Source organism: Pseudogemmobacter faecipullorum (genome assembly GCF_020539525.1).
Taxonomy (GTDB): domain Bacteria; phylum Pseudomonadota; class Alphaproteobacteria; order Rhodobacterales; family Rhodobacteraceae; genus Pseudogemmobacter; species Pseudogemmobacter faecipullorum.
This window is the reverse complement of record NZ_JACDXX010000024.1, coordinates 1-41,286: the sequence shown is the minus strand read 5'-3', so window position 1 is coordinate 41,286 and position 41,286 is coordinate 1. Positions and strand designations below refer to the sequence as shown.

The following is a 41,286-nucleotide window of genomic DNA, read 5'->3' as shown; positions in this document are numbered from 1 at the left end:
AGTTGGGTGGAAACGGAAACGTCAGGATGCGATCTGGGCGATGCCCGGTTGAACCGGCGCCTGGGAGCAATGCTTGAGGCTCTCGGGGACCGCCCTGGCAAATCTCTGCCCACGGCGTTTCAGGACTGGTCGAACACTAAGGCCGCCTACCGCTTCTTCTCCAACGGAAATGTCAGTGAAGACAAGATCCTTGAGGGCCATTTTGCCGGTAAGCATCCGGCGTAGGCCGCGGCTTTTAATCCAGGGAGACAGCTTTGGGCTTGGCGGGCTTTGGAGCCCATTTCTTTGCGATCTGGGCAAAGCGCTCGACGATCCTTTCGGGGTGGGCCTCCTCGGGATCGAATTCGCCTCCTGACCAGTAGACCATTTCTTCGTGCTGCTCATGCCCGGGATCGGTGAGGGCCTGAAGGAACTCCTCATAGCCGTATGCCCCACCAACGTCCTCAGGAGGGCATGCTCCGCTGGCCATCAAGAGACGCGGATAGCTGACGCCCGGAATGACTCCGCTTACTTTTTCCACCCGGATGGCATGGTCCCAGTCATCACCGAAGTCGTAGACATACTGGATTGTCCGCGCGCCGGTGTCCTCGATGACTTTCTGCAGCGTTGTCTTTTTTGCAGGGAGCGGGCCATCGTAGAACCCATCGGGATCAGGCTCCCCCCATGCGGCACCACCGGCGCGGAACTCGTAAAGATGGGTGTCTGTCCAGCCCATCGCGGCCTGGATCACCTCGTGCAGCCGATCCAGCCTGATCTTCAGCGGCACCTCGATCTGACGCATTGGCATCGGGTCGACATCGTTGAGGATAATGCGGAGGCGGGCGATCAGGGTCATGCGGCTATCCTTTGCGCAGGCTGGCGCCAGTTCCACGGGAGCAATTCATGCAACCGCGAGATCGGCATGTTGGGCAGGCGTGCAAGAACATCGGCAAGCCAGGCCTGAGGGTCGACATCGTTCATTTTGGCTGTGACGATCAGGCTATACATGAAGGCAGCCCTGTCCCCGCCACGGGGCGATCCTGCGAAGAGCCAGGCCTTTCGGCCAAGAGCGATACCGCGCAGAGCCCGCTCAGCCGCATTATTGGTCAGGCAGATCCGCCCGTCGTCGAGGAAGCGGGTAAAGGCATCCCAGCGGCCCTTTTCGCCGATCATGTAATCCATGGCCTTGCCGACGGGATTATGCCGCGACATGCCGGCTCGCTCCCGCCGCATCCAATCGTGCAGGTCTTCGACTATGGGGCGCAGCACCTGCTGGCGGACACTGTGACGCGCGGACGGGGATTGACCCGTGAGCGCCCGCTCCTGCGCGAAGATCTCATCGATCCTGCGCAGGGTTTCCAGGGCGAGAGGTGCGATCACCTCTGCGACTTTCTTCTTTTTACGGGCAGCCTCTTTGATATCGGCAAGCTCGAAGAACCTGCGCCGGGCATGGGACCAGCACAGCGCAGAAGCAACGGGCGCGGGCTTGCGCGCTGCCAGATAAAGGTCGTTATAGCCACCATAGGCATCGGCTTGCAGGACACCTGTCCAGCCTGCCACATGCCGGGTGGGATGTTCCATCCGCCTGTCGGTCGAGAAGTAATAGAGGGCCGCAGGCGGTGCACCACCGGCAAAGGGCCGATCATCGCGCACCCATGTCCACAAACGGGCTGTTTTGGTGCCGCCTTTGGCCATCAGCGGCACGCTTGTATCGTCTCCATGCAATCGCTCGGCCGCCAGCACATGGGCACGGATCATGTCGTGGATGGGCTCCAGTGCGGCCGCACAGGCGCCAACCTGATCGGCCAATGTCGAGAGGCTGACCTCGACACCTTCCTTTGCATAACGCTCCGCCTGTCGGTGAAGCGGCTGGTGCTGCCCAAACTTCTCAAACAGCACCATCGCCAGGAAGTTCGGGCCTGCCCAACCGCGCGGCGTGGGATGGAAGGGCGCGGGCGGCTGGCTGATCCGTTCGCAGTCACGGCAGGTGAACTTCTCACGCACCGTCTGAATGACCTTCCACTGGCGCGGGACGACTTCCAGCGTCTCGGTGATGTCTTCGCCCATCTTCACGATGCGCCCTGAGCCGCAGCAGGTGCAGGAGGCCGGGGCCTCGACCACCACGCGCTCGCGCGGCAGGTGTTCCGGGAACGGCTTGCGCGCGGGACGGCGGCGCTCAAAGCCGGCCACAGAGCTTCTGGCGGACGCTGCATCCGTGCGGGCCAGATCTTCGCCCTGATCGGCCTCCAGATCTTCGAGTTGCAGCTCCAGCTGCTCAATCAGGCGGGCATGGCGCTCAGCACTGTGGCCGTATTGATCGCGGCGCAATCTGGCGATCTGCAGGCGCAGGTGTTTGATCATCTCATCGGCAGCAGAGGCAACTGCTTGGGCCTGGCTCAAAGCTGCCCGCGTGGCCTGCAGGTCGGCCTCTAATCCGGAGGCGCGCGCCTCAGCCGCTGCCAGGGCAGCCATGAGGGAGGCGATATCCGGCGCGGTCTTTGACATGGCGCAGGCCTACCACATCGGGGCCATAAAATCCAACAAAACAAGGAATATAGGGCAATTATCCTGCCGATTTTGGTCGCTGGGTCCAGCGTGGATTGCGCCAGTCTATCCCCTCCAGAAGATAGCCGAGCTGTGCACTGGAGACGGGCACAGCGGCTCCGCTCTGACTGACGGGCCAGATGAACTTGCCTGCCTCCAGCCGCTTCAGATAGAGCGACATGCCAACGCCGTCATGCCAAAGAATTTTGATCAGATCGCCTTTGCGGCCACGGAAGCAGAAGATCTCGCCGCCATGGGGATCGCGGCCCAGGCCCTGCTGCACCTTCAGCGCAAGGGTGTTCATGCCACAACGCATATCGGTGACGCACCCGGCGATCCAGACTTTGACACCCGCAGGAAAGGCAATCACAGCGGATCCACCACATTCAACACGCGCGCCAAAAGCTCAGGCGGCAACGACGGCGAGAAGCTGATCCGCCGTCCGTTGCGTAAAGAGAGCTCGATCTGATCCGTCGCTGACATTGCAGCAGACCCTGTGCCGGATGCCCGGGCACCGGCCTCCAGCATCAGTGGCGTAAAAACTGGCGTGTCGCCTGCTGCGCTGTCAGAACCCTGCCGAAGTTCCCGCCGCCAGATCGACAGGAGTGAGCGCGAAATACCGTAACGCCGCGCCGTAGCCGACCCTTGCCGCACCCCGCGATAACTCTCTTCAACAATCCGCAGCTTATCCTCATCGCTCCAATGGCGACGCCGGCCCGTTTCATCAGCCGTGAAAATCTCGATCGAGGGAGAATGTGTAGAATATGACATAAGGCAATGCCTTAAGCCTATTCGCAAAACCGGGGCAGACGGCCCTCACCGCAAGGATACTTTTGCCGCCTCTGCCCTGCGTATCAAGGCAACCTGTGATTTTCCGCGCAGAACTGACCCAATGGGTCAGTTCTAAGCGGCAATCAACACCCATGGCGGCGGACAGGCGAGATCTTCTGCTTCCGTGGCCGCAAAGGCGATCTGATCAAGATTCTTTGGCATGACGGCGTTGGCATGTCGCTCTATCTGAAGCGGCTGGAGGCAGGCAAGTTCATCTGGCCCGTCAGTCAGAGCGGAGCCGCTGTGCCCGTCTCCAGTGCACAGCTCGGCTATCTTCTGGAGGGGATAGACTGGCGCAATCCACGCTGGACCCAGCGACCCAAATCGGCAGGATAATTGCCCTATAATCTGTTTTCACGTGTCCCACTCACGCAACGCCAGCCAAAATGGCGCCGGAGGTGTCGAACTTCGGGTCATTGTTTCGTCAGATAAGTTCGCACTGCATCAGACGCAATCGTATCCGGCCGCGTCTGATCATAGATTTCGTTTGCCCAGATCACCAGCACGACGATTTCTTTTCCCGTATTTGTCAATGCATGAACCCAGCCTGGACGCGTCCAGAAGGACTCCCCCGCAAAGATCTCACGCGATATCACATCGCCACCACGTATGTCGCGCTCAGTCAGACGGACTTTCCCATGAACAATATGGAAATTTTCGCATTTGGTATGGTGATAGTGGTTCCCGCGCGTCTCGCCCGGTACGATAGTCAGGCTAGAGACCTGACCGAACGCGTCGGACTTGAAAAGTTCGCAAAAACTGCCGGTATCGGAAGCAAAACGCGGCAAGGCGAAGATCCGCGCCTCTTGCTCAAGGTAGCTGAGATAAGTCGCATGTAGCTTCCGCGCCAGACCGTGCTCGACATCGGGCAGATGCGGCGTGTCGTGCTGCGCGCGGAAACTGTCGATCAATGCGGCGACCTCACCAACTGTGGTGCTATACGTAGGAAAATCTTCAATCAGAGAAATTCCTGGCCCGTCTGTTTGGTGAACTTGCGCACAAAGCAATTCGATACAATCATCGACATATAGGAGCTCGACCGTAGATGCCGGATCATTGATGCTGAAGGGTTCGGCCCGGACGGCCTGTTCCATAAAGGTGGACACAAAAGAGTTGTAACGAGGCCGGCACCATTTCCCGAACAGATTCGGCAGGCGCCAGATGCGCGTTGCCCATCCTGCCTTTGGTGCCAGCCTGCAGACAAGCTCTTCGCCCGCCTTTTTGGACCGGCCATAAGTGCTGTCCTGTGACACGCGGATAGTCGAGGCGTAGTGGAACGAAGCTTTGTCGCTTCGCGGGAGAAAGGTCTCCAGCACCTGTTGCGCGTAATCGACATTATCGGCCTGAAAGCTACTGTCGTCAGGCGGACGGTTTGCACCTGCAAGATGAAAGATGTGGTCAACTTGCATCCCTTGGTGTTCGGCAAGCTCAGAACCACGGCCAAGCGCAATGACCTCATGCCCTTGGGCCCGGAGCACTACCACAAGGTTTTGCCCGACAAACCCCGAGGCCCCAGTTACGACAAGACGCATCATCGATCAGAATTCCAGTGCCGCGGTCGAGCGCAAGAGATCGCAAACTCCTTGCGCGTCAAGTTGCTGGGTATTGCTGGAATGATATCCATCGCGTGACAGGTCGTTGTCCTCTTCGCCATCGGTGATGAACTGGCTGTAGTTTAGAGACCTTCCATCCTGTGCGACCCTGAAGAAAGTTCCGAGGTCCTGCCCCCTGGCAAGCTCCTCGACACTGAGCAACGCTTCGTAGTCCTTTTCTCCGTGGCGTTTGCCGATGACCTTTACTGGTGCATTCGGGGTGTTCATTAATTGTGCCACAGCTTCGGTAAGAACGCTGAGCCGCGCTGCCGGGGCCTTTTGTACAAAGATGTCACCTTTCGACCCATGCTCAAACGCATAGAGCACCAGATCGACTGATTGCTCTAGCGTCATCATAAAACGGGTCATGCTGGGCTTGGTGATCGTCATGGGCTGCCCACGGCGGATCTGCTCCATGAACAGTGGGATCACCGACCCGCGCGAACCAATCACATTGCCATACCGAGTGATCGATATGCGTGTGTCAGCACTGTTACGCGCCTTGGCACCGACCACTTTTTCCATCATCGCCTTGGAAATGCCCATCGCATTTATCGGATAGACAGCCTTGTCTGTGCTCAGACAGACAACACGCGACACGCCGGCATCGATTGCAGCGGTCAGGACATTGTCAGTACCTATGACATTGGTTTTTACCGCCTCCATCGGAAAGAACTCGCAAGATGGAACCTGCTTCAACGCAGCTGCATGAAAAATGTAGTCCACGTCCGCTATAGCCGAGCGTACAGACGCCAGATCGCGCACATCGCCGATGTGGAAGCTAAGCTGGTCGGACCCATATTGGATCCGCTGATCCTCCTGCTTTTTCTCGTCGCGGCTGAAAATGCGAATCTCTGCAAGATCACTGCCGACAAATCGTTGCAGAACAGTGGAGCCGAAGGAACCTGTCCCTCCGGTGATCAGTAGTTTTTTCCCCTTGAACATCCGTTCCTCTTAGAAAATCGTCTGGAAGCCAGCAGGCTCCAGCAAGCATTTTACAATAGTATCCTGCTCATCCTCGGTCATGTCGTAGTAGAGTGGAAGGCTTATTGCGCTTTCGTAGTAGCCTTCGGCGACCGGAAACTGTTGCGGATCGAACCCTAGGTTTCGATAGAATGGTTGCCGAGGGATCGGGATATAATGCACATTGACGCCGATCCCGTCAGAACGCAGTTTATTGATGAGGTGAAGCCGCGTAAGCGGTTTGATCCCTTCGCTCAGGCGAACGACATACAGATGCCACGCTGAACGGCTTTCGTCGTTGTCGAGGACAGGCAGTATGAAATCACTGTTCGACAGGATGCGGTCATAGCGTTCAGCGAGTTCGCGGCGGCGCTGGACGAAGAGGTCAAGGCGAGCCATCTGCGAGAGGCCAAGCGCGGCTTGGATTTCGGTCATACGATAATTGTAGCCTAAGCTATGCTGCTCATAATACCACGGTCCGTCATAGCGCTCCATATCATTGGCGTCGCGGGTGATGCCATGGCTGCGCAATGCTGCCAGCCGCTTAGCTAGCAGAGGGTCGTTGGTGGTAAGCGCCCCCCCTTCGCCGGTGGTGATGATCTTAACCGGATGGAAGCTGAATACGCAAAGCTCGCTGTAATCGCAACAGCCGACCGGCCGACCATCGTAGTTAGCGCCAATTGCGTGAGAGGCGTCTTCTAATACCTTGAATCCATAAGATTTACGTAACATGTCGAGCGCCTTCATATCGCAACTGCGCCCAGAAATATGTACGGGGATCACCACCTTAGGCAAACAGCCAGCGGCTTTAGCGAGCTTAAGCTTGGAGGCCAGCGCCTGCATATCCATGTTGAATGTGTCGGGAGCGATATCAACGAAATCGACATCGGCACCGCAATAGAGGGCGGCATTAGACGAGGCAACAAAGCTTATAGGGCTTGTCCAGACTAGATCTCCGGGCCCGACATCGAGCGCGAGGAGTCCAATATGCAGCGCACTAGTTGCACTGTTTACAGCTATGCAATGCGCTGCACCTGCGTGGGTGGCAATGGCTCTTTCAAAACGCGGCAGCGTCGGTCCTTGTGTGATGAAATCTGACCGCAGCACCTTGACGACTGCTGCGATGTCTTCCTCGGAAATATTTTGTTTGCCGTAGGGTATCATTGTGGTCTCATCTATTGAGAGGGATGTACTTCTATTGCCTCATTGCCAAGGCTTAGATCGTCCACGCACTTTAGGTAGTGACGAATGGAAGCAACCATTGTGTCGTTCCATAGGCGATGCTGCGCATTATCCGCGCTCCAAGTGCCGTTGTTAAGGAACCTTCCAGGCAATATTCCACGCAAGAGATGTGCCATGAGGCGCCGCTGATCCGTTGTTCCCTCGATCCCCGATGAAAAATCACTGTCCAACGCGTTAACGGGCAACAAATCTCCTGCTGAGGCATAATAGGGCTTGCTGTCGCTCAGAACGGGCTTCCCTCGCAATGCCGCTTCGAAGCCTGCCGTCCCCGTGCACACCAAAACGCCCCGGCATACCGAAACCAGTTCGTTGGAAGAGACCTTGGGTGAAACCATGATGCAATTTGGCTCCGCCTTGAGCCGAGAATAGAAGCCTCGCGAGCGGTATCCCAGAAGATTAGGGTGTTCTTTGACCATGAATCGCCATCGGCCGCGATATTGACGCAATAAGTCAAGGATGAAATTCTCGTAATCTATCCAACGGGTGTCGCTACTCCAGTAATCGATAGTTGCCTCTGGCGACATTTGGAGCGGCAGGTAGATCAAGTCTGCCCCCCCATCATGTGCAATTTCTACCAAATCTGGACCACTGATACCATCAAGACGCTGTGGCCAAAGGCTCCAGTATTGTAAAGCGATGTTCTGCGATACCCAATAATGATAATTCAGCTTATTTCCTGGCTTCATTCGGCGGAGCGCGAACCAAAGTGGTTTCGGTAAATTGCGCCACCATAGCCGCCACATTTGCTTGCGCATTTCGAGCGTCGATTGAACCAAAAAATCAGGTCGGTAATCTGTTACGATCAGCGTAGCCATTGCTTCGTCAATTTCGGCATCGGTAACGTTTCGGCTCTCTACGTACTCGCCTCGCGTAGAAATCCGAAAATGTTCTTTTATGAAAGTCGGCACTAAACCTATGAAGCGGATGCCGCGACGGCCGCAGAGAATAGCAAACAAATCCATGACGTAGCTATCAACGGTTAGTGACAGCATGACCTTAGGATCGGTCTCATCAAGGACCGCTTCAATGCTCTGTTCCATTGCAACCAGCAGACGCCGCGCCAGTCGAGGGTCGATATTGCGTAACAGGCGGCAGCGCAGCGTAACATCTAGGGCTTCGGACTCGGTCAGGTGAAGAAGTTTGGCATTAGGTTTAGATGACAGATAAGCGCTATTGAAGCGCTTAGCTAGGTTGCAGCGGTCTACAGACCGATGCTCACTTGCCAGCGCAAGGTTTACATCGCCCCCCCACACGCCGCGGGCTAGATGCTCCATCTGGGAGACATTCCAAGGTCTTACATAAAGAAGAACGGTCGTGGGTTTGATCATGCACATGTAGCCTTTAAAAATTAACCTCAGTTATTGCACGATATGACACTGCGCAAGTCAAAGAAGGAGTTGGTAATAAATGATGAAGGGAAAATGATCTTTATGTGCATTTTTTCAAAATATAAAAGGTGTACATAATTGCAAAAATAGAATATATAGAAAAAATTATCGTGGTGCCTGTTGCTAAAGATAGAACGCTCATTCCGCTCATGTATATCCAAAGATTATTGAGAAAAAGAGCCAATACTACCAGTCCCATATAGAGAGTCAGTGGCATTTGGTGGCGAAAATATGCGACAAGTGGAGTGATCGAGTTGGAGGTATAAAAAGCAGCAAATCCTGCTCCCTGCACTATTACAATAGAGCTGAGTCCGTGGAAAGTATTAGGAAGAAAGGTGGACTCTAAAATAAAGGTTCCTGAAATGAGAGAAAAATAGCTAGCAGTCGCTACTAAGGCTGCCGATTTTAATTTTTCATACACCATCATAGGCTCGATTTTATCTCGTTCCTGTCGTGCTTCGCCTAAATTAACGGTGTTAACAAAATTAATGGCGGTTACAAATATCATCGAGCCAACTGACAATTGATGCGCTAAGAAATAGAGCGAGATTTGCGTTTCTTCGCCGTAGAGCGACAATAACAGTCGGTCCATAGATGAGGCTAAAAGAAACAGCGCCGAGCCCAGATAGAGCGGCCATCCGAGTGCTAAGACTTGGAGGTAGTCGTCGCCTCCGAAGCGTACGGAGGCACAGCTGGGGATATGTCGGAGCATCGTCGTAACCCAAAAAATAACCGAAAGTATGCCCACCACTAACAGATAGGTCATCATATTGGCCCATCCCAGTCCTTGGAGGGCTATAAGGCTGAAGAGGCCCGCATTCAGTAGCAGATCCGGTACTAGCGAGAACGAAAAATTACGCCGGTAGCGGACATAGGGTTCGACAGCAAAGCAAGGAGCGACCAGTAGAAAAGCGATGGCGCCGAAAAAATATTGCGGCAACCATATGAAAGAGACTATCGCAAATGCTAGCCCAAAGGAAATCAGCTGTATACCGAATAAGATTAAGAACCGTTGTTCGGCTCCTGCCACACCCTCACCCAGCGTGCCCTCCTTCGCGTAGCGACTGACGAAATATCCAGACGTCGCACCAAAGTTCAGTATCTGAAGAAACTTTACTAAAAAGGCCGCCGACATTGCGGACGAGAAATTCTCAAACGGTAGATAACGCGCTCCGATAATCACGGCGATAAAGCTAAGCCCAGCCACCGTCGCTCGGTGGAGCGGATAGCTGAGCAGAAAGCGGGAAAAAATGTTCGGTCGCATTGCGGCTCAGGACTTGGTCTTGATCAGTTCCCATCGCATCGCGGACGCCCGAGGGATGTCTTCCCGGGCGATAGAACCTATGACTTGATTCAAATGCTTAGGTGCAAGACCATAACCGGGGCGAATTGAGCGGACATGTTCCTCCGTGATAACACTGCCCTTGACTATGTCCTGGACGGCATAAAGTGAGCGACGGAATACGGCGTTCGAGCGCTCGCTCGATTTTAGCCCATAATCGACGCTGCCGATGGCTTCCCACGCAATGCGGGCGTCGCGACAGAGTTGTTCCAGGTCAGATGGTTCCAGCGAGAAACTGTCATCCGGGCCACCGCCGTTGCGGTCGAGTGTGAAGTGTTTTTCTATCACCGTCGCGCCCAATGCCACCGCGGCAACGGCGCTGACGTTGTTGAGCGTGTGGTCTGACAGCCCTATCGGCACTCCGAAGCGGCGCTCCATGTCAGCGATGGTTGCGAGCTTATAGTCCTCGGGCGGAGCGGGGTAGCCCGAGACGCAATGCAAGAGCGCCAACTCCTCGCAGCCGCCCTCACGTGCCGCTTGTACTGCTTCTTCAATCTCTTCTAGATTGGCCATTCCGGTCGAGATGATCATTGGTTTGCGCTTTCCCGCGACGTAGCGAATCAGCGGCAGGTCGATTGCCTCGAACGAAGCGATTTTGAAGGCAGGTGCACCGAGTTCATCCAGAAAATCGGCTGCGGTCGGGTCGAAGGGGCTGGAGAATATTGTGATGCCGCGCTTCTTAGCATGCGCAAAAAGAACAGCATGCCACTCCCAAGGAGTGTAGGCCTGCTCGTAAAGATCGTAGAGAGTGCGACCGTGCCAGAGCCCACCCTTAATCTGGAACTCTTTTTTATCACTTTTTATGGTAATTGTGTCGGCGGTGTAGGTCTGAAGTTTCACCGCATCTGCACCAGCTTTCGCAGCTTCATCGACGACTTTACACGCCGTTTCGAGGCTCCCGTTGTGGTTAGCAGAAAGCTCCGCAATGATATATGGAGGTTGATGGCGACCGATCTCACGATTTTCTATTTTCATTTTCAGCCTTCAAGGAAATATTCTGGATTGAAACATGCCACACAAACCCGGTCTATCGGCGCTCCATCAACCCAATAGTAACCCTTCATTATAGCTTCAATGAACCAACCTGCGCGGCAATAAGCCTTGATCGAAGCTATATTGTTTTCATACATTCCGCTTTGCAATCGGCGCACATCGTATTTTTGGAATGCCACATGATTCGCTTGGGTAATGGCGCGCGATGCTAATCCCTTACCAACATATCTTCGATTTCCGATTAGACAGGCCAGATCAGATGTTTTGTTATTCATATCAATCGGACCAATTTTGATTGTACCGACAGGAATATTCTGGTTAACCATTATCATATAGAAGAAAGTGTTTCTTTCTTCCGCGTTTTCGATCCAGGAAATTAGTTTCTCACGAGAGAAGCTGCGACGGTCGCCGGTGTAGAAATCGAGGTGACCATCGCTATTCTGGTGCCACGATACGAACTCGTCAGTAATGTCTGACAAGGTCAGCGGGCAAATACTTACTTCCACTGCTCTTCTCCTAAAAAATCAGCGATAAGCATCGCACCATTTCCCGCGCATATAGAGGCTGCTCGTTTTGAAATTTCTGTTCGGAAATCGGTATCCTGCATTTGTCGAACCGCTTCCAAGAGACTGTCAGCAAAGTTCGGCTCCGATAGGCTACCCGACCCGAGCGCCACGCCCGCCTCTATCATCGCCGTAACGGAACGCGCCTGGTTCTCAGCCGTCTCGATCACGATCCCAGGTAGGCCCAAGCAGCATCGCTCCCAGTTTGTGCTGCCACCCGCAGTAATTGCGAGATCAGCGTCCGCCATCATGGTGGCCATGTCTCGGACATCAACCAGAACTTCGGTCGGCAAAGGCATAGAAGCGGCGACTTCACGCACCGCTGCCAACGCAGGGGCTCTACTACCCATAACGACGCTAATTCTCAGACCTTGCGGCAGATCGGCACGTTTGAGCGCTCTCAGAACAGTTGAAGAGGCGTCAATGGGATCTGTGCCGCCCATGGTAATCATCAGATGTCTAAACCTAGTATTATGTCGCCGAGCCAGCGCTGCCTCGCGCTGAGCAGCGAACTCTGGGCGCAATAACGCGTAGCGGGGGCCGGTTAAGAGACGACAGGATTTAGGCAACAAACCTTCGTAATCCGTAGCCTCACTGCCGAGGTTCTGATCCAGAAGTACTGCAGCCACATGAGATCTATCCGCGAGGTCATCGATGACCATTATCTGGCCGACTCGATTACAAAGCTCCTGTTGCCAGCGTGCGCCAAAAGCATAATGGTCAACCACTAACCAATTGGCTGAAGAAATCACGGCTAAGGTTTCAGTTATGTCCTGTTCCCAACTAACGCCGGCCCAGGTAGCGTGAGCGGGCGCTCCCTTAGACGCTGGTCCGGAGGGAGCGGGCAAAAGGGAAACGCCAAATCCTCTTTGCGCGATAAGTGAACCCAAATGTCCTGGCAGGTCTCGAGTTACAAAGTGACACTCCGCTCCCCGCATCCGTAGTGCATCAGCGAGCGTCAGGCAGCGCATTACATGTCCCGTACCGATGGCCAGGGAGGCATCCACCCTGAAAACAACTCGCTGTCTCATCGCGCAGCTCTCGGCCCACGGACCGAGAGCTCGGCCAGCACCTCAGCCATATCGAAGTCGTTGTAATCGTCGATATCGACGGCCGCTTGCCAATGCATTGGGCATAGCACATGCCCCGGCCCGTAGAAGGTACGAGCCTCAAGTAGAGCTGCGGCGTCGGCAATCCAGATCGCGCCAGTCGGACAATAAAGGCGGTCGAGGTCTTGCGAGCGCCTCATACGCTCCTCTGGAAAAAGCCAATCTGGTTGGAAGTCAGCGTTAAGGCGCCCGGCCCACCAAGGGTTCATCCATCCAAATTCAAAGGCGCTGATCTGGAAACTATGGGAACCTTGTCTGTATTGCTCCCAAGCTTCGCGGATCTCAGTCGCTCCGCGGAGCGGGCAATTGGGCATCAGTTGCACTACGGTATCGAATGTCTCACCGTAATGCTCGCCAGCTTGGCACAGCGCGGTAATAATTGCCTCACTGACCGGGCTATTGTCATCGGCGTGTGTATTACGCAGAAAGGGCACCTCAGCACCCTCTAAGCGAGCGCAATCGGCTATCTCCTCATCGTCAGTAGAGACTAAAATCCTGTCGAAAATGCCACTTTCTAGCGCCGCTTCGATGGTCCAGCTGATCATAGGCCTCCCACGGAATGGGGTAATATTCTTGCGCGGGATCCGCTTCGATCCGCCGCGGGCGGGAATGATCGCAATCTTGCTCACCAGACGCTCCATCCACCATCTGCTACAAGCACGTGGCCCGTCACTGCCGAGGCAGCAGCATCGTCCAAGAGGAACGCCACTGGCCCCCCCGCATCCGTGGTTCTCAACATCCGGCCAAGGGGTGCAAGCCGCGCATATCGTTCTTGAAAGGCGTCATCGGTGCGGCCGACAAAGCCACCATAGGCAACACAATTAACCCGTACTGTAGGCGCTAGACGTACTGCCAACTCACGGGTCAGATGGTGTAGCGCGGCCTTGGCCACGCCGTATTGCACAGGTGAGCGACTGAGATCCCCATCATAAAGCGCCGGATTAGGCGCGACCTCGCCATATTGAGAGCCAACAGTAACGACACCGCTGAGATTATGACGCTCGTCGCGGGCAAAACTCATCAACAGCCGGTAGGGGCCCACGACATCAATGGTTAGCTCGCTGATGAAGGGTTCTGGCTGCGCCAGCCCATCTTGCCCAACCGTCAACGCATCAAGAGAGCGCGCATTGCTCACTACATGGGTAACGCACACCCCCTTCTCCGCGATCCTGTCCGACAACGTCTCGGTGCTCTCACGATCCAAAAGGTCCAGCGATAAGGTCTCAACTCGCACGCCGGCTGTGCGCAATTTCTTCGCCAGCGGCTGGCAGCTAGAGGCATCGCGTGAGGTGAGCACTAAGTTCCAGCCAAGTGTCGCCAGATGTTGGGCAATAGCGCAGCCGAGTGTACCAGAGGCTCCAGTGATGACCACTGTCTTCGTCATTATAATCCCATTTCGATAATCTGTACCGCGCGGCGGTTGAATGCCTGGGACAGGCGCGAGCTCCCCTCCTCCACACCTGCTAAAAATTCAGCTAGTGCCGTTCGAAAAGCTGAAAAACTGTCCTGAAAAGCTAATGTCACCTCGCCCCCCTCACCAACCACACGGAACGTCAGCGGTGATGGGATACTGCTGCCCGTGGTCATCAAGTGTACATCGGGCCCGCCATCAGGCCATCGTAGGGCCAAGAGGCGCCCGTCTTTCCCAACCGGGCCAGAGAAGAGTTTCTGCACCTCGGCCTCGTGCCCTAGCATTCGCAGCACAGGATCTATCAAATGGACTGCGTAGGTTTGCCAGTACTTAGGTGTCATCGCCTGGACCAGACGGATTGGCCCAACCCGCTGGTGCGTGACCGCATCAAGCTGCAATTCTTCGGCAAAGCGCAGGGCTGAACAGCTGAAGATCTGTCCTGGGCGCCGCTGCAAAGAAAGCAACGCGTTGAAATCAGCTTCCGACAGAGCGATCGGCTTGTCGATATAAACCGGTAAGCCGGCCCGTAGGAAAGGCTCAGCCAGCCTCAGATGGTTCTCGGCATCGTCCCGCGCCAGAAGCAGTGCGTCAATCTCGTCCATCATATCTTCGGGGCGGACAACAATCGTTTTGATACGAGCAGCCTCAGCGATCTTCCGCGATTCAGCCAAATCCTGGGTCCAGACATGGGTCACCTGCACGCCCGGGAGCTGGTCCTCTGGCCAAGTTCTCTGGCCCAAGTATTGCGGAATAACTGAGAAGCCACAGTTAACCATTGCGGCAGGGTCGTAACCGTTACAGATCGCGGACCAAGAGTATGGGTGGCCATTACCCGGTGACGTCCCGATGATGCCCAGCTTGATGGTCATGGATTATTTTTCCATTTACGAGGGTCGATCAGCTCAGGGTCGTCGAACGCAAGATCTCGAGCTTCGATGACGGTCTCCTGACCTATCGCTAAGGCACTGACAAGATCTTCGAGTTGCTCAACGCAATCGACACCAACAACCACACGGGAAACACTGATGTGCTGAGCGACAAAACCTAGACAGAATGCAGCAGCCGATACGCCACTTCGGGTGATCTGCTCGTCAAGGCGCGTTAGCACTGGGGCCCATTGTGCGAAGCGAGAAGGCCTAGCTGCAGTCTTCATCAGCAACAGTCCTTGCAGGAAGACAGAACGCACGTGAAGATCTGCCCCTAGCCTGCACAGTTCGGCACGCGTCACATCGGTGCCCATGCGTTGATCCAAGACATTGAATGGAGCCTGAACGATGCCACTTTCCTCAAGACCATAGAGGTCCGCAGGATCATAGACAGAAGCTCCTAGCTTGCCAATTAATCCCTCCGCTAACAGCCCCCTCAACGCCTCACGAATTTTGCGCCCACGTGCTCCCGTCAAGTCCCGCACATCATGTACCAAGACCGCATGCAGCTTATTTGTGCGCAACAACTCTAATGAACGCATCACAGATTCGCGTGCAAGCTGTCCCACCCGCGCATCGTCACACTCGGCCAGAGAAGGAATTTTAGTTATAATCTCCCAGCGATCAGTACTACATGCTCCCAGGACCGCTTCGCTTTGTCCATATGCAGCCGCAGTATCTAGTATCCGGATACCCGCGCTATAAGCGCGGTCAAGAATCTCCCTAACTAGCCCTACATCGGGTTGACCACGAGAGTTAGCAATCCCGTACGAAAGCCCAAATTGAACCGTCCCCAAAACTATTTTTTGCGAGAGCGAAACATCATAGTCAGTATTCATTTTGGGAACCCGATATCGTCGCGAATATTTGCGACAACTCTAGATAAGTTTACGTAATGGCACTTATAGAGACGGGAGCAGCATAGGCAAATGAATAGCCCCGAGCCACGCTCCTCCGACACTCGTGCCAACTCGCGCTTCAATAGCCTGATCTCTGCGTCTTTCTCTGTCTCGCCTGATGCTGTCTTCGCGAACTTGCGCTTCCAGGCATAGAGCGAGTGCTTGCTCACCCCGAGCCGGGTCGTGTCGCGAATGTGGTGGGAATTGCCGAGCAGCGGGCTCCGAGCATGTGACATTGGGTCCATTCAGGCGGCGAGGTCAAGGGACATCGGCACGAGAGGCTGAGAAAGGGTTTCCCAGCCATCGACCTTTCGCATCTGGATCTGCCCTGACGCCAAGAGCGCCCAGAGCAGCATCGGCACGGTCTCGGCGCAGGGCAGCACGGTCTGGGTCTTGATGCGGCGTCTGAACTCCTCGTTCAGACGCTCAATGGCGTTGGTGGTCCGTGCGGATTTCCATTGCGACGGATCGAGGCGGGTGAAGCTGAAAAGGCGATCGCCGGCCTCCTCGAGGCTATCGGCCACGGCCCGGTACTTGAGCTTCCACTTGCGGAGGAAGGCCTTGCGGCGCGTCTCGATCTCGGCGGCGCTGTCGGCGTAGATCATGTCGCGGTAGTCTTCGCTCAGCTCGTCATGCAGGCGCTTTGGGGCGTGGCCTAGCAGGTTGCGGTGCTTGTGAACCGTGCAGCGTTGAATGGCCAGATCCTCGCCCCAGAGTGCCACAAGCGCGGCTTCAAGGCCGGGGGCGCCGTCAACGATTACGAACTCGGGCCGCCTCAGGCCCCGCGCGTCCAGATCGGTGAGGAATTGGCTCCAGGCAGCCGTGCTTTCGCCGCCCATGTTCCTGATTGAGAGGAGCACCTTTTGTCCGTCGCGCCGAACACCGATCGCCGCCAGCACCGAGATGTTGGTGGCCTTGCGGTCCAGCCGGGTCTTTATGACGGTGCCGTCGAGGATGAGCCGCACGATATCCTCCTCGGCCAGGTCGCGGGTGGACCACGCGTCCCAATCGAGCTTCACCTTGCGCCAGGCCCGGCTGACCACGTCCTTGCTCACCGCCCCCTCGAACAGTCCAAACAGCGCCCGCTTGACCCGGCGCGTGTTGGTGCCGGCCAGGTAGACCGCCGCGATCAGGGCCTCGGCCTTCTTTGTCAGCCGCCTGTGGCGGGGCAGTGCCTTCGAGCGCCATTCGGTGATCTTGCCGGCTTCGTTCTCGATCCGGGCACGAGGAACCCGCACCGTCTCAGTGCCGAATGTGCCGGTCAGCTGCCGATCGCGATGCCCGTGGCGGTAGCCCTTGGCCCGCTCGTTGCCGCGGCCGTAACGAAACCTTCCAAGAAAGTCGGCCAGTTCCTCTTCGAACATGGCCTCAATGGTGGCACGGACATTTGCCCGAAGGCGATCCTCGATCGGATCATACGCCCCTGCGTCGGGCAGTAGCGAAAAGGATGAGCTGTCGGTATTCTGCTTCATGGCGTGATCTCCCTGGCGGTTGCCGCCGCCGGTTGGGTGGGTGTTGGTTCACCCGGAGATTACGCCGCAAGCCAATTTTTACCACTTCCGAGACACGACCGCCGAGCCGTTAAGAAACCTCGCTGACCGGGGAGCCCCGTTCCGTGATCTGCGCGCATCACGCTTGAACTCGTCGCTGAAAGTGGCCGTGCCCATCATGGCCTCCTTGCCTCAAAATTAGCAAAGAAGGCGTCCACGAAACATGGGGCTATTCGAACGATATATCCTCCAGTGCCGTGTTGAACGGTACCACCATCCGGGGCGATCCTCGATTACCAAAGAGGTCTGATATTCCCGGACCACTATCCGAATCTTCCTTACGATGGTGAAAATGTTGAAAACGTCGACCACACAGCATCGGTTGACATGCCAGTATTTCACCCTCATTCCATCCAGAACATCGGAAAGCAGCCGCTTCTGACGCTGTTCTGAACACTTGATCTCTTTGACCCGGCCGCGCCGGACACATATTCCGAACCCGTTTTGCAGGATTGACCATGTCCCGACTGAAAGTGATGACCATCCTCGGAACCCGACCCGAGATCATCAGACTGTCACGGGTCATGGCGCGGCTCGATGCCTTTACCGACCATGTCTTGGTCCATACCGGACAAAACTGGGACCATTCCCTGAATGAAGTCTTCTTTGAGGATCTGGGTGTGCACAAGCCAGACCATTTCCTTGGCACCGGCGGTGGCTCTCTTGGAGAAACACTTGGCAAGATCCTGATCGAGAGCGAAAAAGTCATCCGTGAGGAAAAGCCCGATGCGGTGCTGATCCTCGGCGATACCAATTCTGCGATTTCGGCGATAATTGCCCGACGGCTGAAGGTGCCAGTCTATCACATGGAGGCGGGCAATCGCTCCTTCGACCGCAACGTACCGGAAGAGACCAACCGAAAGCTGGTCGACCACATTGCAGACTTCAATCTGGTCTATACCGAACATGCCCGCCGGCATCTTCTGTCCGAAGGCATTCAGCACCGCCGGATTTATCTGACCGGATCGCCTATGCGGGAGGTATTGGAACACTACCGTGATCGTATCGATGCCTCGGATGTACTGTCACGGCTCTCGCTTAAGCGACAGAGCTATTTCATCGTCTCGCTGCACCGCGAGGAGAATGTCGACAATGCCGTACGCCTGCGCTCGCTTCGTGACACACTGAACAGCCTGGCGCGGGATCACGACATGCCCGTGATCGTCTCTACCCATCCACGCACCCGCAAACGGCTGGAAGCCCTGGGCGAAGACGGCGCTTTCGATCCGCGTGTGCAATACATGACGCCCTTCGGGTTCCATGATTACAACGCCCTGCAGATGAACGCCTTCTGCGCTATTTCAGACAGCGGTACCATCGCCGAAGAAAGCTCGATCCTGCAGTTCCCCGCGATCACGCCACGCGATGCGATCGAACGGCCCGAAGGGCTGGACGTCGGCTGCATCCTAGTGACAGGTCTCAACCCCGACACTATCCGCGAGGCTGTGGAAGCTGTGACCCGGCTCCATGCCGAGCGCCAGGCCGCTGGCCGCCGCCATCCGCTGCCCGAGGACTATGCCATCGACAATACCTCCGAGCGGGTTCTCAGCCTGATCCTCGGCACGGCGCGGTTGTCGAATGGCTGGGACGGCATCAGGATGAACGATCTGACATGAGTGACGCCGGCCCTGACACAAAGAAACCGCTCTCTATAGCTTTCGTCTCGCAATACTTCTTTCCCGAACAGTTCAGTAACAATGCCATCACCGAAGAGCTGATCCGGCGCGGCCATTCTGTCGACGTGATAACCGGAGTGCCGAATTACGGGCGCGAGACATTCTTTGAAGGCTATTCAAACAGCCAGCGCCGCGAAGAAGACTGGAAAGGTGCGCGCGTGCACCGGGCGCGCTCAGTGGCACGTGGAAAAAGCAAGCTGCGATTGCTTCTGAACTATGTCACCTTTCCGGTGACAGGAACATGGACGGCATTGCGCAAGGTGAAGCGAAGGCCTGATGTGTCTTTCGTGTCGATGCCGTCGCCGCCCTTCCAGGCTCTGCCCGCGATCATGCTGAAATGGTTTCGTGGTGTGCCCACGGTCTATTGGGTTCAGGACATCTGGCCCGAAACCGCCATCGAAACGCTGCGGTTGAAGAATCCGTTGGTGGTCCGGGCCCTCAGCGCTGTCTGTGGCTGGCTTTTCCGCCGCGCTGATCTGGTCCTGGTGCAGAGTGCCGCTTTCCCTCCAATGATCTCGCGTTTTGGCATTGCCGAGAACCGTATCCGCGTGCTTCCGAACACGGCACCGGCAATGTATCGGCCCATGGCTGCGACGGATGCCCCCGATGCGGGTGCCCTTGTGCCCGGGGCCGGTTTCCGGGTGATGTTCGCTGGTAATATCGGTGAAAGCCAGGATTTCGATACTTTGCTCGCCACAGCGCATCTTCTGCGAAATAGAACAGAGCTGCACTGGGTCATCATCGGCAGCGGCCGCGATCTGGAACGAGTGAGAAAAAGGGCGCATGAGCTGGGGATCACAGGTCATTTCCATCTGCTCGGGCGCCACCCGGAAGAGAGCATGCCGGGTTTTTTCGCGCAGGCAGATGCATTAATAGTGTCTCTGCGCGACAGCGAGATCTTCAACCGGATCGTACCTTATAAGGTGCAATGCTACATGGCCTGCGGCCGCCCGATCCTTGCCGCCATCGGCGGTGAGGGCACGCGGGTGATAGCCGCTTCCGGCGCAGGCATCACCGCCCCGCCCTCACAACCCGAAGCTTTGGCTGAGGCCGTTACCCGGTTGATGGATCTGCCAGAAGATGAGCGTCAGGCGATGGGCGCACGGGCGCGCGACTTCTATGAGTCACAATATTCCGCAGAACAGGTTTATGGTGATCTTGAGGCCTGGCTACGAGAGGCGGCGGCAAAACGTCGCTGAAGCCGCTTCTTCTATAGGCCGCTCGCGCTATTGGTTACTCCGTGACGAAGACAGGACGTGTCGGATCGGGGTTCAGGAACTCTGCATCCAAGGTGCGCGCGATCCCTTCCTCCAGCGTAACCGGCGCTGTGAACCCCACAACCTGGTGCGCTGCAGAAGCGAAGGCTGTGCTGGAGATAAACTTCTTCACCCTGATTGCACTGAGAGGCAGGCGTTTTCTTGTGATACGCGTGACACCATCGGCAAGATGGCCAAGACCCATCCCCAGCCAGGTAGGAAGCCGTAGCCCGACCCCGGGCTTATCAAGCACGGTCGAACGGACGTGCGCGACCAGTTCGTTCATGCTGGGGTCCGGCTTGTCGACATAATTGCAAAGATGAACGCCGGGGCCTGATTTTGCCATGTGGCGAATGAAGGCAACGACATTTTCCACATATGCCATAGATTTGCGGTTCTCCCCCGCTCCCACCATGACGAAGCGCCCGCGCGCAATCTGGCTCAGCAAGTTGAAAACATTGCCTCGATTTCCTGGGCCGAAAACAACCGTCGGACGTATGATCACGAGGCTACGACGTTCGGGGGCCTCCGCCTGCCAGGCACGCAATACTTCTTCGGCCTCGAACTTGGTGCGGCCATAGGCGTTGAAAGGTGCGATCTTGCCCTCTTCGCCGGTATCTGGCGCCGCAAAACCATAGACCGCGACCGAGCTGGTGAAGACGATGCGGTCGATACCACGCAGACTGGCAGCGCGGCAGATGTTGCGCGTTCCCTCGACATTGACCTCATCATAGCGCGAGAGCGGGCGGATATCGTCGCGGTGCTCGGCTGCCAGATGGATGATGGTATCGCCTGTCATGCTCTGGGTAAGGCGTTCCTGATCGAGGATATCCATCTCCACCGCCTGATCCGGAAAGAACGGGCTTGGACGGCGATCGATAATGCGAAAGATCTCACCGTCACGCTCCAGCGCTTGCGCCAAGTTGGAGCCAATGAAACCACTGCCGCCAGTAATAAGCCAGGTCATGATCGAACTCCTGTAATCTGCCGGTCAGCGCAGGCGCTTAAACACAGTCTTGAGCATAATCATCGCATCCACGCAGAGGTTGCGACGGTTCTGATAGATCAGGTCGATGCGTGCCTTGCGGGGGACACAGACGCGCGAATAAATTACATCGGTCTCGGCGGTAGTGCGGGCGCGGGCCAGCAGCCATTCCTCATGGGCATGGAAATAGACCGAAGCGAGACCGGTGATCCCGGGGCGAGACTTCAGCACCTCGCGGTAAAGCTCTGGGAACCGTTCAACATATTGGCGCAGAGGCGGACGCGGGCCGACGAAGCTGATATCCCCCTTCAACACGTTCCATAGCTGCGGCACTTCATCCAGGCGGGTACGACGGAGAAAATGTCCGTTTTTTGTAATCCGGTCCGCCTTGTCGCCGCCGGAAACGCCACTGTCACTGGCCACGGTCTTCATGGTGCGGAATTTTACCAGCCGAAAACCCTCAGTCGGGGTCTTCATCCGCTCAGAGATATAGAAGACCGGACGACCGTCCCGGATCAGGATCAAAAGCGCGGTAAAAGCCACGGGAAAGATCAGGATAATCCCCAGGACTAGTGCGACCAGTATATCGAAAAGGCGCTTTGTTACTGTCACTGTGGGTCCTTAGGCTAGGCCATTGCGCGATCATATCGCGTGGGGTGATACCTTTGAACGCTAGTTGATACAAGGATTTGAACCATACCGGGGTTGGCGGCAGCTGACCCAGCCAAACAGCGTTTCATCAAACAAGCTGCTACTGCAATCTTCCCGTGAACAAGACAGCAATTCCTACGCGGTGACGTCCAGCGGACGTTTTAAACGCCCATGCACAACCGGGAAGATCAATCTTTATCCGATAGCTATCAGATACCATATTGATATCCGGCAGATATCGGATAATTCTGACGATAGTCAGGCAGTCAGGAGCGACAACAATGCCCGTTGTCTCTTTCGCAAATCCGAAAGGCGGGGCGGGGAAAACCACCTCCGCTCTTATTGCTGCGACTCAGCTTGCCGAGAATGGCGCCAGTGTCACGATCATCGACGCGGATCCTGAGCGCTGGATCAGCCAATGGGCCACCATGCCAGGCAAGCCAGAGGCCATCCGTATTGTTTCAGATGTGACAGAAGATACCGTCGCTGATGCGATCGAGGCTGAGAGCGCCATAAGCGCATTTGTTATTGTCGACCTAGAGGGCACCGCTTCGCTCATGGTCGCCAATGCCATCGGCTTCTCTGATTTTGTCGTGATCCCCCTTCAGGGCTCGAGCATGGATGCAAAGGGGGGGGCGAAGATCCTGCGCCTGATCGCAAGCCAGGCCCGCCTCGCCCGCCGTGCCATACCGCACGCCGTGGTTCTGACCCGGACCAGCGCCGCGGTGAAATCACGGAGCCTGAAGAATGTATCTGGTGAGCTGGCCGAAGCGGGCATCCCGGTCTTTGAAACCGCGATTGTCGAACGCGCTGCCTATCGCGACCTGTTCGACTTCGGTGGCACTCTATCGACGCTCAATCCAGCGAGCACGTCAGGCATCGAGAAGGCCAAGGAGAACGCCCGCGAATTCACCGGCGAACTGGTCGCCAAACTGCGGGAGGCCTCACAATGACCGGACGTGCAAAAATTGGTTTCGGCAATGACCTCGGCGACCTGAGCAGCTTCACCCCTGCCCCGCGCCCTAAGCCTGCCGCGCCGCCTGTCGAGGCTGCCGCCGCAGCCGGGTTTATCAGCCGCGAGCCTGCGGCCCCTGCCCCGGTCAAGCAACAGCGCCGGCACCGCACTGGCCGCAGTGCGCAGATCAACATCAAGGCCAAACCAGAGACTATTGAAGCGTTTACGGCCTGGGCGGATGCCCAGGGCCTGAGTATTGCCGAAGCGTTTGAGGTGACTATCAGGAAGCTATCTGGTAGCTAATAGATATCCTTTGTCTATTGATGCCGCAGGCCCTTGAGCCGCTCAACTCCGCTGGCCTGGAGATCGAAATCTCCGCCCCTCGCTGGCCAGCGGCGCGCCAGAAATGCTGAGGATCTTGTTTCAACAGCCAGCCGGACAAGGCTGAGCGCCATTTCGGGAATGGTAGCCACCAGCGCAGCGCGCGCGAAAGTAACATCTACGCACAGCGTCTCACGCCCGGACAGGCTGGGAGCTTCCGGATCTGTAATATCCCTCCAGCAGGCTGTGATGACCTGCCCGCCCTCGTACAGGTCAAGTCCAGAGATCAGGGGATATTTGCCCTCAAACAGCGGCCTGCATGATGCCAGTCCAGTCCCGAGAGTACCTCCATAGTAGCAGAGCTTAAGTTTAGCTGGGCCACGAACTCCCCCGCCCGTGGAACGAGACTGGTCCGCCGCTCCTGCACTGGGGATCGTGGTAAGCTGGCCCTTGCATGACGCCTTATGCGCGCCTCGATCCATTTTTCCTTTGACCTGGCCTGTGCTGCCATAATCCGGAGAAAACCCTCAGCCAGCACATGGCCATTCTTGCGCATGTTACATAGCGCACAAGCGGGCGCGAAGTTCGATATAATATCCTGCCCGCCCGAGGCTTTCGGAAAAATATGATCAAGGTGCTCCGCCGGCATATCCCTGCAATATGCGCATTTTCTGCCCCAGGCAGCAAATACGGCAGCCCGCAGTGAGTGATTTATACGGAGTTCCTGCATATCTTCCCCTCACTGAAAATGGGGGTAGCTGGTAGCTATCTGTTACTCATCCATTACCAGATAGCTATCTGGCAATGGCACAATTTCTGCGGTACCTGTGATCCGTGCCTTCCTGCCAACACGTGGGCGATGCAACTCGGCCCAAGCGGCCTTGCGTCCCTCAATGTCTTTCATTCCCCAGCCGATCACTACCGACGCAACGCGTTTGCCAAGTTTTTGCGGGGTTACCGAAACACTGAATTCTGCGAGAGCGTTGACCTCAAGCAGTGCAGGGGTAATTGCGAATTTATTCAGATTTCCATAGCCTTCAAGCTTGCCAGGCTCGACCCCCAGCATGTCACGGAAATCTTCCAGCGAAACGGTTTCCACCATCTTCTGCATTCTCACCCGCCGCGAGATGGCCTCATAAAGGGCCAGCGCATACTTACTGGTGAAGTGTCGCATGACCTGTAGCTGCAGTTTCGCAAACACTGAGCTGTCTCGCAGCAGAGCCGCCAGCTCCGGCTGAATCGAATATTTCAGCGTGCCGTGCCGTCGGTATGGGTCAGACAGGTTGTTCCAGCCAAGGAGCTGTACCCGATCCTGAGAGCCATCCGGACGCGCCACTGTAACGATGGTCTTCATCAACGCTTCGATAGAGGCGATGAGCCGGTCATTGCTGTCGTGACTGTCGCGTAAGTCTGCGAGATCAATTTCAAACCGTCGTCCTTCGACGGCTAGGTCGGGACCAAAGGCGTTATCCAGCAGAATGTTATAAATCCGGCGATCCTGTAGCGTCAGCCCTGTCGCACCCTTCACATCAATCAACTCAGATGGCTTAACCATTTCGCCAGGGTTCGGCTTCACATCCAGCGTTCGAGTAGTTTTGGGGCGGTTTTCGCTCATGACAGCACTTCCGGTAGATCGCGGATCACACCCTAGCTACTCACAGCACAAGAACAACTCCAGATTTATCCAGGCACATCCTGTTTTCGGGTACCTAAGCCGCCCGATTTCTACTTTGAAACCGCCCAGGATCTACTTTGAAACCGCCCGATAACTACTCACATACCGCCCATTAACTACTTTAAGCTAATAATAAATATTATATATCAAATACTTAATCGGCACGAAGAAGAAGAAAGAAAAAGAAGATAAGATAAAAACACCACTCAGGGTTTACCCACCCTCTTTAAATCAAAGAAATTTCAAACCTCACACTGAACCGCCCCGAGTTTGCAGGAGGCTCCAACTCCTGAGTAAGGTGGAGCCTCCTGCAAAACAACGAACATGGCCGATTTTTGCTCCGCCGTTGACACTCGCAGCTATGCCAAAACCAGACAATGTGGGGGACAGCGACCATTTACTTTAGTTCAGGGGATTCATGTCAAATTTGCTCCGATATGCGCTACTTCTGAAGTACATATTCTGCGTTGCCTTCAACGGATTGCGGTTACCCACCAGGAGCAGGAGCTCATCCGCCTTCATCCCCATGATCTGCTCTGCCGTCATAAGCTTCTGGCGCTGCTCTGAGTATGAGAAGTCCCGTCCGTCACCCGGAGCTTTGCCTTCGCGAACCTGCTGAGAATAAACAGTGCTCTCACCGAGATGGCGCGCGGCCCATTCTGCCGTATCGATATCATTGAGGTTGAAGATGCGTTTGGTGATGCAGGAGCCAAAGATCGAACGAGCATCGTTTGGGCCATAGGCCTTCTCAACCTGGCCGGTGTCCTGGGTCACAAACAAAGCCTCGATCCCGGCGCCGGCCGCGACATTGGCAATGTTCATGATCTGCTCCATGCGGCCCATCCGCACGAACTCATCCATTACCAGCAGGACAGGGACCTTTACCTGGCGTCGACCGTCCTGACGGACCACTGTGCCAAGCACCAGGTTGATGAAGAGCCGCATGAAGATCGCCTGCTTGTCCACCTGATCGAGCGGCACCACGATGAACAGATCCAGCTTGTCATCGAGCAGCTCATCCAGCTGGAAGCCCGAGCCTTGCAGGAAGGCGCGCATATTGTCGGACTGCATCCATTCAAAGGCTTTGGAGACTGCTGTCTGGATGGAGCCGCGCTCTCTGTCGCCAGCGCGCAGAATGGTTGCCGCCGTCTGTACCGGGCGATGGCCTATGATATCTTTGCTATCCGCCCAGGCCTCAAGCGTTGCATCGAGGTTTGCCGAGAGAAGAAGATCGGCCACTGCGATCAGGTTACGTCGGTCAGGATCTTCCTGCGTGATGATCACTTCGATCGCTGCCTCGACCAGCTGACGGGCCATCTCTGAGAAGTGAGCGCCATCGCCCTGCTCGGGCTTGACCAGTCCGTCAGCAACCAGAGCGATGTCACGGGCCAGATAGTCCGCCCGGACGTAGTCGAGCGGATTGAACTGAACGGTATGGTCTTCAATGAGATGGAAAGGGTTCAGCACCGCCACTCTGCGGCCGAGCTCCTCACGGTGACGCCGGGTGACAGCGAAGTTCTCGCCCTTGATGTCGAGCACGACGACCGGACCCTGATGATCGAGGATAGCCGGGATCACTGCGCTAACGCCTTTGCCGCCTCTGGTGCCGGAGACCACGAGGTGATGGCCACCGCGCCAGCCCCTGGCATCGTTCTTGGCGTAGCGCAGCAGCTTGCCCTTGAATAGCGCCAGCGGCAGCCCCGTCTTATTGCGGGCCAGCTGTGCAATGTCGCGGGGATCCATCCAGCCGGCACGCCAGGGGCCGGTGCGCGATTTACGGTTGCGACCGATCTTTGGATTGAAGACCGCAGTCAGAGGCGCGAGGACAACAATCGCCAGGAGGCCGAGACCAATTGCAGAGGAGACCGCCATAGCCTGGCGCTCTGGCTCGCTATAGTGGCCAAGGCTCTTCAGCCCCTCCCAGAGCGCGCGGGGCAGGGGAGAGCCAGCCGCCCCCCATGCCGTTACCATTGCCCCAAACTCGCTCAGAGCGCCCCTGAGGGGTGCCAGGACCACAGTGGCCGCCAGACACAGGGCGAGCCATGCAGCAAGCTTCAGGGCGCCCCTGTGACGCTCTGCGGCGCCTCCGAGGGTGTCGAGGATGGCGGCGAGGGCAATCAGAGGGAAAGCCCAGCTGGTTGTGTGGAGAAGAGGGACGAAGGAGGGGGCCAGAAGCAGACCTGCGGCACCGAGGAGCACAGCTGCGATCATCATCACCCAGTGGCGCGCTTCGAGGATGACAAAGCTCATGAGCCTGCCCCCCTTTGATGGGCGTCATACAGGGGCGTCTCAGGACGCCTGAACCGCCAGCGCATGCCTTCCACCGTTGAGGGCTGTCGGGGCTCCAGACCCTGCGGAGCCTGCCAGGAGCCCTGGCTGAAGGCCCACCAGGCCCCCTCTGCGTCCATATAGGCGCGGGCCTCCTCCAGGGAGAGGAAGCTTACGCCCTGCATCTTCAGGCGGCGCACCACCGTCTCCATGGCCCAGTCCATGCGGCTCGGCAGCAGGGCAACGCCCCGGACGTGCTGATAGCCGCTTTTGTGCCAGCCATCGGGCTCGCATTCACCCTTACCACAGATGGCAATGCTGGCCGTGTAGCCGCGGCCTTCCCAGCTCGGCAGGAAGGTGATCGTGGTCCAGACCGGTTCGGTCGATCCCATGCGGGTCAGATCAATCCGGGAGAAGGCTTCCGCAAAGAGGGCAGGGGGCAGTCTGAAGGTCCATGTGTTCAGGCTGGCCTTGGTGCGCTTATAGGTGAAAAATTCCGGGAAGATGTCGGTGCGCAGCAGATCGAGCAAATCAAATATCAGCTCGTTGAGCTTCATCTCATCACCGCCGGCTTCCCATTTGATATGGGCCTCAAGCGCATTCTTGATCTCCAGATCCTCTGACTTGTACTCAGGCCTGCCGTAATTGGGATCGAGGTTTAACTCGCGGCAGATCTGGACATAGGCAGGTGTATCCCAGTCATAGCTGGACTGCATGACGGCTAGGACTTTATCGAGCAGCCGGGACTTACCCGGCAGTTCTGGGAAACTCACGAAGCCGCGTTCACTCTCGGGGTCGGAGATCTGCAGCGTGGTCTGACTGCGAAACGGGATCACCTGCACGTGGTAAAGCTTGCCACTGTCATCCGTGACCGGCGCTGCAGGCCGGTTCCAGCGGCCCTCCACGAGCGGCGTACGCAGGGTGTTCATGATGTGACCGTTGCGCAGCTCATCCTCGATGAAGTGACGAATGAGCGCCGAGGCCGACTGACCATGCAGCTTCGCATAGTCCTGGAAGGCGTCCCGCAGTTCACCGGGCAGCTTCACCAGCAGCTGGGATAGTTTTTTCTCGGCCATGGAGCGCTCCTCATCGCTGTTGCCGGAACAGGCTTCAGAAGAGCGGGGGATGATGTCAAAGGAATTATGGTATATACCCTATATTTTATGTGTATATACCATTAACAATGATGGGTATATACGAGCGCTTTCTGAGCCCACGGCAAAGCTCCGGGCCTTGCCGCAGTGAGCGCTATGCGGGCAAAATCCCTCTGCGCCGCAGAAACGGCGTTGAGCTTTCCCGTGGTCCTGTGCTCTGGAGAGGTAAAGCAGCATCGGGGCCGTCATGACGCCAGTCTCATCCCATTCCCGACCGGCCATTCCCGCGACCGTCTGGATGCTGGGCATTGTCAGTCTGCTGATGGATGTCTCCTCTGAGATGATCAATGCGCTCTTGCCGCTCTATCTGGCCGGAGGGTTGGGGGCTTCTGCTCTCGTGATCGGCTTCATCGAAGGGCTCTCGGTGGCGATTGCCACGGCTACAAAGTTCTTCTCCGGCGTCCTGGCCGATCTGAGCCGTCGGGCAAAGCCACTTGCTGTGCTGGGATATGGCCTCGGAGCCCTGTCGAGACTGATCTTCCCCTGGGCGATCAGTCTCGATCAGATCGTTCTGGCGAAGGCCATGGACCGGGTGGGCAAGGGCATCCGCGGCACGCCGCGTGATGCGATCATTGCGGCGGTGAGCCCTCCCGCTATCCGTGGCGCAAGCTTTGGCCTTCGTAAGTCGCTCGACACTCTGGGCGGGTTTATTGGCCCTTTGGTCGCGGTTGCTGCGATGCTCGCACTGGCCGGGAACATCCAGCTTGTCTTCTGGCTGGCGGCCATCCCTGCGGCTCTGTGCATGGCGGTGCTGATCTTCTTTGTCAGGGAGCCAGCCGGCACCCCGGTGAAGAAAAAGACCAGCTTCCGGCTGTCAGAGGTCTTCACACTGAACCGTTCAGTGTGGTCGGTGATCGGGCTCGCTGCGCTCATCATGCTGGCCCGGTTCAGTGAGGCATTTGTTTTGCTCAAAGGGCTGGAGGCAGGGATCAGCCCGGCCTGGGTGCCGCTGTCTCTGGTGATCATGCATGCCGCCTATGGGCTGAGTGCCTATCCCGTGGGGCGGATGTCAGATCAGATTGGCACCCGTGGTCTCCTCCTGTGGGGGCTGAGCTTCCTGATCGCCGCCCATCTCACGCTCGCCTTTGCAAGCTCTGTCTGGCTCTACGTGCTGGGCACCGTGTTCTGGGGATTGCATATGGGCTTCTCCCAGGGCCTGCTCGGTGCCATGATTGCCGGAGCCACGCCTGAGTATCTCAGAGGCAGCGCGTTCGGCAGCTTTAATCTGGTCACCGGCCTTGTCGTGCTCGGCGGCAATACAGCAGCCGGCTTTCTCTGGCACAGCTTTGGCTCCCACGCGCCCTTTATTGCCGGCGCGGTTTTGTCACTCATGGCTATGGTGGTGATCGCGACCCGAGGGCAGGGGCACACGAACTGATCCTGAACTCGCATGTTCAGTTCCGGGGCTCGTTTACTGGAGGGGGCCTCAGGCGGTTCGCGGCGATCCAGCTCCTGGTGAGCCGAATCGCCGCTCAAACGGACGAAGACCAGGCTGGCCCTGGTCATTCAGGGAGGTCTTCGCTTGTCTTTTCTTTGGGACGCCGCCGGGCAGTCTCAGCGGGTGGATCTGTCGTCGATCTCCGGCCCGGTCTCTCAGGGAGAGCTGCGGGGCTGAGGCCGGTCGGGCGTCATTGGGGCTTGTGGCCGGAGGTGGTACGGAAGGGGAGAGCCGTGTGCGGAGTGAAGCGTTGAAAAGTTCTAAATGCGCGCTTATACATTGCTGAAGCAATGTCGCGTCCTCATGGGGGAAACCCCCGCGCCGGACGGCTGCCCCCCACGGCGGCCTTGCCGCCTCACGAGGGGTTCCCCCTCGCGCTCCCCACCAGCGCAGACAGGCGCTGGACCCTGTTGTGAAGTAAGAGAAGGTATCGATCCGTGGCGATCTATCATCTCAGTGCCAAAGTGATCAGCCGGGCCGGAGGACGGTCCTCAGTGGCTGCTGCGGCCTATCGGTCCGGCGGGCGGCTGCGCGATGAGCGGCAGGATCTGGAGCATGATTACAGCCGTAAGGGTGGGGTGCTCCACGCTGAGATCATGGCACCGCAGAATGCACCGGAGTGGATGCTTAATCGAGACCGGCTCTGGAATGCGGTTGAGGCGGTCGAGAAGCGGCGCGATGCACAGCTGGCCCGGGAAATCGAAGTTGCGTTGCCTCGTGAGCTCGACCGAGAGACCCGGCTCGAATTGCTGCGTGGCTTTGTTCAGCGTGAGTTTGTTGATCGCGGCATGATTGCGGATCTGGCGATCCATGAGGGCAGGGCTCGCGACGGTGGCGGTCAGCCGCATGCGCATGTGATGCTGACAATGCGAGAGCTGACCGGGGATGGGTTTGGCAAGAAAGATCGCGGCTGGAATGCGCCGGATCTGCTGCTCGGCTGGCGCGAGGCCTGGGCGCGTGATGCGAACCGGGCACTGGAGCGGGAAGGCTATGCGGAGCGGATTGATCATCGCTCGCTTGAGGCGCAGCGTACCGAGGTAGAGCAGGCGCTGGAGCGCGCTCAGACCGCAGGCCAGGAGGATGAGGCAATCGCCTGCGAGAAGAAGGTGATCGAGCTTAACCGTGAGCCCGAGCCCAAGATTGGCCCAGCAGCCTATGCGCTGGAAAAACGCGGCATCGTCACCGAGCGTGGCGAGGCTTTCCGCGCGGCACAGGCGCGCAATGCTTTGCGCTTTGAGTTTGGCTGGCGCCAGTTCGAGCTGCGTCTTGAGCTGAGGGAGCGGGCGAAGGCCTTCATAACCGGGGCAAGGGAGCGGCTGGACCAGCTTTGGGGTCGTGTTGATGCGGCAATGACACGGATCAGGGAGAGGGTGATGGGAGAGGCTGAGCGGGGTTCACATGACGCACGACGTGCGGCTGTGCTGGGGCGTGAGATCGGGCGAACGGACGCACAGGCACCAGATGTCGGGCGGGAGCGTATCACACCGGAGGATCCGGAGCGGGGGCGTCGGGATGCCGTGCTCGGACGGGACCGCGAGAGCGCGCTGGCGCAGCGGGCTTCCGATCAGGCGCGAGAGGCTCCAACGCACGGCGTGGCAGCGCCGGAGGAACGAGACCGCCGCGCGGCGTTGCTTGGGCGTGGGGCTGAGGGCGTGACGGAACGTGGGTCAGGTCGCGACCGGGATCGTGGTGGAGACAGAGAGCGCTGAGTGGAGGAGGAGTAAAGATGAAGACTGTCGAAGAAATGATCGCAGAACTGCAGCGGCAGGGGCCGATCGATGAGGCCGAGTTTTATAGGGCAGAGGGGTCGCTTCCTGGCCGGCAGCTGATACGCTCGGCCTTGCAGGCAATCAGCGGCGAGGAAGGATGGGGTGGAGAGCGTTACTTCGGCAACGTCCTTGAGCGCTGCGGCTGCCATCCGGAAGAGGGCGACAGTTCGAAAAAGGTCATGCTGTTGATTGCCGCTTAGAACTGACCCATTTAGGGCGATAATTTCCATTGAGATTTGACCCATGTGACCCTCCCCCGCGCAGTGAGCGAGGGAGGCATCGGAGTGATCCACATGGGACTATTGAACGTCATTCGTAAGATGCGCCCCCTCGGCGGTCTGCCCCTTGCCGTTAGCAGAGGCGGGCTTCCCTGATATGATCCAGCTGACGGCCCGGCCCGGGGCAGATCTGCTGCTTCTGGCGCTGGCGCATCAGCTGGAGATGGCCACCGGATATCAGGACGCGGACTGAGATCGGAACGGCAAGAGAAGGTTCAGATGATCAGGAACCAGCCTTCCACGCTTGGTCCGAATATGTGCGACCATTTCTTCTCAAGGCAGGTCTCCTTTGTGCTGAACTGCGCTCGATTCCGGTCGTAAGAAGACACGCTGAAGTCAGAGATTAACGATCAGCGCCTGCTCTTATGACCGTTTCCAGTCCTAATCGGTCGCGCTCTGTTTCGAGCACGGCGAACTCGGCGATCAGCCAGTCGCAGAGCTTACGCACTGCCGGGCGTTTTCCCGGCCCCGGACGGGTGAGCAGGTTGTAGAAGGCGCCGGTTTTCAGCATTTTGTTGCCCGCCGGCACAAGGCCGCCGGTGAAGATTTCATGCGCGACCACATGCCACCAGCCAAGCGCAATGGCCTGGCCTTTGATCGCCGCCTGCAATACTAGGGCATAATCTGAAAATGTCATCTCATCTGCGTCATGAAACTGACCGCCGGACAGCCAGGGCAGCGCCTTTTGCCATGGCAGGCGCAAAGTTCCCTGCAGGTTGGCGATCGTATGACCCTTCATGCCCCCCGGGCCATCTATTCTGCTGTGGGTCTGCAGATAGGCCGGGCTGCAGACAGGGATAATGACCTCGTCTGCCAGCATCGCGATCTCTGAATCCTCGCTGGAGGTCATATTGTAGCGAATACCGATATCGGCTGCCCCCAGAGGACCGTTCGGCTCACCATGGATCAGGTCGAGCCTGACGGTCAGTTCCGGGAGATCCCGGCGCAGTTTGTCAAAGCGAGGCATCAGCCAGTGGATTGCAAAAGCGGATGTCACGGAGATTGTGAGCGTGTTGTCCTGCTGATGCAGCGCTGCGATTTCGCCCAGTGCAGATTCAATACTGTCAAAACCGGACCGGACCCCTCGCAGCAGAACCACCCCGCTGTCTGTCAGCTCAGTCCTGCCGGATTTGCGTCGGAATAATTCACAGCCGAGATGATCTTCCAGCCGGGCTATCATGCGGCTGACGGCAGGTTGCGTGACGTTGAACTCACGGGCGGCCTCCGTGAAGCTCATATGCCTTGCGGCAGCTTCGAACATAAAGATCGCACCCGTCGAGGGCAGTTTGGCTCGCAGGGTCATTGGGATGCACTTCAGCGATTTATCGGCAATGCGTTAGCAGAACCGGGCGCGGCCGTCAGCTTTATGTGGCGGCCGCGCAGAGGTTTATCGCAGATCAGTAGCCGGCGACGAATTCAGACCATTTTGCAACCATGACGTCATAATGGCTGACCCAGTATTTTACATTGTGGCGGTAGCTTTGTTCGATGCGCTCAGGCGTTGAGATCTGGAAGGCCGCAACCTCCGGCTCCAGCACCGGCTTTGAGTCAATATTGACCGGCGAGTAAGAGGTCATCTCGGCGAATTTTGCCTGCGCTTCAGCCCCGAGATATGCATTGATCAGCGCATTCGAGGCGGCAGGGTTTTTCGCGCCCTTCGGCACCGCCAGATAGTCTTCGACCACCAGCCACTGGTTCCAGGAAGGCTGATAGGGCGCGCCGTTTTTCACGGCATTCATCGCCCTTCCGGTCCAGGCCATGATCATATCGGCCTCACCGGCTTCCATCATGTTCTGCTGTTCGGCGCCGGTGGTCCAGAACATAAAGGACTCACTGTTGTCGCGGATCGGTTTCAGCGCCTGATCGATCACGGCAGCTGCATCTTCTGTCAGCATGGTGGCCGGATCACCCCCCTGGGCCAGAAGCGATGCCTCGAGCAGAGAGCCACTCGGGCTGGAAGAGCCCTGAATTGCACGGGTACCGGGGAAGGCCTCGACGTCGAAAAAGTCCTTCCAGGAGGCCGGAGGATTGTCGCCATATTTCTCGGTATTATACATCAGCACGATACCGTAGAGCAGAGCCGGCACGCCGCATTCCGTGTAATGTCCACCGGGCAGTTTTGACGTATCCACGATCGTCAGATCCAGCGGCTGGACCAGGGTGCCACATTGCGCATAGGGATCATATTCACTCGTGTGAACAATATCCCAGTTCAGATTGCCTGCCTCGACCTGTGCCTTAAGCTTGCTCATCTCATAGGCCGGGTCGGACAAGAGTTCGACACCTGACTGTTGCACAAAATGTTCAAGCGAAGCCATCTGACCTTCCTGAAGAATGCCGCCCCAGGAGGCGAAGGTCAGGCTGATACCTGCGAGGCTGTTCTCAGGGGTCTCTCCGGCAACAGGTTCAGCCTGTGCCAGGCCACCGAAGAACAGAGCAAGCGCAGTTCCCAGCAGTGAAGCTTTAACGGTTTTTCTCATCTGATCCTCCCAGATCTGTTGGTATTATTGTTGTGAGACGGTTGCAGGCATTCCGGGCCGTCAGCTGCCCAGGAACTCAGCGACTTCAGCCAGGCCTTCATAGATGGCCTCTTCGGCACTGCGCGGGGTGGCGCAGTCACCGATGGTGATAAAGGGCAGGCTGGCGGCCTGAAGAACGGGTTCGAGTTCAAGCCGGGGGCTGCGGCCGGTCGCCAGTACCAGACTGTCGACCGCTTCAAGAATGATTGGCTGGTTGCTGGCCGTGTGCAGGAAATAGGCGCTGTCGGTATCCGCGCCATAGAGGCGCGCATAGGGGATCACCTCGATCTCCAGCTCGTGCAGTTTTCCGGCCCAGTAATCCCGGACATATTGCTGAAGGTTCTGGCCGGCACAGATCCCGTCTACTGCGAGACGAACGTGATGGCCCTCACGGCGAAGTTTCACTGCAGCCCCAATGCCCTGCCAGTCGCAGCGCCAGTCGGCGATCACGACCCGGTTGCCGGGGCTAGCCGTGCCTTTCAGCAGATCAGGAAGCTCGATCATATCTGCGGCATCTGCGCCCTCTACCGGTGGCAGATAGGGGCTGGCCCCGGTGGCAAGGATCACTGCCTCCGGGGCGATATCGGTCAGGGCAGCGGCATCTATCTGCCTGTTCAGCTGAATGCGTATCTCATGGCGCGCCAGTTCCGTCTGCAGATTGGTGATCAACCCACCAAACTCCGCGCGCTCAGGCAAGAGCTGCGCCAGCAATGCCTGCCCCCCCAGCTGCGGCCCGGCTTCTGCCAGGGTGACATCATGGCCGAGCTCAGCTGCTGTCAGTGCGGCCTTCATCCCAGCAGGCCCGCCGCCGATCACCAGCACACGTTTGGAAGCCGGTGCTTTCACCGGCTTCACCGGAAATAGGGTCTCGCGGCCTGAAACAGGGTTCTGGATACAGGAGATCGGGTTACCCGCATGGAAGTGACCGATACAGGCCTGATTGCAGCCGATACAGGCCCGGATGTCATCTGCTGCTCCGGCCCGCGCCTTATTCGCCATATCAGGGTCAGTGATCATTGCACGGGTCATGGCACACATATCGGCCTGCCCCTCCGCGAGAACGGCCTCTGCCACCTGTGGCTGATTGATCCGCCCTGCCAGAAATACTGGAACCGGGATCGCAGCCTTTATCGCGTGAGATTTCGACGCCAGATAGGCTGCTTCGATCTCCATCGGTGGCACCACATGAACGGATGCACCAAGCGCGGCCATGCTGCCGAAAGTCGTGTTAACATAATCGATCAGCCCCTCAGCGGCCAGGCTCTTGCAGATATTGATCACATCGCCTTCCTCGAGCCCGGAGAGTTCGTCCTCAGCAGCCGAGATCCTCAGGCCGACAATATGCTCTGGTCCGATTTCCTGGCGCACCAGGATCAGCGCCTCGCGCAGCGGGCGCAGCCGGTTCTCGAACGAACCGCCGTAAATGTCAGACCGCAGATTGCTGTGCGGATTGAGGAACTGAGCAAAGAGCAGCCCGTGGCTGGCCATCAGCTCTACCCCATCATAACCAGCCTGCGCATAACGTCGTGCGCCTGCCGCCGCCGCTGCGATAACCTCTGCCACCATATCGGTTGGCATCTCTCTTGGCAGCGTATGAAAGCGATGATCGGGCACAGGAGAAGGCGCGAAGACCACGCCCCGCATCCCCTGCGCCATACGACGCGTCACTCTCCCGGAATGCGAGAGCTGGCCAATAATCCTGGCGCCATGGCGATGAACCGCTTCGGCGAGCGATGAAAAATGCGGGATAGCATCGTCATTCTGGATAACGAGATCTAAGGAATCTGAGGTGCTGGAGGAGTGAAACCTCGCAGATTCCGTTATAATGAGCCCCGCCCCCCCGCGTGCACGCGCCTCATGGTAGGCGATCATTCTGGGGCCGGGCAGGTTTTGTTCTGCGAGATAGGTCTGATGTCCGCTCGACAGGACCCGGTTGCGAATAACATGTCCGCGAATGGTGAGAGGGCTGAAGAGCCGCTCAAATGACTGAGAACGCATTATTTCTCCCCGACGTCCCGGACTTGCTGTCTGGAGGCACGTTAGGAGAAATCAGGCGCGGTCAGTATCACACAAAAAATGACCGTAACATAATCTGAGGTAATGAGAGACACTGTCCGGTGAAGGGTGCAAAGGTTCCGGCTACTACGGAAATGGAGGCTTCCGGGCTAAAATATCGCTCTATTCGCCGCGTAACCTCCGACATAATCATATCCGATAACGCGGACTTATCAGTCCTCATATAAGTATTCGCTCAGCGGCGCTTGTTCTGAATATATAAATAGATAAGCGCCGCGAAGCAGGAGCAAAGCGCGGCGCCCTTATCGGAGGTGATCAGTCAGCGTAATGGTGAGCCTGTGCCTTTCGAGTGGCGCGGCCGAAACAGAAGTGGTCCGGGAAACCTGAACAGGCGAGATAAGTGGTTGTGTTGCAAAGTTTTTTGGGGGGCTGGAGGCGCCCATCCATTGGACATGACTATCCCGCGAGCCCCGCAAAGACCTGAAATGCGTGAGCGCCATTTGCAGGTATCTGCCCTTTGCGGATCATGTGTGCTGTCTCAATCCCGGCGATCGTCGCCGCGGCAGAGTGAAACGCTTTGAAGCCCATCAACGGCCGGGTGATCCGCTTAATGAAGCGGTGATCCTGTTCAAGGATATTGTTCAGATATTTCACCTGTCGGATCTCGATAATGCGCCCGCTGCCGGTAAACTTCAGGATCACATTGACCGCCTGAATCCCGGCAAGATTGGCACCGCTCTTGTCGATCACAACGCGCTCAGGCGTTCCGTTCGCCGCGATTGCGCGTTTGAAAAACCGCCGGGCAGCGCCAGATTGCGGCGCTCAGACAGCATAAAATCAAGGGTTTGACCGTCACGATCCACGGCGCGGTAGAGGTAGGTTCAGCGGCCTTTCACCTTGATGTAGGTTTCATCGGCGCGCCAGGACCTGGCCGTTGGCCGCTTTTTCACCTGCATCCGGGCGGCGATCAGCGGAGAGAATTTCACCACCCAGCGGTTCAGCGTGGCGTGGTCGACCGTAACGCCTCGCTCGGCAAGGATTTCCTCAAGATCCCGATAGGAGACCGCGTAGCGCACATAGAAAAACACCGCGTACAGGATCACCGACTTAGGATAATGCGCGCCTTTGAAATCGATCATGCTGTCAGCCACTTCAATAACCAATTGACGACGCAGACATATCACAGGAAACGTTCCACAGAAAATTTTGCGACAGAGCCAGATAAGTGGCTTTTCCGCGCAATAGCAGCATGATGCTGCGAGCGAGGAGACGACAATGAGCAAGCGACCACGCCGGAATCATAGTCAGGCCTTCAAGGCGAAGGTTGCCGTCGCAGCGATCAAGGGCGAGAAGACGTTGATCGAACTGTCTCATGATTTTGACGTCCATCCGAACCAGATCAAGCAATGGTGGGAGCAATTGCTTGACGGAGCGACCGGCGTATTCGGGGAGCCCCCGAAGGTCGAGGCGGCATCGGTGATCGACGTTAAAACCCTGCACGCCAAGATCGGGGAGCTGACGTTAGAAAACGATTTTTTGTCCGGCGCGCTCGGGAAGGCAGGTCTATTGCCGAGCGCAAAAAGATGATCACTCCGGACACGAAGCTTAGCGTCAGTCGCCAAGCCAAGGTGCTGGGGATCAGCCGTGGCAGCGTTTATTATAAGCCCCGCCCGGTGTCGGATATCGATCTGCAGCTTATGCATCGCATCGACAAGCTGCACATGGAGTTTCCGTTTGCGGGCAGCCGAATGCTGCGCGGGCTGCTTGCTCAGGAGGGCGTTCAGGTCGGGCGGCTGCACGTTGCCACGCTGATGAAGCGGATGGGGATCGCGGCGCTCTACCGGCGGCCGAATACCTCAAAACCTACACCTGGGCACAAGGTATATCCCTATCTGCTCAGGAAACTGCCCATCACCCAGCCCAATCAGGTTTGGGCGATGGATATCACCTATATACCCATGGCCCGCGGCTTCATTTACCTCGCCGCCGTGCTGGACTGGGCCACGCGGCGCGTGCTGGTATGGCGGGTGTCGATCACACTGGAGACCGCCTTTTGCATAGAAGCTTTAGAAGAGGCGCTGGCGCGATATGGCAGGCCCGAGATATTCAATACGGACCAAGGAAGCCAATTTACATCGGCAGACTTCATTAAGGTTCTGGCCGAGCACGACATCAAGATCAGCATGGATGGCAAGGGGGCATGGCGTGACAACGTCTTCGTTGAACGCCTGTGGCGCTCCATAAAATACGAAGAGGTTTATCTGCGCGCCTACGCCAGCGTGTCCGAAGCCCGAGCCAGCATTGTCGTCGATCACATCCTGCACCTGGCGGGGGCCAACCGCCCACCGGGCAAGGAGGGCTTCACCGCGGACAATGTCGATTACGCCGAACGGATCTTGGCCACCTTCCGGCCACGCGGGACAGGGGCTAGCTTCCATTATGCTTCGACAACCAAGGTCACGCGCGACGATGGCTATGGCAGTTCCAAGAAGGCCGGTGAGGAACTCGTCGCGCGGTGCGGGCCTGCGGCAGGGTGGGCAACGGCGATCTGTCGCCTTCCCAATCTATTTGGCAAATGGTGCCGACCGCACTACAATTCCTTCGTTGCCACCTTCGTGGAGGAGGCGGCGCAGGGCCAGCCCTTTAGTATCAACGACCCCGCCTCGCCGGTTGAGCTGCTCAATATCGATGATCTGATTGATATGTACCTTGCAGCACTCGCAAAACCAGAGGACACGGGTGTACGGTACGTGACCAATTTTCCGACCAGCCAGACAACCGTCGGCGAGGTTTCAAGTCTGATCGAAAGCTTCCGTCAGAATCATGAACGACCGGAGCTGCCGGCGGTCGGCACGGGACTCAGCAAGCAATTGAATGCCACCTTCCTAAGTTACCTAGAACAAACACAGAGGGTCTTCAGTTTGAAGCGCTTCTCTTCTGAGACCGGGAGTTTCTGCGAATTGTTCAAGGCCACACAATTCGGCCAAGTCTCGGCGTTGATCATCGAGCCGGGCGCGAGCCGGGGAAATCATTATCACCATACGAAGGTCAAGAATTTCCATCTTGCCCTAGGTCAAGTTAAACTGATCGAATGCGATATTCGCGGTGGAGAGACGCTGGTGCGCACAATCAATGCGGGAGAATCCTTCTGGACACAGCCAGGCTGGGTGCACACGTTGACCAGCACCGGCGAGAGCTCGGCAGTATTAGTCATTTGGGCCAACGAAATCTTTGACCAAGTTCGGCCGGATACGTTTAGGGCGAGCAACTGATAAAATCACACCAACGCGCAGAAGTGAACGGACACTGGTTATTGTTATGCGAATTGAAAGAAAAATTCTAAGGCGCATGGCTTTAATCGCGATATTGCCATTTGCAATTTCGCTGATTGCGACGAATGGACGAATGTTTTCGATCTACGGTAGCTTCGGGATCGACTTCTGGTTCGTCTGCCTACTATATCTGACCCCAATCACGTTTACCCTGATATCGTCGATAATGCACGGCACAGACACTGGCGCAGGGTCTGAAAAGCGCGATTGCGAACCCGTATTCACGGCCTTTGATCATCGGATTTTTCTATTTTTATGCTCTGCCTATACCATGTCTATGGCGTACCGATATATTTTCTTGGGCGGTGTTCTTGGCCTCGGAATTACGGGTGCCCGGTATGAGGAAATCCATTCTATGAATAGCGGAGGCGGTATCTTTACGGCACTCACGGTATTTACTTCCGCCGCGCCCGCCTTTCTTTTCCTGTCGGTTATGGAAAGGACCACGAATGGCGTACGACGGAATATTATCCCCATCATCCTTGTAGTGCTTGGCCTGTTAATGTCCTTCCTCAGCGGCGGCAGGAACAGCTTCCTGATCAGCATTGTATTCATGTACTTCGCCGGACAAATTAATCCGAATTTCTCCATCAGGCGGGCAACCGGAGCCGCGACGGCCCGCAACATCATCATCAAGGCTGCTTTTGGAGCCGTATTGATTTTCGGTATCGGACTTTCCCTCTACATTTTCGTTGAGAGAGCTCTGATGCGTACAGACGATCTGATTGATCGAGCGGCGATCCACGCTTATGAGAATGGCCTCGGGTTCGACAGGGATGCCATACCGCTGTTCATCCCAGATTACATTTATATCATTTTGTTCTATGTTCATGCCTACTTTACAATCGGATTTCATTACCTTCAGACTATCCTGACCACCGGTATGCCGAATGGCCATTTGAATGGTGGATATAATTTCTACATTTACTGCCTGACGATTGATCGCGTCTTAGGAACCAGCTTGGCGCCAAATCTTTCTGAAGATCTCCGCATCTTTGGCGCATATTACACGCTTCCAGGATCGATATTTATTGATTTCGGCTTATCTGGTGTTTTGGTCGTTACGGCCTTTATAATGTTCATGGCGGCTCGATCTGTTGCGATGTTTAAGAGAGGATGTGGTGAGCAATGCTTCTTTGCGGCATTGATGTTTACCGTTCTTTTCTTCTCTCCCCTTTACAACGCCGTGAGTGTGGGTCCTGGTGCATCACTGCTACTGTTCTCAACGATTTACCTGTTTCTCAAGAGAGGCCGCGCTAGGTCATGTTGACAAAAGGCGGACCCCCCAAGTTCGACAGTTAATCGATTAAGTGATTGATATTGTTGTCACCGAATTGCCATTCGTGTGACTACAAGGGCCGTCAGACCGGTTTTTGAAGGCTCAATGCATCGAAAAGTTGTAAACGGTCGCTGTCCCTTGCAGTTACCCATAAGTGGTGCGGCGAATTGATTCACCCACCCACTTGGCCTTGCCTGAGCACAAGCGATCATGATTCGTTATGTGGCACCGAATAATCGAGGTGCAGGCATGGGGCAGAGTTGGGTGGAAACGGAAACGTCAGGATGCGATCTGGGCGATGCCCGGTTGAACCGGCGCCTGGGAGCAATGCTTGAGGCTCTCGGGGACCGCCCTGGCAAATCTCTGCCCACGGCGTTTCAGG

Annotated in this window: 38 protein-coding genes and 3 pseudogenes; 13 read left to right on the top strand and 28 right to left on the bottom strand. The window is 56.9% G+C overall.

Annotated elements, in window-relative coordinates; all coding sequences use genetic code 11:
- A partial coding sequence (locus H0485_RS18580; RefSeq protein WP_226937420.1) for an IS4/Tn5 family transposase DNA-binding protein occupies positions 1 to 225 on the top strand: 225 nt, incomplete at its 5' end.
- Between the two features lie 10 nt (positions 226 to 235).
- Here H0485_RS18580 and H0485_RS18575 read toward each other — a convergent pair.
- Genes H0485_RS18575 through tnpA form a run of 4 tightly spaced genes read right to left on the bottom strand, consistent with a single transcriptional unit; the run spans position 236 to position 3,294 of the window.
- The gene (locus H0485_RS18575; protein WP_226937419.1) at positions 236 to 835 is read right to left on the bottom strand and encodes a plasmid pRiA4b ORF-3 family protein; all 600 of its coding nucleotides are present in this window, start codon (positions 833 to 835) and stop codon (positions 236 to 238) included.
- Positions 832 to 2,484 (bottom strand): IS66 family transposase, encoded by a 1,653-nt coding sequence (tnpC, locus tag H0485_RS18570; RefSeq protein WP_226937418.1) that lies wholly within the window; start codon positions 2,482 to 2,484, stop codon positions 832 to 834. The genes H0485_RS18575 and tnpC overlap by 4 nt, the downstream gene beginning before the upstream one ends.
- Before the next feature lie 58 nt (positions 2,485 to 2,542).
- Positions 2,543 to 2,893 carry an IS66 family insertion sequence element accessory protein TnpB gene (gene tnpB, locus H0485_RS18565; RefSeq protein WP_226937417.1) on the bottom strand — a complete coding sequence of 117 codons (351 nt, stop codon included), beginning with the start codon at positions 2,891 to 2,893 and terminating at the stop codon, positions 2,543 to 2,545.
- The gene (gene tnpA, locus H0485_RS18560; RefSeq protein WP_226937416.1) at positions 2,890 to 3,294 is read right to left on the bottom strand and encodes an IS66-like element accessory protein TnpA; all 405 of its coding nucleotides are present in this window, start codon (positions 3,292 to 3,294) and stop codon (positions 2,890 to 2,892) included. Before tnpA ends, tnpB (H0485_RS18565) begins: the two co-directional genes overlap by 4 nt.
- Positions 3,295 to 3,465: 171 nt before the next feature.
- Between tnpA and tnpB (H0485_RS18555) the strand changes: the two genes are divergently transcribed.
- Positions 3,466 to 3,690 carry an IS66 family insertion sequence element accessory protein TnpB gene (gene tnpB, locus H0485_RS18555; RefSeq protein ID WP_226937422.1) on the top strand — a complete coding sequence of 75 codons (225 nt, stop codon included), beginning with the start codon at positions 3,466 to 3,468 and terminating at the stop codon, positions 3,688 to 3,690.
- A 77-nt stretch (positions 3,691 to 3,767) separates the two neighbouring features.
- Here tnpB (H0485_RS18555) and H0485_RS18550 read toward each other — a convergent pair whose 3' ends face one another.
- From H0485_RS18550 to H0485_RS18485, 14 genes and pseudogenes are all read right to left on the bottom strand, one after another.
- Positions 3,768 to 4,889, bottom strand: a complete 1,122-nt coding sequence (locus H0485_RS18550; protein WP_226937415.1) for a polysaccharide biosynthesis C-terminal domain-containing protein — start codon at positions 4,887 to 4,889, stop codon at positions 3,768 to 3,770.
- Between the two features lie 3 nt (positions 4,890 to 4,892).
- Positions 4,893 to 5,891, bottom strand: coding sequence for a polysaccharide biosynthesis protein (locus H0485_RS18545; protein ID WP_226937414.1), 999 nt, complete (start codon positions 5,889 to 5,891; stop codon positions 4,893 to 4,895).
- Between the two features lie 9 nt (positions 5,892 to 5,900).
- Complete coding sequence (gene pseC, locus H0485_RS18540; protein ID WP_226937413.1) at positions 5,901 to 7,073, bottom strand: UDP-4-amino-4,6-dideoxy-N-acetyl-beta-L-altrosamine transaminase; 1,173 nt, start codon at positions 7,071 to 7,073, stop codon at positions 5,901 to 5,903.
- A gap of 11 nt (positions 7,074 to 7,084) precedes the next feature.
- Entirely contained in the window at positions 7,085 to 8,479 is a 1,395-nt protein-coding gene (locus H0485_RS18535; protein WP_226937412.1) for a capsular polysaccharide export protein, LipB/KpsS family, read from the bottom strand.
- A 100-nt stretch (positions 8,480 to 8,579) separates the two neighbouring features.
- On the bottom strand, positions 8,580 to 9,803 hold the full coding sequence (locus H0485_RS18530) for a polysaccharide biosynthesis protein (RefSeq protein ID WP_226937411.1): 1,224 nt from the start codon (positions 9,801 to 9,803) through the stop codon (positions 8,580 to 8,582).
- Positions 9,804 to 9,809: 6 nt separating this feature from the next.
- The gene (gene pseI / locus H0485_RS18525) at positions 9,810 to 10,856 is read right to left on the bottom strand and encodes a pseudaminic acid synthase (RefSeq protein ID WP_226937410.1); all 1,047 of its coding nucleotides are present in this window, start codon (positions 10,854 to 10,856) and stop codon (positions 9,810 to 9,812) included.
- Positions 10,857 to 10,858: 2 nt separating this feature from the next.
- Positions 10,859 to 11,380 carry a GNAT family N-acetyltransferase gene (locus H0485_RS18520; RefSeq protein ID WP_226937409.1) on the bottom strand — a complete coding sequence of 174 codons (522 nt, stop codon included), beginning with the start codon at positions 11,378 to 11,380 and terminating at the stop codon, positions 10,859 to 10,861.
- Positions 11,371 to 12,468 carry a UDP-2,4-diacetamido-2,4,6-trideoxy-beta-L-altropyranose hydrolase gene (gene pseG, locus H0485_RS18515; RefSeq protein WP_226937408.1) on the bottom strand — a complete coding sequence of 366 codons (1,098 nt, stop codon included), beginning with the start codon at positions 12,466 to 12,468 and terminating at the stop codon, positions 11,371 to 11,373. Before pseG ends, H0485_RS18520 begins: the two co-directional genes overlap by 10 nt.
- On the bottom strand, positions 12,465 to 13,175 hold the full coding sequence (locus H0485_RS18510) for an acylneuraminate cytidylyltransferase family protein (RefSeq protein WP_226937407.1): 711 nt from the start codon (positions 13,173 to 13,175) through the stop codon (positions 12,465 to 12,467). Before H0485_RS18510 ends, pseG begins: the two co-directional genes overlap by 4 nt.
- Complete coding sequence (locus tag H0485_RS18505) at positions 13,172 to 13,930, bottom strand: SDR family NAD(P)-dependent oxidoreductase (RefSeq protein ID WP_226937406.1); 759 nt, start codon at positions 13,928 to 13,930, stop codon at positions 13,172 to 13,174. The genes H0485_RS18510 and H0485_RS18505 overlap by 4 nt, the downstream gene beginning before the upstream one ends.
- Positions 13,930 to 14,826, bottom strand: a complete 897-nt coding sequence (locus H0485_RS18500; RefSeq protein ID WP_226937405.1) for a Gfo/Idh/MocA family oxidoreductase — start codon at positions 14,824 to 14,826, stop codon at positions 13,930 to 13,932. Before H0485_RS18500 ends, H0485_RS18505 begins: the two co-directional genes overlap by 1 nt.
- Positions 14,823 to 15,722, bottom strand: coding sequence for an aldo/keto reductase (locus H0485_RS18495; protein WP_226937404.1), 900 nt, complete (start codon positions 15,720 to 15,722; stop codon positions 14,823 to 14,825). The genes H0485_RS18500 and H0485_RS18495 overlap by 4 nt, the downstream gene beginning before the upstream one ends.
- Positions 15,723 to 15,829: 107 nt before the next feature.
- Positions 15,830 to 15,961 (bottom strand): annotated as a pseudogene (locus tag H0485_RS18490) (transposase); the annotation flags it as partial.
- A gap of 66 nt (positions 15,962 to 16,027) precedes the next feature.
- Positions 16,028 to 17,254, bottom strand: a complete 1,227-nt coding sequence (locus H0485_RS18485; protein WP_226937403.1) for an IS256 family transposase — start codon at positions 17,252 to 17,254, stop codon at positions 16,028 to 16,030.
- Between the two features lie 536 nt (positions 17,255 to 17,790).
- On the opposite strand from H0485_RS18485, the gene wecB reads away from it, so the two are divergent.
- Together wecB and H0485_RS18475 are read left to right on the top strand one after the other, a co-directional pair.
- Positions 17,791 to 18,948, top strand: a complete 1,158-nt coding sequence (wecB, locus tag H0485_RS18480) for a non-hydrolyzing UDP-N-acetylglucosamine 2-epimerase (protein ID WP_226937402.1) — start codon at positions 17,791 to 17,793, stop codon at positions 18,946 to 18,948.
- Positions 18,945 to 20,207 (top strand): glycosyltransferase family 4 protein, encoded by a 1,263-nt coding sequence (locus H0485_RS18475; protein WP_226937401.1) that lies wholly within the window; start codon positions 18,945 to 18,947, stop codon positions 20,205 to 20,207. The genes wecB and H0485_RS18475 overlap by 4 nt, the downstream gene beginning before the upstream one ends.
- 34 nt (positions 20,208 to 20,241) lie before the next feature.
- Here H0485_RS18475 and H0485_RS18470 read toward each other — a convergent pair whose 3' ends face one another.
- Together H0485_RS18470 and H0485_RS18465 are read right to left on the bottom strand one after the other, a co-directional pair.
- Entirely contained in the window at positions 20,242 to 21,231 is a 990-nt protein-coding gene (locus H0485_RS18470; protein ID WP_226937400.1) for an NAD-dependent epimerase/dehydratase family protein, read from the bottom strand.
- A 24-nt stretch (positions 21,232 to 21,255) separates the two neighbouring features.
- Positions 21,256 to 21,861: a sugar transferase gene (locus H0485_RS18465; RefSeq protein ID WP_226937399.1), complete on the bottom strand. Its 606-nt coding sequence runs from the start codon at positions 21,859 to 21,861 to the stop codon at positions 21,256 to 21,258.
- A 320-nt stretch (positions 21,862 to 22,181) separates the two neighbouring features.
- On the opposite strand from H0485_RS18465, the gene H0485_RS18460 reads away from it, so the two are divergent.
- Both H0485_RS18460 and H0485_RS18455 read left to right on the top strand, forming a co-directional pair.
- Positions 22,182 to 22,853, top strand: a complete 672-nt coding sequence (locus H0485_RS18460) for an AAA family ATPase (RefSeq protein WP_226937398.1) — start codon at positions 22,182 to 22,184, stop codon at positions 22,851 to 22,853.
- The gene (locus H0485_RS18455; protein ID WP_226937397.1) at positions 22,850 to 23,158 is read left to right on the top strand and encodes a hypothetical protein; all 309 of its coding nucleotides are present in this window, start codon (positions 22,850 to 22,852) and stop codon (positions 23,156 to 23,158) included. The genes H0485_RS18460 and H0485_RS18455 overlap by 4 nt, the downstream gene beginning before the upstream one ends.
- A gap of 304 nt (positions 23,159 to 23,462) precedes the next feature.
- Here the strand turns inward: H0485_RS18455 and H0485_RS21915 are convergent, their stop codons facing one another.
- The 4 genes from H0485_RS21915 to H0485_RS18435 form a co-directional block, all read right to left on the bottom strand.
- Positions 23,463 to 23,906, bottom strand: a complete 444-nt coding sequence (locus H0485_RS21915; RefSeq protein ID WP_226937396.1) for an HNH endonuclease — start codon at positions 23,904 to 23,906, stop codon at positions 23,463 to 23,465.
- A 42-nt stretch (positions 23,907 to 23,948) separates the two neighbouring features.
- On the bottom strand, positions 23,949 to 24,791 hold the full coding sequence (locus H0485_RS18445; RefSeq protein WP_226937395.1) for a replication initiation protein: 843 nt from the start codon (positions 24,789 to 24,791) through the stop codon (positions 23,949 to 23,951).
- Between the two features lie 462 nt (positions 24,792 to 25,253).
- Positions 25,254 to 27,101, bottom strand: a complete 1,848-nt coding sequence (locus tag H0485_RS18440; protein ID WP_226937394.1) for a type IV secretory system conjugative DNA transfer family protein — start codon at positions 27,099 to 27,101, stop codon at positions 25,254 to 25,256.
- Positions 27,098 to 28,195, bottom strand: coding sequence for a hypothetical protein (locus H0485_RS18435; RefSeq protein ID WP_226937393.1), 1,098 nt, complete (start codon positions 28,193 to 28,195; stop codon positions 27,098 to 27,100). Before H0485_RS18435 ends, H0485_RS18440 begins: the two co-directional genes overlap by 4 nt.
- Positions 28,196 to 28,460: 265 nt before the next feature.
- Between H0485_RS18435 and H0485_RS18430 the strand changes: the two genes are divergently transcribed.
- The 3 genes from H0485_RS18430 (at position 28,461) to H0485_RS18420 (ending at position 31,680) form a co-directional block, all read left to right on the top strand.
- Complete coding sequence (locus H0485_RS18430; protein WP_226937392.1) at positions 28,461 to 29,651, top strand: MFS transporter; 1,191 nt, start codon at positions 28,461 to 28,463, stop codon at positions 29,649 to 29,651.
- Positions 29,652 to 30,148: 497 nt separating this feature from the next.
- Positions 30,149 to 31,420, top strand: coding sequence for a MobQ family relaxase (gene mobQ / locus H0485_RS18425; RefSeq protein WP_226937391.1), 1,272 nt, complete (start codon positions 30,149 to 30,151; stop codon positions 31,418 to 31,420).
- Between the two features lie 17 nt (positions 31,421 to 31,437).
- The gene (locus H0485_RS18420) at positions 31,438 to 31,680 is read left to right on the top strand and encodes a hypothetical protein (protein ID WP_226937390.1); all 243 of its coding nucleotides are present in this window, start codon (positions 31,438 to 31,440) and stop codon (positions 31,678 to 31,680) included.
- Positions 31,681 to 32,101: 421 nt separating this feature from the next.
- Here H0485_RS18420 and H0485_RS18415 read toward each other — a convergent pair whose 3' ends face one another.
- The 4 genes and pseudogenes from H0485_RS18415 to H0485_RS18400 form a co-directional block, all read right to left on the bottom strand.
- Positions 32,102 to 33,019 carry a LysR family transcriptional regulator gene (locus H0485_RS18415; protein WP_226937389.1) on the bottom strand — a complete coding sequence of 306 codons (918 nt, stop codon included), beginning with the start codon at positions 33,017 to 33,019 and terminating at the stop codon, positions 32,102 to 32,104.
- A 136-nt stretch (positions 33,020 to 33,155) separates the two neighbouring features.
- Complete coding sequence (locus H0485_RS18410) at positions 33,156 to 34,238, bottom strand: extracellular solute-binding protein (RefSeq protein WP_226937388.1); 1,083 nt, start codon at positions 34,236 to 34,238, stop codon at positions 33,156 to 33,158.
- A 60-nt stretch (positions 34,239 to 34,298) separates the two neighbouring features.
- On the bottom strand, positions 34,299 to 36,275 hold the full coding sequence (locus tag H0485_RS18405; protein WP_226937387.1) for an oxidoreductase: 1,977 nt from the start codon (positions 36,273 to 36,275) through the stop codon (positions 34,299 to 34,301).
- Positions 36,276 to 36,749: 474 nt separating this feature from the next.
- Positions 36,750 to 37,432, bottom strand: a pseudogene (locus tag H0485_RS18400) (IS6 family transposase).
- Between the two features lie 136 nt (positions 37,433 to 37,568).
- On the opposite strand from H0485_RS18400, the pseudogene H0485_RS21695 reads away from it, so the two are divergent.
- The 4 genes and pseudogenes from H0485_RS21695 to H0485_RS18385 all read left to right on the top strand — a co-directional run.
- Positions 37,569 to 38,596 (top strand): annotated as a pseudogene (locus H0485_RS21695) (IS3 family transposase); the annotation flags it as partial.
- Positions 38,573 to 39,565 carry a polysaccharide biosynthesis C-terminal domain-containing protein gene (locus H0485_RS21690; RefSeq protein ID WP_354002461.1) on the top strand — a complete coding sequence of 331 codons (993 nt, stop codon included), beginning with the start codon at positions 38,573 to 38,575 and terminating at the stop codon, positions 39,563 to 39,565. The pseudogene H0485_RS21695 and the gene H0485_RS21690, both read left to right, overlap by 24 nt.
- Before the next feature lie 133 nt (positions 39,566 to 39,698).
- Complete coding sequence (locus tag H0485_RS18390; protein ID WP_226937386.1) at positions 39,699 to 40,895, top strand: hypothetical protein; 1,197 nt, start codon at positions 39,699 to 39,701, stop codon at positions 40,893 to 40,895.
- A gap of 219 nt (positions 40,896 to 41,114) precedes the next feature.
- Positions 41,115 to 41,286: IS4/Tn5 family transposase DNA-binding protein (locus tag H0485_RS18385; RefSeq protein ID WP_354002460.1), on the top strand; the 172-nt coding region annotated here is incomplete at its 3' end.

Coding starts and splice junctions, on each gene's coding strand:
- H0485_RS18435 (WP_226937393.1), bottom strand. CDS start 28,195: ATGGCCGAGAAAAAACTATCCCAGCTGCTGGTGAAGCTGCCCGGTGAA.
- wecB (WP_226937402.1), top strand. CDS start 17,791: ATGTCCCGACTGAAAGTGATGACCATCCTCGGAACCCGACCCGAGATC.
- H0485_RS18445 (WP_226937395.1), bottom strand. CDS start 24,791: ATGAGCGAAAACCGCCCCAAAACTACTCGAACGCTGGATGTGAAGCCG.
- tnpA (WP_226937416.1), bottom strand. CDS start 3,294: ATGTCATATTCTACACATTCTCCCTCGATCGAGATTTTCACGGCTGAT.
- H0485_RS18420 (WP_226937390.1), top strand. CDS start 31,438: ATGAAGACTGTCGAAGAAATGATCGCAGAACTGCAGCGGCAGGGGCCG.
- H0485_RS18545 (WP_226937414.1), bottom strand. CDS start 5,891: ATGTTCAAGGGGAAAAAACTACTGATCACCGGAGGGACAGGTTCCTTC.
- H0485_RS18460 (WP_226937398.1), top strand. CDS start 22,182: ATGCCCGTTGTCTCTTTCGCAAATCCGAAAGGCGGGGCGGGGAAAACC.
- H0485_RS18485 (WP_226937403.1), bottom strand. CDS start 17,254: ATGAAGCAGAATACCGACAGCTCATCCTTTTCGCTACTGCCCGACGCA.
- H0485_RS18535 (WP_226937412.1), bottom strand. CDS start 8,479: ATGATCAAACCCACGACCGTTCTTCTTTATGTAAGACCTTGGAATGTC.
- H0485_RS18495 (WP_226937404.1), bottom strand. CDS start 15,722: ATGAATACTGACTATGATGTTTCGCTCTCGCAAAAAATAGTTTTGGGG.
- H0485_RS18410 (WP_226937388.1), bottom strand. CDS start 34,238: ATGAGAAAAACCGTTAAAGCTTCACTGCTGGGAACTGCGCTTGCTCTG.
- H0485_RS21915 (WP_226937396.1), bottom strand. CDS start 23,906: ATGCAGGAACTCCGTATAAATCACTCACTGCGGGCTGCCGTATTTGCT.
- tnpC (WP_226937418.1), bottom strand. CDS start 2,484: ATGTCAAAGACCGCGCCGGATATCGCCTCCCTCATGGCTGCCCTGGCA.
- H0485_RS18405 (WP_226937387.1), bottom strand. CDS start 36,275: ATGCGTTCTCAGTCATTTGAGCGGCTCTTCAGCCCTCTCACCATTCGC.
- pseC (WP_226937413.1), bottom strand. CDS start 7,073: ATGATACCCTACGGCAAACAAAATATTTCCGAGGAAGACATCGCAGCA.
- H0485_RS18550 (WP_226937415.1), bottom strand. CDS start 4,889: ATGATGCGTCTTGTCGTAACTGGGGCCTCGGGGTTTGTCGGGCAAAAC.
- H0485_RS18505 (WP_226937406.1), bottom strand. CDS start 13,930: ATGACGAAGACAGTGGTCATCACTGGAGCCTCTGGTACACTCGGCTGC.
- H0485_RS18415 (WP_226937389.1), bottom strand. CDS start 33,019: ATGTTCGAAGCTGCCGCAAGGCATATGAGCTTCACGGAGGCCGCCCGT.
- H0485_RS18440 (WP_226937394.1), bottom strand. CDS start 27,101: ATGAGCTTTGTCATCCTCGAAGCGCGCCACTGGGTGATGATGATCGCA.
- pseI (WP_226937410.1), bottom strand. CDS start 10,856: ATGAAAATAGAAAATCGTGAGATCGGTCGCCATCAACCTCCATATATC.
- H0485_RS18390 (WP_226937386.1), top strand. CDS start 39,699: ATGTTTTCGATCTACGGTAGCTTCGGGATCGACTTCTGGTTCGTCTGC.
- H0485_RS18530 (WP_226937411.1), bottom strand. CDS start 9,803: ATGCGACCGAACATTTTTTCCCGCTTTCTGCTCAGCTATCCGCTCCAC.
- H0485_RS18470 (WP_226937400.1), bottom strand. CDS start 21,231: ATGACCTGGCTTATTACTGGCGGCAGTGGTTTCATTGGCTCCAACTTG.
- H0485_RS18475 (WP_226937401.1), top strand. CDS start 18,945: ATGAGTGACGCCGGCCCTGACACAAAGAAACCGCTCTCTATAGCTTTC.
- H0485_RS18575 (WP_226937419.1), bottom strand. CDS start 835: ATGACCCTGATCGCCCGCCTCCGCATTATCCTCAACGATGTCGACCCG.
- H0485_RS18500 (WP_226937405.1), bottom strand. CDS start 14,826: ATGACCATCAAGCTGGGCATCATCGGGACGTCACCGGGTAATGGCCAC.
- pseG (WP_226937408.1), bottom strand. CDS start 12,468: ATGAGACAGCGAGTTGTTTTCAGGGTGGATGCCTCCCTGGCCATCGGT.
- H0485_RS18430 (WP_226937392.1), top strand. CDS start 28,461: ATGACGCCAGTCTCATCCCATTCCCGACCGGCCATTCCCGCGACCGTC.
- H0485_RS18455 (WP_226937397.1), top strand. CDS start 22,850: ATGACCGGACGTGCAAAAATTGGTTTCGGCAATGACCTCGGCGACCTG.